Below are 57,671 nucleotides of genomic sequence, written 5' to 3'. Positions count from 1 at the left end.
TGAAGCAACCAATGATATAACTGCCAACATGAGGAATCGCGGCGGCGGAATTTTAGATATCAAATTAATTGATAAAACTGCTGAAATGCCGAATTATTACCAATTGAAAGCAAGTTTCGATACGGTAGATTCGATGGGGGCAAACTTCATTAATTCTTGTTTGGAGCAATTTGGAAAAACTTTAAAGCAGGAAGTTGCAATCAGTGAAGATTTTTCACAAGACGAAAAGAATTCTTTGCAGATTGTGATGAATATTCTTTCCAACTTTACACCAGATTGTATCGTAAGAGCTGAGGTTTCTTGTAAAATTGATGATTTAAAGGACGACAGCGGAATTTCTAATGAAGAATTTGCTGCAAAATTCAAACAGGCGGTTACGATTGCTGAAATCGAGCCTTTCCGTGCAACCACTCACAATAAAGGAATTATGAATGGAGTAGATGCTGTTGTTATTGCAACCGGAAACGACTTTAGAGCGACGGAAGCTTGTGCTCATGCATATGCTGCAAGAAACGGAAGATATTCTTCTTTAACACACTGTACGACGGATAACGGTATTTTTAGATTCTGGATCGATCTTCCAATTTCTGTGGGAGTAGTCGGTGGTTTAACGAATCTTCATCCTCTTGTAAAATTCTCTCTGGCACTTCTTGGAAAACCTTCTGCTCAGGAATTGATGAGTATTTTGGCGGTTTCAGGATTGGCGCAGAATTTTGGAGCATTACGTTCTTTGGTGACCACCGGAATTCAAAAAGGTCACATGAAAATGCACTTGCTGAATATTTTAAACCAATTAGGCGCAACAGAAGAAGAAAAGCAACATTTTGTGACGTATTTTAAAGATAAAACAGTGAGCCATCATGAAGTTATCAATGAGTTTAACAGAATGAGAGGTCAATAATGCTACAAATTATTCTGCCAATAATATTTCTCCTTTTCGGATTGTTTTTAAGGAAAACCAATCATCCGGGATTCAGGAGTTCTAAAAAATTTGCCATCATGTTTATCATTTTAGGGATTTCAACGTTGGTGGCGAAATTTATTTTAATCTATCTGAAGTCGAAATAATGAGAAGCAAAATTTTATTCTTTCTCTTGATTTCTGGTTTAAGTTTTTCACAGCAAAAAAATGTGAAGATATCTGATTTGCAACCTAAATCTGAGGATTTTACTTTTCCTAAAATTTCTTACACTGAAAAACCATTAGTAGAGAATAAAATCAATACCTTTTTGCAGGTTGATCAGCTTGAATATATTCCCAATTCGGAAGGAAGTCCTTCGAAATTGGTTTTTTCTGGAAAAACGTCATATTCCAACTACGTCTATTTTTACAGTTGGGAAAAATTGGAAACACCTAAAAATATTTTAAGCATTGCAATTGACGGTGAAGCTTCAGGAGCATATCCGGAAGGTTTTTCTATTTGGAAGAATTTTGATTTGAGAACGGGAAATTTAATTAATGCAAAAGATTTATTTCAACCGAATTCAATAAAAATAGTTGAAAATTTAATTCGAAAAAGCATTGAAAAAGAAGTTGATGATTTTATTGTTCAATTGAAATCTGATAAAAATCCTTCAGAAGAAGTTTTAGACCAAATTTCCATTTATGAAGGATGCTTTACCGATTTTACTTTAGATGGAATTGAATATTATTTTGCAAAAGATAAAATAAGGTTTATTGCTGGAAGATGTTCAAATCATGCGATGAGAGCGTTGGATGAATTGGATAGTCATGTCGTTGAATTTCCTTACAAAGAGTTAGAAAAATATTGGAGTTCTTACGCGAAAAATCTTTTGTCTGATTCCGAAAAAGTGGACAAAACAAGTTTTAATAATAAACTATACAAAGGAAAAATCGATGGAAAATATCCCATCACGGTTTTGATAGATAAAGTTTATGAAGACGGTTCTTTTTCTGCAAAATATTGGTATGATAAAAATAAAAAACTGATTGAGTGGAACGGGAAGTTGAAAGGAAATCATATTTCAATTATTGAAAACGATTATTACAGTGAAGAAACTCGTCAGTGGATTTTCAAAGCGTTGGTCGAAGCGGATTTGCAAGGCAACAAAATTATCGGAACTTGGCAGGATTACAAAACAAAAAAATATTTAAAACTAGAATTAGAAGAATTATAAAATGAAAACAATTACTTTAGTTTTTGGAGCTGTTTACGGAATGTTATCCGTTATTTTAGGAGCATTCGGAGCACACGCTTTAAAGAAAATTTTATCCGTGGAAAGGCTGGAAAGTTTTGAAACAGGAGTGAGATATCAAATGTATGCTGCATTCTTTTTATTAATTGTCGGGTACGTTTTGAAATTTGAGACTAAAACCGAAAATTGGATTTCGTGGTTAATGATTTTCGGAACGATGCTGTTTTCTTTCAGTATTTATGGATTAAGCATGCAGGATTATCTGGGTGCAAACTTGAAATTTTTAGGACCAATCACTCCGCTTGGCGGCTTATTCATGATTTTAAGCTGGGGAATGTTGATTTTTTATTTTTTTAAAAATAGGATTTAGGCAGAAAACAATGTTTAGAAAAGCAATTTTATTGATGTCAGCACTTCTTTCTATTTTCGCATTGGCACAATTACCAAAAGTAATCAGTGGAAAGATTGAAAGAGTAGCAGATTTCAAATCTCAATATGTTTCGTCACGAAATGTAGACGTTTGGTTGCCGGAAGGATATTCAAAAAATAAAAAATATTCGGTTTTATATATGCACGACGGGCAGATGTTGTATGATCCCGAAACGACATGGAATAAGCAGGCATGGAATGTAGATGATGTAATGGCAGAACTTCTGAAAAAAGGAAAGATAGAAAATGTAATTGTCGTGGGAGTCTGGAACGACGGAAAGTTGAGGCATTCGGATTATTTTCCGCAAAAGCCATTTGAGAGTCTTACAGTCAGTCAGAAAGATACACTAAGAAATCAGTTAAAGAAATCGGGGAGATCGGAGGACGAATTTAATCCGAATTCAGATAACTATCTTAAATTTCTTGTTAAGGAACTTAAACCTTACATTGATGAAAAATACTCTGTTTACAAAGACCAAAAACATACTTTTGTTGCCGGAAGCAGCATGGGTGGACTCATTTCTCTGTATGCAATTTGTGAGTATCCCGAAATCTTTGGCGGAGCAGCCTGCATGTCTACACACTGGCCGGGAACTTTTACTCTGGAAAACAATCCGTTTCCCGATGCTATGCTGAATTATCTTAAAAATAATATTCCTGATGCCAAAAATCATAAGATTTACTTTGATGTGGGAGATAAAACATTGGATGCATTGTATCCTCCACTTCAGAAAAAAGCAGACATCATCTTAATGGATGCCGGGTTTTCAGATCAAAATTTTAAAACGCTTCTTTTTCCGGGAGAAGATCACAGCGAAAAAGCATGGAACAAAAGATTATTTCAGCCTTTAGAGTTTCTTTTAAAAAAATAAAAAGCCTTAATTAACTGAGGTAAAAATCCGTTTATGTATTTATAATCTGAAAAATTATACAGAGAATAAGGCAAATTTCTTAGATATGTTAAAAATCAAGTCGGTTGAGGTTTAAATTTTAAGTCAATAAACTTGAACTTCCGTGTCTTTTTAGTAAATTTGTCAACCTTTAAATTTTAAAATAAAATAATAAAAATAATATGAATCTTCACGAGTATCAATCAAAAGAGATTTTATCAAAGTACGGAGTAGCAATCCAACGTGGTTTTGTAGCTAATAATGTTGACGAAGCTGTAGCTGCTGCAGAAAAATTGACTGCTGAAACCGGAGCTCAGGCTTGGGTTGTAAAAGCTCAAATTCACGCAGGTGGTCGTGGTAAAGGTGGCGGTGTAAAGTTCTCTCCAAACATGGATAAACTTAAAGAAAACGCTCAAAACATTATCGGAATGCAGTTGGTAACTCCACAAACTTCTGCAGAAGGTAGAAAAGTACATTCTGTTTTGATTGCAGAAGATGTGTATTATCCTGGAGAATCTGAAACTAAGGAGTTTTATGTTTCTATTCTTTTAGACAGAGCTGAAGGTAAAAATACAATCGTATATTCTACTGAAGGGGGTATGGATATCGAGCACGTTGCTGAAGTAACTCCTCATTTAATCCACAACGAATTGATCGATCCTGCTTTGGGTCTTCAAGGTTTCCAAGCTAGAAAAATTGCTTTCAACCTAGGTCTTGAAGGTAATGCTTTCAAAGAATTCGTAAAATTCATCTCTTCTTTATATAATGCTTATACAGGAATTGATGCTTCTCTTTTCGAAATCAACCCTGTATTGAAAACTTCTGATAACAAAATTATCGCTGTTGATGCTAAAGTAACTTTGGATGGTAATTCATTGTTCCGTCACAAAGATCTTGCTGAACTAAGAGATACAAGAGAAGAAGATCCGATCGATGTTGAAGCTGGTGAAGCTGGTCTTAACTTCGTAAAACTAGATGGTAACGTTGCTTGTATGGTAAACGGAGCTGGTCTGGCAATGGCGACGATGGATATCATCAAATTATCTGGTGGTAACCCGGCAAACTTCCTAGACGTTGGTGGAACTGCTGATGCTCAGAGAGTACAGACAGCTTTCGGAATCATTTTGAGAGATCCAAATGTAAAAGCAATCCTTATCAACATCTTCGGAGGTATCGTAAGATGTGATAGAGTTGCACAAGGAGTTGTAGATGCTTACAGAGCTATGGGAAGCCTTCCGGTTCCATTGATCGTAAGATTACAAGGAACTAATGCTGTTGAAGCTAAACAATTAATTGATGATTCAGGTCTTCCGGTTCACTCTGCGATTACTTTGGAAGAAGCTGCAAACAAAGTAAAAGAAGTTTTAGCTTAGTCTAAAATTTTTATATAAAATTAGAAACCGTTTCATTTTTGGAATGGTTTTTTTTTGCAGAGCATTTAAGTGTTTACTTATTCTTTTGAAGCTATTTCCTGCTCTCCGCACTCGCTATTTTTTTGATTTTGGGTCGGCGCGGCGAAGCCGCGCCGACCCAAAATCAAAAAAATGAGCTCAAACATTTGCTGCGATCAGGGCTAGGGTGAAGGTTGTAAATTCAATATTACAGGGAAAATACAAAATTTGTCATCCTGAAAGGATCTAGACACGAATCTTTTAAACCACCATTTCTAAAAACTTTGTGGACTTTATGTTAAAAAATAAAAGTCGATAAAATAATTCTAACCAATTCATTTTAAATTTTTTATTTTTACAATAAGCACCACTGAAATGAAATTATTTTTATACTCTTTCCTTTTTTTATTCATAAATTGTCAATCTCAAACTGGCAAAAGCAAAGCGGTGCAGAAAAAAGATATTTCATTCGAAGACAACTATCATTATCCTTTTACCTTAACTCAAAAAGAATTTCTCATAATCGACTCTCAGAAGAAAATGGATGAGGTTTTTAATCTTATTCATCAGAAAAATCAAGGTAATCGATATGCTGCCATTCCGACGGTGATGGAAAATGAAACTTATATTATCATTAAACCTCACTTAAAAAATTCAAATGATGTGATCATAGAAAATATTAATTTGAATAAAAATATACTTTACATCAAAATAAAAGAATTCGAAAATCCCGATTTTAGTAAACGCAGCCGAATTTCTCCCAATATTCTTTTAAAATTATTGGATCGAATTTTAATTAAAAAAATTATCATGAAACATTAAAACATTAATAAATTAAAAACCTCCCACTCATGAAAGCTAAAACATTTATCGTCTCGTGCCTCCTGGTCGCAGCGCAAGGTTTTGCACAACAAAATTATTGGTCAAAATTAAATGAAAACAGAGTTAGCAAAGAAAACCTTAATCCAAGATGGACGATTCCGAAAAACTATTCTCTGTATCAATTAGATTTAAGCAAAATCAAAGCAGATCTTAAAAATGCACCACAACGTTTCTCAAAAGATGAAAGTTTAGTCATTAAATTTCCAGATTCAGACGGAAAAGTAAGAGATTACATAGTTCAGGAAGCCTCTGTAATGGAACCTGAATTACAAGCAAAGTTTCCTGAAATGCGAGCTTACTCAGGTTGGCAAAAAGATCATCCTGAAAATAGTATTCGCTTCAGTGTAACTCCACAAACAGGAATCAGTGTTATGTATTTCGATAATTGGGATGTGAGTTATTTGGATAGTTATACTAAAGATAATTCATCTTTCATTTTATACAAAAGAAAAGATTTACCGAAAAATGACAGACTTTTCGAATGTAGTGTCGAAAGCGAATTGGATGATTTAAGTAATAACGGATCAACCAATAAAGCACCATTGGTTTCTGACGGACAATTCAGAAAATACAGACTAGCTTTATCTGCAACCGGAGAGTACACAACTTTTCACGGTGGAACGGTTGCTGCAGCAATGGCAGCAATGGTTACATCTATGGCAAGAGTAAACGGGATTTATGAAAAAACGATTTCTACAACGATGCTTATGGTTGCGAACAATAACCTTATCGTTTATACAAACTCTGCGACAGATCCATTTACAAACGGAACTCCAGGTACGATGATTTCACAAAACCAAACCAATACAGATACTGTTATTGGTGCTGCAAACTACGACATCGGGCACGTTTTCGGTACAAATAGTGGTGGATTGGCTGGTTTAGGCGTTGTTTGTGTTTCCGGAAACAAAGCTCGTGGAGTTACAGGTTCGGGTGCGCCTGTTGGAGATCCTTTCGATATCGATTATGTAGCTCACGAAATCGGGCATCAATTTGGAGCAAATCATACATTCAGAGCGGCGACTTCTTCTTGTAGCGGAAATGCCAATAACAGTACAGCTTATGAACCGGGAAGTGGAACAACAATTATGGCTTATGCAGGAATTTGCGGAGCGAATAATAATGTCCAGAACAATAGTGATGCATACTTTCATGCTGCAAGTGTAGTAGAAATGTATGCAGTCCTGCAAAGATCGACAGACTGTGCTGTAAAAACTTCTAATAACAATGGAGTTCCTACAGCAGATGCGGGAGCAGATTTCAGTATTCCAAAAGGAACAGCATTTGTCTTAACAGGTACAGGAACAGATCCTAATGGAGATCCGCTTACATATTTGTGGGAACAGTATGACAACACCAACAATACACAACCTCCTTTGGCTACGGCAACAGTTGGACCTGTTTATCGTTCTTTAATGCCTACAACTTCACCATCAAGATATTTTCCGGTATTGAGCTCTGTTGTGGCTAATAATTTAGTTCCAAAATGGGAAGTTACACCAAGTGTTGCAAGAACATTGAATTTCTCTCTTTTGGTTAATGACAATAAAGCAACAGGAAATCAGGCTGCAAGAGATGCGATGGTTGTAACTGTAACGAATGATGGTCCTTTTACTGTGACTTCTCAAACAACCAACAATACTGTATTTGATGGAAATTCTACAATTCCTGTAAGCTGGAATGTTGCAGGAACAAATACAGGAGCGATCAACACTCAGAATGTGACTATTTTGTTATCTAAAGATGGTGGCGTTACATTCAATACAGTTTTGGCGGCGAGTGTTCCTAACAACGGTTCTGCAACAGTTTCTTTACCGAACGAAAATATTTCTTCGGCAAGAATTATGGTGAAGGCGATCGGAAATATTTATTATGCTTTAAATTCAGCAAGTTTCTCAGTGAATCAAATTGTATTGGCAACGGCAGAGGCAGATATTAAGAGCTTCTCAATGTATCCGAATCCTTCACATGATGTTGTGATTATTTCATTGAAAAATGCTTCTCAAAAAGCAAGTTACACATTATTTGATGCTTCAGGAAGATTGCTTAAAAATGGAAATTTTAAAGGTGAAACTCAATTAAAAGTAAATGATTTAATTAATGGAAATTATTTGATTTCAATTATCTTGGATAACGGAACAAAAATAACTGAAAAATTAATCATTAAAAAATAATTATTGATTTAAAATAAACAGAAAAGCAGCTTGTAAAGGCTGCTTTTTTTATTTTAATTATGATTGAATTTGATACTTATTAACGTCGTCACTTCAAGTAAATTTTAAAAAAAATTATATAGACAAGTTTTTACAATAAAGGTTCTCGATACATTTTTCTTCATTTCATTACGAAAATCACTCGAACTAACGGGATTTTTCAGCCTATGTTCAGATTAATCATGATTTTCATTAATCAAACTTTCTCCTCCTGTAATACTTATACTCGTCGGTGTTACCAATTGAATATTATCAGAATCCAGTCTTTGTTTAATTTTTAAAAAAGCCTCACTTTTTAATTGAACCATATTTGCGCCGACTTTCATCCAGAATTTTGCTTGAAGATTGAAAACACCTTGTTTCAAATCTGTGAAAATAACTTCAACAGTATCTAATTTATCCACATTTTCCAGACTCTTTACGACGTCTAAAATTCCTTTTTGAGCTTTATTAATGTCTTCATCGGCTGGAATTTCAAAATTTAAAATTATTCTTCGTTGAGGTGAAGCCGTAATATTGTAAAACGGTGCGTTAAATACAACCTGATTCGGAATGTATGCTTTCTTTCCGTCGTCTGTAATGATTTTTGTTGTTAAAAAACCAATTTCCTGAACCGTTCCAGAATGCGCGCCAATTGTAATATAATCCCCAACTTTAAAAGCTTTATCAATCCCGATCAACATCCCGGAGAAAATACTGGAAACCAGATCCTTTAATGCAACTCCGGCAATCACCCCGGCAACTCCTAAACTTCCGATAAATTTCCAAAGAAAATTACTGAATCCCATAATCTCCAGGGCAATGAAAGTTCCCATCATCATGATGATGAATCTGAAAATTCCGATAATAGTACTTAAAGAACTTTCTTTTTTGCTTTTTGGAAATAATTTGTGAAAAATCTTTACCGCCAATTGGCTTAAATATTTACTTGAAATCAGGAAAAAAGTGAAAACTAAGATTCCTACAACTAATTTTGGGGTAAGTTCTGCAAATTTTAAGTACCAGTTTTGCAAAACTTTATAAACAACATCAATATAACTTAGACCGTTTTTTTGCATGAAGTGAAATTATTTTACATTAAATATAGAAATTTTCAACAAAAATTTTGCCAGTTTCAAAAACTCTACTAAATTTGTAGACTAATAAGAATAAAATATTATGTCAATTAAACTAGGAGATAACGCACCCAATTTTCAGGCTGAAACTTCTGTGGGTGATATTAATTTTTATGAGTATCTGGGAGATTCCTGGGGAATTTTGTTTTCGCATCCTGCAGATTATACACCGGTATGCACAACGGAATTGGGATATACTTCAAAGCTGAAGGAGGAATTTGAGAAGAGAGACACCAAAGTTATTGCTTTGAGTGTAGACGGAGTAGAAGATCATCAAAACTGGATTAAGGATATTAATGAAACTCAGAATACAAATGTACAGTTTCCTATTATTGCGGATAAAGACAGAAAAATTTCTGAGCTGTATGATTTTATTCATCCGAATGCTTCTGCTACTGCGACGGTTCGTTCTTTATTAATTATCGATCCGGAGAAAAAAGTAAGATTAATTATCACTTATCCTGCTTCAACAGGAAGAAATTTCAATGAAATCCTGAGAGTTCTGGATTCTTTACAACTTGTAGATTCGCATAAGATTGCAACGCCTGTCAACTGGAAAGATGGTGACGACGTCATTGTCCCGCCCAGCATTTCCACGGAAGATGCAAGAAAAATCTTTCCTAAAGGAGTGACAGAAATAAAGCCGTATCTAAGATATACGCCTCAACCTAATACATGATTTATTTGATTTTTTATAGTTTAGTTTTAATTTGTACGAAAATCGCCGGAGAAAATTTCCCCGGCGATTTCATTTATACGTGTATGTGAATGTGAAGTGATTGCTTATTGTGCAACATCTCTTGCTACTTGCTTAGCTTTTGATGTTGGAATATAGATACTGAAACCTACATTGAATGTAATGTTAGAGTTTAGCCCTTCGCTACCGAAACCAGCCTGTCCCTGATATTTTACCAAACCTTCAAGACCAATATTTGGAGTAATAAAGTAAGAATAACCAGGACCAACACCGAAGTCAAGACCTGTCGTAGAATTTCCGTTTTCTACAGAAGATCCACCGATACCTACGTTACCTTCGAAGAACCATCTTCCGTGCTGTAATAAATTGTCTACACCCTTTTCTCCAGGAGAAAGATAGTAACGACCTAACCCTCCAACTGCATAATCAAATCTTGTAGGGCTACCGTTGGTAACTTTGCTGATACCTAAATTTACATATCCCCCAACTGATACATTATCTTTAATGAAATAAGCACCTTTTGGCTGTAAAGCTATGCTGTAACCACCACCAGTGTTTAATCCGAAATTACTAGATAGTAAGCTACTACCTACCAACCAGTTTCCTTGCTGAATTTGTGCATTTGCAGTTGTAGCAAGACCAGCTACGGCTAATATTCCTGTTAAGATTAGTTTTTTCATAATTTATTATTTTTAATAATTAATGTTTATCACTTGATAAGGATCTAAAAACAATAAATGTGCCATACCAGCCAAGGTTGAGTGATTTTCAATAAAGAATGTTAATTTAGCTAAAATTAATATTCTTTTATTTTAATATTATGATTAAAATTATTATAATATTAAAAAAATAACAAAATAATAGAAACTATAAGTCCTGCGATTGTGAAAATTATACCTCTTTTGAAAGCTTTGGTTTTAGGATTAAACATCCAAAAGCTCGATATGACAAAAAAGAATAATGATATGCCAAAAAATGCATTTAATGGTGAGAGTGTGTCTTTGGATTGGGATTTGTGAAGTTTTGTCATCTTATCCAATAAGAATGGAAGTTCTTTTTTAGAATATTTTGCTTCACCAGTTACAGCATTATAAGTTCCCTGTTTGAATTTCAGAATGGTACCTTCTGTTTTTTCAAATTCAAATCCTTTTATTTTGAGTTCTTTTCCAAGAGCTTTTTCATCAAGATTTTTTTCGATTACCTTGTCGTATTTTTTTTCTTTTTTTAGAAAATCGGTGTCTCTGTAAATTAGTAGTATTCCGCTTAAAGAATAAACTGCCATAATTCCGGCAAGAAAATATCCCAGATAACGGTGAGTGATTCTCATAAAACTTCTCGTGTCTTTAATTTTATCCATATCTTATCGTTTGTTTTTTTAAAGTTCAAAAGTGGAAGCTGCAAAATTGCAACTTCCACTTTACTGTAGAAATTATTAAATAGTATTAAAAATTTTAAAGTTTGTAAGTCAGTGTGAAATAATAATTTCTCGGTGTAATGGGGTTTACAGAATAATTTTCGTGAACGTTGTAGTTTACAACATCAAATAAATTACCCACTTTTCCTTGAAGCATGAATTTCTTCCATTCGTAGCCAATACTTAGGTCTACAGTTGTGAAACCATCAACGTCGATCATTCTTGTAAGCTGTGTTTGACCTTTTACGTCGTTCCATCCTGCTTTTCTCTCTCCGGTATAAAATGCAGTTGCTCCAACTTTTAATCCTTTTGCAAAATTTGCAAATGTGTAGAAAACCGATGCATTTGCAGTTACAGCAGGTGTTCTTACCAGTCTTTGGTCTTCTACAAAACCATTATCCGGAGTTTTTGTATAAACGGAGTTATTATAAGAAACCCCTCCTATTAAAGAAAGATTTGTAAATGGGTTTCCTGTGATATCTAATTCTACACCACGACTTCTTACAGCTCCTGCATAAATTCTTAAAGTCGTATCACCTGTAGGATTGTTTATTGGAGTTGTGTAAGTATTATTGTTATTGATCTGATAAGCAGTTAAATTAACAGCAATTGCATTATTCCATAAATTCTTTTTAATACCCACTTCATATTGATCTACAGTAGAAGGCTTTAATGCAGACCTTGTATCAAAATCAAAACCGGTATTTGGGACAAAAGAATTTGTGTAAGTAGCAAACACAGAAAGGTTTTCATTTGGGTTATAAATTAAACCTACTTTAGGAGAAAAAGCATGATCTTCTGTTTTGGCACTTGTTGCAGGAGGCGTAAACCCTTGCATAAATATTTTATCTGACGATTCACCATTCGTTAAGTATGAATAACGAATACCCGCTAAAACTTTAAAAGATTTTGTTAATTCAATAAGATCCTGGGCATAAACTCCAAATCTTCTCGTGGAAATTCTTCTTCTGTAAGTTTTGTCTGCAGTTGGCATTACTCCCTCATTAGTCCAGGTTGAAGGATCATTTAATAATAGTGTACCTAAATTCGCGTTACTTAGTTTAAAATTTTGCGCATCCGCTTGGCCAAAATCGCCATCGGTTCCAACCAAAAGTTTGTGAGCAATATTTCCTGTTTTAAATTCACCATTTAAATTAATTTGAAGAGAGGTGTAATTCTGCTCGTTGTAGCTTCTTCCTACAGGCCTTGTCCAGCTTGGATTAAAATTATTTGTTTTTGAATTGTAAGTCCACTGAATTCTTTCTGTAGAAAAATAATCTTTAGTATAATTTTGATAAGAAGCAACAGTATTTAATGACCAATTATTATTAAATTTATGATTTAAAATAACATCGGTGGTAGCTTGTTGATTTGTCTGATATTGCCAGTTTGCTCCAAAAAATTGTTTTCTATCAACTTCAGTTGCTAATCTTGAAATTCCTGTAGCGTTATCTGTAACACTTCCGATTCCGAAATCGGGCGTGAAAGTATGGTATAAATAATCTCCTTCTACAATTAATTGAGTGTTTTCGCTTAAATTAAAGACAAAAGAAGGGTTGAAGTAGTTCTTTTTAGATTCTACAAGATTCCTAAAGCTTTCGGCATATTCATAAGCTCCGTTTACTCTGAAAGCAATATTTTTAGACAAAGGTCCGTAAATATCAACCGTCGGTTTGTAAGAATTCCAGCTTCCTGCACTGAATCCCAAAGCTCCTCCAAACTGGAATTTAGGCTTTTTTGTAATTAAATTAACGATTCCTCCAGGACCAACATTACCATATAACATTGCATTAGCACCTTTTAAAACTTCAACTCTTTCAAGACCAGTTACTTCAGGGAAAACTCCGCTGTTGACTTTTGCTCCATTTTTGAAAATATTATCGTTTCCAAAAGTAAATCCACGTCCACCAAAACTATCCTGGGATCCTCCTCTTGCAGAAGTAAGATAAATTCCATTTACGTTTTTAATGACATCACTCAACTGCTTAGCCTGTTGCTGTTCAATGATTTCATGAGTAACGATAGCAATGGGTTGTGGCGTTTCCATCACTGTCAGATTCGATTTTGTAGAAAATGATTTGGCTTTGTTGGGATTTCCTGTTTTATGAAGGTTGACATCCTCGATCGTCTGGATCTTAACGGTATCAGCTTCAACGTTTTTCAATTGTGCACCCAAAGATACGGCTGTGAATAGTAATCCTAAGGTAACTAGCTGCTTTCTCATTTTACGTTTATTATTATTTAGAGTGGTTTTAAATAAGGCGCAAAGATATTTGTTATTTAGATTTATTCAAAATAAAAACAATGATTTTTATCATTTATTTTCATTATTAATTATTTGTAAATCATGAGTAGGATTTTAATGTAAAATATTTATAAATATATTTGTTAAAAATAATAGTATGCAATTGGTAAAAGTTGGTCTTTGCGCCTTTGGAATGAGTGGAAAAGTATTTCACGCTCCTTTTTTGAAAGAACATCCGGGATTTTTTCTGTCGGCAATCGTCGAAAGAAGTAAGGAGGATTCTAAAGAAAAATATCCCGATGCAAAAATTTATCGTTCGGTTGAAGAAATGCTTGTAAATGCAGATATTGAATTGGTAGTTGTAAATACTCCCGTTCAGATGCATTTCGAACATACAAAAATGGCTCTGGAAGCCGGAAAAAATGTTGTAGTTGAAAAACCTTTTACTGTAAATGTTGCCGAAGCAGAAGAATTGGTAAGACTGGCTGAAGAAAAAGGTTTGTTTTTAAGCGTTTATCAAAACAGAAGGTTCGACCGAGATTATCTTCAGGTTCAAAAAATCATGAATGAAGAAAAATTAGGAGCTTTAAAAGAAGTGGAAATTCGTTTCGATAGATTCCGTACAACGGCGAGTGGAAAAGCCCATAAAGAAAATCCGGAAGCTACAGGATCTGGATCTCTTCATGATTTGGGATCACATTTGGTAGATCAGGCGGTGCAATATTTTGGTTTTCCTGAAAAGTTATTTGCCGATGTTTTTTCAATGAAAGGAAAGGAGTTTGCCAATGATTATTTTGAAATTATTTTATTCTATCAAAATGATTTAAGGGTAAGATTAAAATCTTCAGTTTTCACTAAAGAAGCACATTACGCTTATGCAATTCACGGAGAAAAGGGAAGTTTTTTACAGGAAAGAACGGATAATCAGGAAAATGAACTGGTTTCAGGATCAATTCCAACTTACGGTGAAGACTGGACTCAGCCTTTAAAAGAAGCCGACGGAATTTTGAATTTTTTAAATGAAAATTCAGAAACCGAAAGAATTTTTACATTCAGCGAGCCCGGAAATTATATGAATTACTATCAAAATATTTATGAACATATCGTTTTCGGTTATTATTTGCCATCACCCGGCGGAGAAGTGATTAAAAATATGAAGATCATCGATGCGGCAATGGAAAGTTCGAAAGAAGGGAAGATTGTTACTTTGTAATCATATCTTAGAATTATAGAGTGGGAGAGTTCTAGAGTTTGAGTGTCGGAGAGTATTAGAGTTTGAGAATTAAACTTCAATACTCAAACTCTAAAACCCTACAACGCTCACACCCTTCAACACATTAAGCTTCTCCCAAAATTTCCTGAATTTCCAACCATCTCATTTCGTGGTTTTCCAGTTTTTCGGATATATTTTCTAGATCGGCAGAAAGTTTTGCAATTTTTTCATAATCATTTTCATTATTCAATTGATCTAGTATTTTTGCTCTTTGCTCTTCAAACTCAGGCATTTCTTTTTCAATGGTTTCCAGTTCTTTTTGTTCTTTAAAAGAAAGCTTTTTCTTTTTTACAGAATTTTGAGGTTGAACAGGAATTGCAGCAATTTCTTTAACAGGCTCTGTTTTTTGATTTGAAGATTTTTCTAAAGCTTCTTCACGGCTTTTGGCTTCGCGATATTCTGAGAAATTACCAATAAAATCTTTGATTTTTCCTTCTCCTTCAAATGCTAAAATATGGTCAACAATTCTGTCCATAAAATAACGGTCGTGGGAAACGATAATTAAGCTTCCCTGGAAATTCAATAAGAAATTTTCCAAAACCGTCAACGTTGGAAGATCCAGATCATTCGTTGGTTCATCAAAAATCAAAAAGTTTGGGTTTTGATATAAAATGTACATCAAATGCAGTCTTCTTTTTTCACCACCCGAAAGTTTTGAGATTGGTGAATATTGCGTTTGGTCATCAAATAAAAACAATCTCAAAAACTGCGATGCAGAGATAGTTCTTCCATTGGCCAAAGGAAAATTTTCAGAAATTTCTTTAATAAAATCAATTACGCGTTCATCTTCTTTATATTTTAGTCCTTTTTGTGAAAAATAACCGAATTTTATGGTTTCTCCGGTTTCAATTTCTCCGGAATCTTTAGGCTCAAACCCTTGAATAATATTTAATAAAGTCGATTTTCCGGCTCCGTTTTTTCCTACAATTCCTATTTTTTCGCCTCTCTGAAAAGAATAGCTGAAATCTTTTAACAATAGTTTATCACCGTAACTTTTAGAAATATTTTTAAGCTCTAGAATCTTATTTCCAAGCCTTTTCATTTCGAAATCAAGCTCCAGAGATTCTTTTCTGGTGTCCGTTTTCGCTATTTTTTCAGTTTCGTAAAAGTCTTCTTGTCTGGATTTTGACTTTGTAGTTCTCGCTTTGGGTTGTCTTCGCATCCATTCCAATTCCTTTCTGTAAAGATTGTTGGCTTTGTCGATGGTTGCATTCAGATTGTCCTCACGAATCATTTTATTTTCAAGATACGTTGCGTAAGAACCATTGTGAACATAAAGATTTTTATCCTCCATTTCCCAGATAATTCCACAAACTGCATCCAAAAAATAACGGTCGTGAGTAACCAAAAGTAAAGTGATTTTTGCTTTGCTTAGATAGCTTTCTAGCCATTCTACCATTTCTACATCAAGGTGGTTGGTTGGCTCATCCATAATCAATAAAGTATGGCGATGTTCAGCTCTGGTTTCTGTCAAAAGTTTCGCCAATGCAACACGTTTGATTTGCCCTCCCGAAAGCGTTCCCATTTTTGCATCCAGATCGGTGATTTTAAGCTGCGAAAGAATCTGCTTCATTTCATTTTCAAGATCCCATGCTTTGTGGGCTTCCATTTCCAGTAAGGCTTTTTCAATGAAATCATTATCGGTGGAATGTAAGGATTTATGATAGTTTTTTAAAGCTAAAATAGGCGCTGAATCCAAAGTCATCATAAATTCATCGATCGTAAGATTGGAATCGAACTCAATTTCCTGATCAAACAAAACTACTTGAATATCCTTATTAATAACGACTGTTCCGCTGTCTGCAATTTCTTTTCCCATCAAAATTTTCAGAAGGGTAGATTTTCCGCTTCCGTTTTTGGCAACGATCGCTATTTTATCACCTTCATTTACATGGAAAGTGATGTCTTGAAATAAAACTTTGATGCCGTAAGATTTTGTAAGATTTTCAGCCGAAACGTAATTCATTGGAATTGAGTTGGTTTAATTTAATTAAAATTGAGCCGCAAAAGTACGAAAATGAAATAAGAAAGATCCAGATAAATAAGCAATCATGTGGAGTTTTAAAATCAATTGGCTTGAATTTAAATTAGTAATTAAATTTTAAAATATTTAAATTATTATTCATTAAATAGCTTTTTGTTTGTCAAATATTAATTAAAGTTATTAAATATTTGATTTTAATGTATTTTGTATTGATTTTTAATGTAGCTTTATAATGATTATTTAAAAAATTAAAACTATGGTAGAAATTAACTTTTGGGCTATTCTTGTAGCCGCACTTATCCCTTTGATCATGGGATTTATCTGGTATCACCCAAAACTTTTCGGCACTATTTGGATGAAAGAAGCCGGACTTACACAAGATCAAATGCAAGGTCAAATGATTGGCGTTTTCATTTTTTCCCTGATGTTGTCTGCGTTGATGGCATTTTTCCTACAAATGATTACCATCCATCAATTTGGAGCGATGGGAATGGTTGGAGGCGACGAAATGAATGCAAAAGAATCTTATGCAGCCTTTATGAAAGATTATGGAATGGCTTACCGTTCCTTTGGTCATGGTGCTTTGCATTCTTTTATGGCTGGAATTTTCTTTGTATTTCCGATGATTGCCATTAATGCAATGTTTGAAAGAAAATCGTGGAAATATACAATGATTAACACCGGATTTTGGACCATCACCATTACCATCATGGGCGGAATTGTTTGTGGTTGGTACGCTGTGGACGGCTTTTACTGGGTTACGCAAAAATAATTTAACGGTTTAAAAAGATAAGGCTACATTTGTGTGGCCTTTTTTATGTCATATAATTTAAGAATTTACAACACAACTTCTGCATTGCCGGAAAGTTGGAATGCTGTCATTGGAGATCATAATATCATGCTTTCCAAAGAATATTTTCGTGTCCTTGAAATTTCAAAACCTCAAAATATGGAATGTTATTTCATGGGATTTTTTGAGAAAGATGAATTAATTGGTGGTGCTTTATTTCAATATTTAAATTTTATTCAGCATAAAACTTTTCAGAAAAATGAAGTTTGGTGCAGTGTCCGAAATTTTTTTGCGAAACAGTTCAGCAAAGATGTCATGATTCTCGGCAATAATATGTTAACAGGACAAAATGGATTTTATTTTGATGGTTCAAAGATTACATTGGAAAAGGTTATTCCGTTGTTGGATGAAGCGGTTTGTAAAATGCAGAAGGAAATAAGGGAAACGTCGTTGGTAATTTATAAAGATTATCAGTCGAATTTTGTTAAATATTTTCAGGATAAAAAGCATGAAGCTTACTTTAAATTTTCTGTTCAGCCGAATATGATGTTGAAAATCAAAGAAAACTGGCAGGACTTTGAAAGTTATGTAAACGATTTTTCTAAGAAATATAAAGCGAGAACAAAAACCGCAAAGAAAAAACTCTCAAGAATTGAAAAACATGAATTGGCTTGCGATGAAATAAGAAAACATCAAATTGAAATGAATCTTCTCTATCAAAATGTTGCTGAAAATGCACCTTTCAACACATTTTTCCTTGCCGAAAATCATTTTGAAAGCATGAAGGAAAATTTAAAGGATAAATTCAAAATCTTCGGATATTTTTCAGAACAAAAACTGATTGGTTTTTATACTTTAATTTTAAATAATGAGGATATCGATACCTATTTTTTAGGCTATAACAAAGAATTGCAGAAAGAAAAACAGATTTATCTGAATATGCTTTTTGATATGGTGGAGTTTGGAATTAATCATCAATTCAAAAGAATAATTTTCGGAAGAACAGCTTTAGAAATAAAATCAACCATCGGTGCAGAACCGGTTGATATTTTTGGATTAATCAAACACAATAATTTTGCTTTAAACCCATTCATGAAAAATATTTTTCAGTCACTTTCCCCAAAAACGGAATGGATTCAACGAAAACCTTTTAAATAGTTTGTTTTAAACTCGAATTGCACAAATATTTTCACAAATAAAAAACGAATTAATTCTAAAAATATTCTCAATCATCTGAGTAATCAGCAAAATCAGCGAGAGAAAAGAAAATAAAACAAAGGTGAAGATCAATAGAAACGGGCTTTAGCCCGTTTAACAATTTAAAAATATCCGAATTGGCTTTAGCCAAAACATGTAAATCAATCCAGAGTCAACCTTTTCAAAGACCAAGAACTCCCATTATAAATATCCAAATCCACTTTCGTATTGATTCCATGCACAATTCCGTTTTCCGTAAACTGCCAAAAATCCCAATCCGCGTCAGGTGATGGAGTAGGAACATCATTATAATTCGCTAACCACAAAGGATAATCATCAAATTCACCTTTCAAAAAGTCCTTGTAATAATGATAATACGTATAAATAATTGGTTTTTCACCATACGTTTCCTCCACGATTTTGCACCAGACTTTCAGGTCTTCTACCAACTTTTTATTCGTTTTGCGTCTTGGAATTTTCTCAATATCAAGAATTGGCGGGAGGTCTCCGCTTTCCAATTTTACATTTTCCAGAAAATTATTCGCCTGAATCACGGGATCTTCATCTGCTCTGTAAAAATGATAAGCCCCGCGAATCAAATCCTGTTTCTTTGCCTGTTCCCAAAAATCATTAAAATGTTTATCGGCACTTCGGTTTCCCATTGTTGCACGCATGACAACAAATTCGAGAGGAATTGTTTTATTTCCGATGGTTAAGCTATCCCATTTGATATCTTCTTTATTTTGATAATGAGAAATATCAAAACCATATGTTTTATCAAGATTATTAGAGAGAATTTTTTGAATTCTTAAAGTTTCGGTTTCGTTGTTGTGGAGCTTTTTATGTACGAATTTATTAAAGTACAGCGCATAATAGTAACTGATTGATTGCTTAAGGTATAAACCCGTTCCGATTAATGCAATGACAAGAATTGCCAACACCACTTTCCGGCGGAAAAAATAATTCTTTCGACGTTTTTTATGGATCTTTTTGGCGGTCTTTTTGCTGTACATCTTTTGTGAATAAAGTTTACAAAACTAACTTTTTTTACTACTAAATGCTAAAATAAAATCAGTAAATTTGTCACTATGGAAACACGCGAAAAAGTCATCATCATAGGAGGAGGTTTTGCGGGGCTGCAACTTGCAAAAACATTGAACAATAAAAACAAAAAAGTAATTGTTCTGGATCGAGTAAATCATCACATGTTTCAACCGCTTTTCTATCAGGTAGCGTGTGGAAGGATCGAACCTTCCAATATTTCCTTCCCATTCAGAAAGATTTTTCAACGTTCCAGAAATACGCAGTTTCGTTTAACGGAAGTTAAGGAAATTGATGCAGCGAATAATAAAGTAATTTGCGACGGAGCTGAATTCAGTTATGATAAATTGGTGATCGCAACAGGTTGTAAAACTAATTTTTTCGGTAATAAAGATCTTGAAGGCAAAGCTTTCGGAATGAAAAATACTCAGGAAGCCATCGGTATTAGAAATCATGTTTTAATGACTTTTGAAAAACTGATTCTAGAGAAAAGCCGAAGCGACGATGGAAACTGGAATATTGTAATCGTCGGAAGCGGACCGACAGGAGTGGAATTGGCTGGAGCTTTCGCCGAAATGAAAAAGGAAATTCTTCCGAGAGATTATCCTTATATGAATTTCGATCATCTTAAAATCATTTTGGTAAGTTCTACTGAAAAACCTTTGGCAGTGATGAGTCCTGAAGCTCAGACAAAATCTGAAGAATATCTGAAAGACCTGGGAGTGACTTTTCTTAGTCAGGAATATGTGACGGATTACGATGGCGATAAGGTTTACATGAAAAGCGGAAAAGAAATCGCTTCCAACAATGTAATTTGGGCAGCCGGGGTTACGGGAAATGTTGTTGACGGTTTTCCCGCAGAAAATTTAGTTAAGAACAGATATATAGTAGATAGATTTAATAAAATAAAAGGTTACGAAAATATTTATGCAATCGGAGATATTGCCTACATGGAAACTCCAAAATACCCACAAGGTCATCCTCAGGTTGCAAACGTAGCAATTAATCAGGCGAAAAATTTAGGAAAAAATCTTTTAAAGAAAACTTCTGGAGATTGGATTGAATATGAATACGATGATAAAGGATCATTAGCAACCATCGGAAAACACAGAGCTGTTGTTGATTTACCATTTATTAAATTCCAAGGTTTTTTGGCTTGGTATTTTTGGATGTTTTTACACTTAATGTTGATTTTGAGCGTAAGAAATAAACTTGCAGTATTTTTTAACTGGATGTGGAGTTATTTCAACAAAGATTCTTCTTTAAGATTAATAATTTCGCCAAATAAGAAAAACGAAACAGTACAATGAGAATTGATATTATAAGCGTACTTCCGGCATTGATGGAGAGCCCATTCAAAACTTCTATTTTGAAAAGGGCGATGGATAAAGGATTGGCAGAAGTACATTTTCATCATTTGAGAGAGTGGGGAATTAATAAAAAAAGGCAGATTGATGACGAGCCTTATGGAGGAGGAGCCGGAATGGTAATGATGGTGGAGCCTTTGGATAACTGCATCTCAGAACTAAAATCTCAAAGAGAATATGATGAAGTGATTTATCTTACACCAGACGGAGTTACTTTAAATCAAAAAATAGCCAATACACTTTCTATTAAAAAAAATCTCATCTTTTTATGCGGTCATTATAAAGGTATCGATCAGCGTGTGAGAGATTTACATATAACAAAAGAAATTTCAATCGGAGATTACGTTCTTACCGGTGGAGAGTTGGCAGCTTGTGTTTTGGCAGATTCTGTGATTCGTTTGCTTCCGGGTGTTTTGAATGACGAGCAAAGTGCATTAACAGACAGTTTTCAGGATGATTTGTTGTCGCCACCGATTTATACAAGACCCGAATCCTATAAAGGTTTAGATGTTCCAAAAGTTCTTTTAAGTGGAAATTTTGCTAAGATTGAAGAATGGCGTCACGATGAAGCCGTAAGAATTACGAATGAAAAACGTCCCGATTTGTTGGGAAATTAGTTGCTAAGTTTTACCATTCAGAGTAATTTTTTTTAATTTTTGAATAAACACTTTAAAAAATGGAATAATAATTGCTAATATCTGTTTTACGATTAAAAGATTATTCGTTTAATCTTATTATAATAAATTTTATACTAAGATTTTCAAAAAAAATATATTATTTTATTTTGTTTTTAATAGGTGATATATTAGAAAGATTAAAAATTTTAATCACATAATTAAGTTATGGTTATTATTTTTCATATAAAAAGATATGTTTTGAATATAAAATTAATATGAAAATTTTATAAAATAATTAATGATATATTAAAAAAAATAATAAATTTACATTCTGAAATTAAGATGTGAATTTTAATTAATTTAGAAAAGCGTGTTGATGGAGCTGTTCAGTTTTTACAACGTTGAAAATTTATTTTTACCGGATCCAATTCCGAAACATAAATTAGATCCTACAAGATCAGGACTAAGGAATTGGGACGAAAGAAAATATAAGAACAAACTTCATAAGATTTCACATGTTTTTCATTTGATGAAGGAGGAAAATGGTGTATTGCCATTTATGATCGGTTTATCTGAAGTTTCCGGAAGGAAAGTATTGGAAGACCTTGTGCAGATGGAGCCTTTTAATTCTGAGTATGGAATTGTTCACTACAATTCTATGGATGAAAGAAAGGTAGATGTAGCTTTTTTGTATGATAAAACCAAAGTGGAAATAATAGACTCAGAAACTATTACCTTCTTCTTTGAAATAAATAATAAAAACACTGAAAACTACGACACAACTAGGGATGTACTGTATTCAAAAGTGAGATATAAAGGAGAGACTGTAAATATTTTTATCGCCCATCTTCCCTCTAAGCGCGAGAAAGATATTAACAGACCAAAACGCTCTTTTATATTGAACGAGATTCGGGGGCGAATCATGAATATAGTGAATGAAGAGAAAGAACATGTAATACTGTGTGGTGATTTTAACGAAAACCCGGATGATGAAAATTTAGTAAAAATTCTCTATGACGACGAGCATGGCAAAGTATTAGAAAATCCTTTCCAGCAGTTGTTTTCCACAAGAAATTATTCTACTTTTCATTATAAGTCTGGACTGCTGTTTGACCAGATCATATTATCGAAGTCGCTCTTCAATGATAATAATGTGCTGTCTTTTCTGAATGCGGAAGTATTCAGTTCAGAAAAAATAAGCAGTCACAGAAGGAATTTTGAAGGCAGACCCTTCCGAACTTATGCAGGTACACGGTATTTGGGAGGTTACAGCGATCATTTTCCTGTTTTCGTGAAGTTTAAAAGTTTTTAAAAACCAACGTAAAAACATAAATAATAAAAAAAAGTAGAAAATGAAAAATTCAAGCAACACAAACTACCATTTAGATTCAATCGACAAAGAAATTATCTATATGTTGATGGATAACGCTAAAACGTCATTAGCTCACATTTCGAAAAATGTTGGAATTTCAACAACTGCTGTACACCAGAGAATTAAAAAGCTGGAACATGCAGGAGTAATTGAAAATTCAATTTCATTCCTTAATCCTAAAAAAATCGGTTACAAAGTGATTTCGTATATCGGTGTATTTTTGGATCAGCCAAGCCACTATCCTGAAGTGGTAAAATCTCTAAAAGATATTAATGAGGTTGTGGAAGCTCATTATACAACAGGAAATTATACTATTTTCTTGAAAGTTCTTTGTAAGGACAACGATCATTTGATGCAAATCCTTAGCAAACTTCAGAAACTAAAAGGCGTTACAAGAACAGAAACTTTCATATCTTTGGAACAAGGTATTTACAGACAATTGAAAGTATAACAGATTATGAATATTGCTCAATATTTGGATTCAACATATCTGAAAACTCCTGCTCAGTCGGGGATTTCAGACGAAGAAACTTTACAGAAAGATAAAGATCTTGCTCAGGAAGCGATCGATAACGGGATTTTTGCCGTGATGATCCGACCAGATTATGTATCTGAAATCAAAAAGTATATTCAGGAAAAGAATTCAAATGTTGTGGTAGGAACTGTAATTGGTTTTCATGAAGGAACGTATTCCATTGATGAAAAACTGACAGAAGCTACAAAAGCAATTTCTGACGGAGCCGATGAACTGGATTTTGTCATTAATTATAATGCTTATCTGAAAGGAGATTTAAATTTAGTAAAAGAAGAATTTGTAAAATGCACACAATTGTGTTTAGAACATCATAAAGTTGCAAAATGGATTATCGAAATTGCAGCTTTAACGGATGAACAAATTGCAGATCTTACTAAAAATATTTCCAATTGGGCGGAAGAGAATTTCTCTGAAAACGACTTATCGAAAATTTTCGTAAAATCTTCAACAGGCTTTTATGAAACTACCGGTGGAAAGTCTAACGGAGCAACATTTGAAGGGATTAAAATAATGCTGGATAATGCCGGAAAACTTCCTGTGAAAGCTGCAGGAGGGGTAAGAACTCCCGAAGATGCCGAAAAAATGATTGGTATGGGCGTAAAGAGAATAGGAACTTCTTCAGCATTAGGTTTAATTACAAATCAATCTGCTTCGGAAGGTTATTAATAAAAATTAATTTATTTTAAATAATGCAAAATAAAACCCATCAATTCATTTTGATGGGTTTTTATTCTTAAGCTTGTTGAGCTAAATATTCGGTATAAAATTCCTGAGTTTCTTTAATTAAAGCGTCCATTTCTACTAGTGTAAATACTTCTAAGAATTTTTTTCTGAAATCCTTGAAATGAGGAACACCACGGAAATAATTGCTGTAATGTTGTCGCATTTCGACTAAACCTAATCTTTCACCTTTCCATTCTGCACTCCATTCTGCATGTTGACGAACAGCCAATAATCTGTCTTCAATGGTTGGAGCAGGTAAATGTTCTCCGGTTTTAAAGAAATGTTTAATTTCATTAAAAATCCAAGGATAGCCAATCGCTGCACGACCAATCATAATTCCGTCGCAAGCGTATTTTTGTTTGTATTCTAAAGCCTTTTCTGGAGAATCGATATCACCATTTCCGAAAATTGGAATTTCGATATTAGGATTTTGCTTAATTCTTGAAATATGTTCCCAATCTGCTTCACCTTTGTACATTTGGGCTCGGGTTCTCGCATGAATTGTTAATGCTTTAATTCCTGTTTCCTGAAGACGTTCTGCAACTTCATCAATATTAATAGAGGTACTGTCCCAGCCTAAACGAGTTTTTACCGTCACAGGAAGACTTGTAGAACTTACTACAGCTTTTGTTAAACGAACCATCAAATCGATGTCTTTCAAAACTCCGGCTCCGGCTCCTTTACAAACCACTTTTTTTACAGGACATCCGAAATTAATGTCAACTAAATCGGGGTTTACAGTTTCCACAATTCTTGCAGACATGGCCATTGCTTCTTCATCTCCACCAAAAATCTGGATTCCGACAGGTCTTTCGTAATCAAAAATATCCAGCTTTTTTCTACTCTTGATGGCATCACGAATTAAACCTTCTGAAGAGATAAATTCAGAATACATCAAATCTGCACCATGCATTTTACATAATCTTCTAAACGGAGGATCGCTTACATCCTCCATCGGTGCAAGTAAAAGCGGAAATTCCGGCAGTTCTATATTGCCAATTTTTATCATGGCGCAAATTTACAAAATTCTATTTTATGTCTTGATAGAGTTTATAAGTGGATATTATTGGAGTTTTTAATTTAGTTAAAAACTCTTAATTTATTAGGGTTTTGGTGTGTTTATGGTTTTTGTGGTATTTAATTTTAAATTAATTTGAATTTTTATTAAATAATTTACATATATTTAAGATAGAAAAATAATATCTATGAGAAAACTTCTATTTTGCTTTATGGCGGGATTTGCCGCTGTGAATTTTCAAGCACAAGTGAATGTTGCCTCCACGGCAGGCACAACGACAGGAACTTATACCACATTAAAAGGTGCTTTCGACGCTATTAATGCTGGAACACATCAGGGAGCTATCAATATCAGTATTACAGCGAATACCACAGAGACAGCAACAGCAGTTTTAAATGCGAGTGGAGGAACTACAAGTTACACATCTGTAGTTGTGAAGCCTGCAGCAGCTACAACTCCGACTGTTTCAGGAAGTATTGCAAGTGCTGCATTGGTAAGAATTCTTGGGAGTAATGTTACATTAGACGGAAGTAATACTGCATCCGGTACAACGAGAGATCTTACATTTACGAATACAGCAACCACAGGTCCGCAGGTTATTACTTTTATCGCAACTACTGCAGCTGCTGCAAATACTAATATTGTTGTTAAGAACTTAAATATCGTAAATGGTATCAACACATCATCTGCATTTATTATGTATGATGGAAATACAACTCCTACAGGAGGATATTTTAATAATGTTACGATTCAAAACAATTCAATTAAAAAATCTTATATAGGATTGTACTTGTTTACGGCTATTGCTGCTGGAAATGGAGGAAATACTTTAGTTACAGGTAATGATTTCAGTACTTCCGGAGCAGATGCCAACAGACTTGTAGGGATTTATCTGCAAGGTTTGGACGGAGCAACGGTATCAAATAATACTATTGGAAATTTTGAAACTGCCAATGCGGAAATCAAAAGAGGAATTTGGTTGGCTACAGGAACAGTAAACACTACCATTTCATCCAATACAATTACTAATCTTGGCTACGCAGGAACAGGAGCAGGTGGAGCAACTGGTATTTCTGTAACATCTGGAAATACGGGGGCATCTCCGGTTGCAGGAATTATTATTAGAGGTAATAATATCAATAATTTTACTTCAAGTGGTACTGGAACTTTGTTCAGTGGAATTTATGTTGCAGGTACTTTGACTAATGGTGTTATTATTGACAGAAATAAGATCACTTCTATTAAAAATACCAATGTAAGCGGATATGGTGCACAGGGAATTTATGTTGCATCTACAAGTACAGCTGCAAATACTTTAATTGCCAATAATATCGTGAGTGGAGTAGCAGGATACGGGTATGTTACAACAGGAGGTGTAAACGATAACGGAAATGGAATCGTAGTTGGAACTGGCGCGGGTTATAAAATTTATTACAATACGGTTGTAATGGATGCAAGCCAAACCGTTTCTGGTAGACCTTCTGCATTGAATGTATTATCCACAATTACAACAGCTAGTGCCATTGATTTAAGAAATAATATTTTTGTAAATACTCAAACTCAAGCAGGAGATAGATATACAATCTACTCAAGTGCAGCGAATACTGTTTTCTCTAATATTAATTATAATGATTATTATTCTACAGGAGCAAATCTTGGATTTATTGGTTCTGCAAGAGCTACTTTAACAGATATTCAGACTGGCTTTGGAGGAAACGTAAATTCTCTTAATATTTTGCCGTCGTTTGTTTCTGCTTCGGATTTCCATTTAGCAACAACAGGAAATTCGGCATTGGATAATAAAGGAACTTTTGTAGCAGATGTAACTGTAGATGCGGATAATAATCCTAGAAGTGCAACAACTCCTGATTTAGGTGGATATGAATTCACTGCTGTTGTTCTGGCAACTCAGGATGTGAGTACGAAAGGTAGTAAAATCAGCTATTATCCAAACCCTGTTGTTGATTATTTAAACATCACAAACGATAGTAAAATCAGAAATATTGAAATCTACAGCGCAGCCGGGCAAAGAGTAATGAATGAAACAATAAATGCAGAAAAAGGTTCTGTAGATTTAAGAAAATTATCTCCGGGAATGTATATTTTAAAAGTAAATTCAGACAAAAATTCTGAGTCTCTTAAAATTCTTAAAAGATAAAATTTAGTATTTGAACTTTAATATAGATCCCTGATTCATTTTGAATCAGGGATTTTTATATCTTGTTTTTAGTTCTGATAATTATGAGTAATGGTCTATGCAAAACAGCGGAATCTGTTTAAGAAACATACATTAGAAGCTCGCCTTTACCTGCATACTTCCAATATGAATCGTACGATCTCCGGAATTTCTTCCTTCATAATTTAAATTTAACTGTAAGAAAGAATTAATAGCCTGTTGAATAAATACACTCCAAACCTGGTTCTTACCAGGCTTCAGACCATCCAGCATTTGGTTTCCGACGATACTGAAATTATTTCCTGTAAAATCATTATTAATAAAAGAAAAATTACCTCTGATGGTCGTCTTTTTACGCTCCCACTGAATCGTTCCTGTAACATCAAAAGCTTTCAACAACTCCTCACCATCCACTCTGTCTTTTTGACGGAAAGCGGATGAAAGCTCAGCCTGAATTGCATCGGTAAATTTATAAGTTGCTTTTGGCTTGGTCTCAAAATTATTTAAACGGTAATCTCTCGTTGCAAACAATTGCGATGAATTTTGAATGTCATGAACAGAGTTTTCCCAATCGATCCTGAATTCTTTATTAAACCAATATCCAATGTTCAGGAAATGTGAAATTTGCTCTCTTTCTTCATTGCTGAAATTGGCATTAATTAAATTGTCATTCGAAATAAAACGATAATTTCCGTTCCATCCTGATTTTTCGGTCGGACTAAATTGTACCGACGCTAAAATATTCTGATTTTTAAGGATCTGATCATCATTTTTCTCAAAAGGATTTAATACTAAAACCTTATCCTTTTTATAGAAAGAGTTTTGTGAATTCAAAGAAATATTGAAATTCCAACGCTTTAGGAATTTATTTTCAGAATTAAATACAACTGAAGGATTCACAAATAAAGCCAACTGAATTTTATTTTTATTGGAAGCGATATACCGTACAGAATTAGTATAAACCCTTATATATTGAGCCAAATCTGAGTATTCTGCAATCTCAAATTCATCAAGCTGCTGAACTCCATCGCCGTTGTAATCTGTCCATTTGTAAATACCTTGTCCATCTGTTACCTTTATATACTGGAATTCTCTTTGTGCTTCCTGCCCATTTCCCAGCTCATAGAAAGCCTGCAAACGCATTCCATTTCTGAATAATTGTTGATTATAAAGTATATTTCCAACCACAAAATCATTATTTCTGGAAACATCAACATCTTGGTTCTGATAGAAGAATTTTCTGTAATGAAGCAACACGTTCAATGTAGTTTTCTCATTTTTGATAAGTTGACTTTCTGCCATGAAACCTAAAATGTTGTTCATGTTTTGAAGCCTGTTATCACGTACAGAGTCATTGTCACGCATGTAAACTTTCGCCAATAATTTTGTTCGGGTACTGTCGCCGATTTTCTTCTGAACAAAAAGTTCTTTCCAACTGAAACTTGTCACATCCATCAACTGGGTGTCATTGTATTTTTTCTCGTTGTGCTCCATGCTTCCGCCGACTGCCCAACTTCCTTTTTTGCCCGTAAATTCAGTAGAAACACCCCCTCTGATAAATTTAGTATCCTGAAGCGTTGCATTTGTATTTAAGTAAGAAAGATTTCCTTTTGTGAAAAATTTACCTTTAATCCATCCAAAATCAAGATCATTTTTAATCCCTTTGTAAGAATCTTGCTCATCCAGATAATTGATTCTATAGTTTAGGGTCGATTTATTATTCCATTTATTTAAAAAGCTAAAAATAAATCTGTTTTGAGTTCTTCCGCTAAATTCCTGAGCAAGGTTGAAGTCTCTCGAGAATTCTACATCATTGATTCGATCTAAAATGTGGAATTGTCTGTCGATATATTGATATTCGAAATTCGGAGTTCCTTTCCAGCTGTTTTTTGTAAATGTTTTATTTCCAAAAATTCTCCACGCATATCCAATATTTTGATTGGAATCTTTTGACGAAAATAAATTCACATCATAATTACTCAATGAAATATCTGCCCCTATTTTTCCGTCTTTCAAAAGATATTCAGAATTTAATGAATATACTTGAGATTTCTCCGGAGAAGGCAATTTTCTTACGGCACGATAATCTCCCAAATTTGGACCAACATATTCAAAAACACGTCCGTTATTAGTTGTTTGCGTAATTTTATAATCTCCTAAATTCGTCCCGAAATACGTGTAAGAAACAGTATACAAGGTCTGAGTTTGATCCGTTGAAAATTCATAATAATTTCCATTTGGGCTTTGAACCAATCGGTAAAGAATTTTATTTACATCATATTCTGTGACAACTCCGGAAGGAGCGTACATCAAATCAGGGTTGTTTCCTGCGTTGGCTAAAATTTGTTCGTCTTCAGGTGAAAGATTTAAAGAAAGTGGGGCGTTTTTATTGTCATTTTCCATGAACCAGTTTAAGCCTAGTTTCAATTTTTCTCTCTTATGCTCAACTTTTCCAGTAAATAAATATCTGGAATAATTTCTATTGGTATAGTTATAAGATATTGTAATGAAATTCTGCTGGAAAATCGGTCGGAAACTGGTAAATGTAACTTCACCTGTATTGTAATTAATGATATAATCTTGATTTTCACCACGTTTCATTAAAATTCCATCAATAAAGACCTGTTCGGAGCCCGAAATCAAAGTAATGAATTGTTCCCCATTTTTCCCTGTCAAACGATAAGGACCTTGGTTACCTTCAACCCCTTGAAAACGAATTCTATGGAATTCACTTCGCGCTACACCTAATGAAACATCAACAAAAGTTTTATTTTCTTTTCCAAATTCCGTCTGAAATTCGAGTCCCATGCTTCGTCTCTGGAATTTGGCAAAATAATTTTTAGCTTCTACCAAATCCAAATGCCCTGCTCTAAGAATAGATTTATCCTTAATATTAAGCTGCATGTAAATTTTATCGAATTCCTCAAGTGTTTGCGTATATCCATCCGCCTGAATTGGTAAATTGTGGTCTGAAATACTTGCTAAAATGGTTACATCTTTTGAAAGCCGACCGGAAATCTGCAAATCCATTGAGCTTTGCACAGACTGCCCCTGATTATTTCCAAAGGTAATCCCTCGGATAATCGAACCCTTGGAATTTAATTCTCCCAAAAATCTTTTTTTATCATTTCTTGCAAGAACGGCTTCATCTACCACAACCCTGTTGCTTGTTTTTACAAAATCCATGGTGTCCTTTGCAAAAATATCCTGCTCAAATTTCATAGCAAGAATGCTGTCCTGCCGAATAATGCTGTCCTGTTTTATACTGTCTTGCGGTAGGTTGGGATTTTTCCACGAAAACACCTGAGCATTACCCGAAAATATGCCCATGAAAAACAGTACGAATAATAGAAAATAATTCCGCAAGCCTTCTAAATAATTGGTAAAAATAACTAAAAAATGTTAACGAGAAGGGTTTTAACATTATTAACAAAAAATTAATTCAATTATTGTATTGTATTGAAAAATAGCTGTAATTTTGCTATGTAAATTATTAATAATTAAAATTTTAAATCATGAAAAAAATCTTTACAGTTTTGGGTATAGTTGCTGTATCTGCTGTTGCAAATGCACAAATTGTAATTAATGAAATCTATGGAGCAGGTGGTGGAAGTAATTCGGCTATTCTTTATAAGTATGATTTTGTAGAGCTTAAAAATATCGGATCTACATCTGTTACTTTAACGGGAGCTTACTTGCAGTATGCGTCTGCAACAGGAAATTTCAATGGAGGTAATAGTAACCATGCTTTACCTAATATTACTTTAGCTCCGGGGCAGACATATCTTCTTCAGGAAGGTAGTGCGGGAACTGCCGGTGGCGATTTACCTACTCCTGATTCTGTAGGAACGATCAATTTATCAGGAACTGCAGGAAAACTTGCTTTAACTACTGATAATACTGCACCTACTGCTGCTACAGGGTCTAATATTATAGATTTTGTTGGATATGGATCTACAGCTAGCTATTTTGAGGGAACTTTTGCACCTGCACCTTCAAATACAACTTCAATTGCAAGACTTGCAGGAGATACAAATAATAATGGTACAGACTTCACTGCCGGAACACCAACTCCTAAAAACTCAAGTAATGGTACTTTAGCTGTTTCAGACTTATCTGCAGCAAAATCAAACTTCGTAAAAAATACTTTTGTTACGACAGAAGAAATCACTTTCGGAACTCAGGTGAAGGATGTAAAAGTTTACAATATGTTCGGACAGGTTGTAAAAACAGCTTCTGTAAGAGAAAATGAATCTCTGAATGTTGCAGAATTACAAAAAGGTAACTATATTGTAACCGGAACAGTAAACAACAAACCGGTTTCTCAAAAAATCTTGAAAGATTAATAAAATATTTACTATAAAATATTTCCTAGTTATTCTACAGCCGCTTCAATGAAGCGGCTGTTTTTTTTAATTTATTCTTTACATATAAATTTATATTTTTATTAAAAATCTTGTTTTAATGAGTTGTTAATGCTATTTTAGATAATAATACCGGGTTATTGTTAAATTTAATTCACTCATGTGGTACTATTTTTGCATTTCATATGTCACATCACACAAAAATAATTATCATGAGAAAAATTTTTACTTTTATCGGATTCGTTTCGATGATTGCATTTTCAAATGCCCAGATTGTTATCAATGAGATCTATGGTGGAGGTGGAAATGCTGGATCTACCCTGAAAAATGACTACGTAATTCTTAAGAATATTGGCTCTACTCAAGCCTCTCTTAATGGCGCTACTTTGCAATATGCTCCTGCAGCATCTACTTTTACCCAGTATCATACCTTGCCTAACATTACTCTGAATCCCGGACAAACTTACCTGATTCAGGAAGCTACCGGAGGAGGAGGAACAGTGAATTTACCTACACCGGACTTTATCGCAACTACAGTTATCAATTTTGACGGGTCTCCGAATCCATCCGTCGGGATCGGAATTGCAGTAACTTCAGGAAAAATAGTTATTGCCAACAATGCAGTCCAGGTTACCGGACCTACCAGTTCAAATGTTGTGGATTTTGTGGGGTACGGATCTGCAGCCAATCAGTATGAAGGTTCCGGACCGGCTCCTTCTCCTACGACGACAACTGCAATTAAAAGAATTTCAGGAGATACCAATGATAATACAGTAGATTTTACAGTTGGAGCAGCAAATCCTATCAACTCAACAGGCGGAACACTTGCTATTGCTGATGTTGATTTTAACTATTCGAAATTTAATTTTATTAAAAATTCTTTTGTAAAAGACAATGAAATTATTTTTGGAGGTGAGATCAATAATGTGAAAGTTTTTAACATGTTTGGACAGGTTGTAAAAGAATCTCCTACAAAGTCGGCCTATAACCTTGATGTAAAAGAATTACCCAAAGGAAATTATATTGTAACAGGAACCATCGATGACAATCCTGTTTCTCAGAAAATTTTAAAAGATTAAAACTAGTCGGTAACTTTATATAAGTTTGAATTTGAGCAGTTGTACATTCTTTGTACAACTGTATTTTTTAATACCAGCCTCTTCTCGCTGCATTGATAATGGTATTTAAATTCAGAATTAAGGTATACCTGATGCGCTTTCCGTAGTCTTTAAACCCGGGTTCAAAGCCTAAAGAAGACTGAATCGGGAAATAAATTTCAAGAAAATCAGGAATTACCCTCACTTTTACACCACTATCCCAGATAAATTTTGTCGGCTGGTTTTTGTTATCATAAATTCCTGCATCAGCATACACATGGAAAATTTTCCAAACGCTGGTGTCAACGTTTAAGGAGGTGATCCATTTATTAACACTTCCGGGAATGAAAGATTTAAAACCACCATCTGCCAAAATAAACTGCTGCGAAAGAATTCCCCCAGTTGCACTTTGTCCTAATAAATTATAAGAAAAAGAGTAGTCGGAAACTCTGGAAATACCGTAGTTGAAAGTATTATTTCTTGTATCATTTTTTACAAAATATCCTGCAAATAATCTTACACTCAGCTTCTGTCTTGGGGCAAATTCCCATCGGTAAAAGCCTTCTGCGGTTACTTTATGGAAATCTTCCATCCACTGCGTGCTTACACTTAAACTTTTTTCATGAATACTTTGATTGTCGGAATATCCATAACCAACGCTCCAAAGATTATATTTAGAATAATCATTATTGGCAACCATCAGCGGACTCAAATCTCTTTCAAAATAATTGTAAGAAACTCCAATTCCACGACTTACCGTACTTCTCGGATTTTTTCTGAAATTAATATTCGAATAAATCGATCCTTTACGATACGCCAAATCATAATCATAATGAAAATACGAACCAGAAACTCCGAAAGTCAAGCTTCGGATAATGCTTTCAGCAGGGAGAAAGGAGTATGCAACTGCTCCGGAACCCGTCAGTTTTCCTGTTCCTGTACTGTAAGTTGGCGTGAACGAGTATAAAAATTTCTGTTCAAAGAAAGACTGATTTTTAAAATTTAAACCAATCAAAAATTTATCATACGTATTATTAAAGCGAACTCTCGGGCTCACATAGATCTCGTTGAATTCAGGATTCGGAATGTCCTTAATTAGTTTTAATTTAATTTTTTTTGTGTTGGAAAAGAAACCTTTAGCATATAAAAAGTTGTCTCTATACTTCGATTCAGGGAAAATATAATCGTCGTTCAACGTGATTTTGTAGGTGTCTAAAGCGGGAATTGAAAAAGTGGTAGCCTTTTCACCTTCTTTAGTTTCTACCCAATATTCTTTTTTATCGCCGTCTTTAGATTCTGTCTGAAGTTTTACTGGAATATTAGCTAACGTATTTCTCTGAATTTTAATATTTAAAGAATCTCCTTCTTTTTTGAATTTTCTTAATCTAAAATTTACTCTGTTTTTATGCTCTAAAAAATCAGCGATATAAGTTGTTCTTTTATCTTTTTCTGCTAATTCTTTAATAAAATCCTTCGGATCAATTTGTTTATCAGTATTTTTTGCAATGAAATCATGAACTAAGTTGTTAAAATTCTCATAACCCATTTTATCAGCAGAATAATTGAACAAAGTTCCTGTTTCAAAGCTGCTGATTGCCATGTCGTTAAAATTACTCAGAACAGTATATTTTTCATCAATTTTCTGATCCAGATTTTGAGACATGATATATTGATACGCCAAACCATATCGATCAACCAATTTTACTTTGGAAGCATGAAATAATTTCAAAGGTTTTACACCGAAAATTTTCGTTTCAGGAAGAGTTCCCAATAATTTTGTATCTGCGTAAAATTTCTTTAAATATTGAATTTCAAGATAAGATTTTAAACCATTTTTAAACCAATGGTTGTCTTGTTTATCTGTTATGATACTTTCATCTAAAATCTTTTTAGCAATAATTCCAAAATAATCGAGATCTACTTTTTCAGCATCCGTAAATAGCTGAAACCTGAATTTCCAGAACGTAATATCATTGTTTCCAAAAAAATCTTCTTTTCCCCTGAATTTATCCGAAATAAAAATTCTGTCCGGAATTGATCCGATTCTTTCTTTTATAAATTTTAAATGTAAAGGAAGATAAAATTCAAGGTTTTGTTTTTCCTCAGGTTTTAAATTATATCCGAATTTTACCTCTGTGTGAATTCCTTCCGTATTAATGTTAATCGACGGATATTCGTTTTGTGAAATAAGAAATTCAGGATCAGAATCAAGATAACCTTTGAAAGAATTCATCTGAATCTGCTGCAAATTACTTTCAATAAAATAATTTACAGGAAGATCAAAATTGATCGTCCAGAAAGTATTGAAACTTACGGATTCCTCAATGTCGTGGTAATCTCTTTGGGAAATATTGTCCGGATCAAAGCGATCCGGAACAATAAAGAAGTATTTTAAAGCTACATTTTTATCAGACGTTCCGTATCCTGTAAATTTTTTATCAGGAAGCTGCATCTGATACTGCAGTTGTAATTTTATTTTTTCTCCGGGTTTCAACGCTTCGTGCAGAGGAAGAAAAAAGTTTTCGTTAGAAATATCGTTTACATTAATTTCTTGGTTGTCAGAATCTTTTATTGTCAAATTTAATAACTTTCCCAATTCTTCTTTTTTGGCAAAATGAAGATCGGTATTTCTGTCTTCCAGTTTTCTGTAAACCAACGATGTTCCTCGTCTGTTGTAAGCCGAAACCCAGTTTAAAAGTTTTATCGTGTTAAGATCTTTTTCTGAATTGTTGTAATAGGTAATTTCCTGATTGATGTTCAGCGTTTTTTTATCCGAAGACAATTTGGCTTCAATATAAATGCTGTCTTTCTGCGCAGAAACCTCTACAACACCCAAAAACAAAATAAGACAAATACTAATCCTTTTCAATATTCCTGATAAAGTATCAAATATAACTTATTTTGTAGAAATTCGGCAAAGATTTTAATTTTGGATTGCTTTTTTTTCTAAAGAATTCAAATAAGCGTTCCAACCTTCATTTTTGTAAGTCTGTGCTGCCTGTTCAGGATTTTCAGATTTGTAAATTCCTCGTCCTACGATAATAAAATCTGTGTGAAGTGTCTTGAATACATGCTCTGGAGTATTGTACTGCTGTCCTTTTCCGTCACCAGAATCCGCCAAGTTTACGCCTGGAGTAAACAACAACATCTCTTCAGGAAGTTGATTTTGAGAAACTCCACCGATCACGTTTGGATGTGATGAAGCTACTTTTAAAGCCTCTTCTCTGTAAGCACTTGTCGTTAATGTTCCTTTTGAGGACATTCCGATAATGGCAACAACACCTACATTTTTGAAGCAGTCTAAAGATTCAAAACCTCCGATAACCTGTGAAGTTACGAAATCTGCCCAATCGGTAATTTTAAAAACCCCACTTGTAAACTGAAGTTCCTGAGTATTTCCGATGTCTGCAAATTTTCTGTCTTCCATCAATAAGAAGTTATGTTTCGCAGCCAAAGCTTTTAATGGAGTAATTGTTTTTTCGTATTCGAAATCTGAAATAATATCGATATGGGTTTTTAAAGCAATCACATGCGGACCAACTTTTTCAGCCAAATCCAATAATTCCTGAGTTGTAGTAACATCTGCAGAGGCAATAAGGTTGGATTGTTTTGCTAAAGCTGTTTCCAATAATTTTTTAGAAACCGAATGTTGTGCTGTATGTAATTTCTGTTCGTAAGAAGGTCTGATTTTTTCTTCAAACTGAATGTGATTTCCCTGTAAAAAATCCTGAATTCTTTTCACCTCTTCATCAGATAATTCTCCATTTTCCTGAAGAATTTCGCATACCTCAGAAATATTGAAAAGTGTATGAACTCTGAAGCCTTTGCTTTCCAGAAGCTGCTTTCCTCCTTGTTCTCTGTCTAAAACAACAACAATATCGGCAACTTTCAGGTCTTCCTGCTCAACTTCTGCAATCGTTTCGATCAGAGATTTTCCGGAAGTAATGACGTCTTCTACCAAAAGACAGTTTTGTCCTTTCTGATAAATTCCTTCGATGAGCTTTTTGGTACCGTAGTTTTTAGCTTCTTTTCTTTTAATAATTAATGGAATATAGCTCTCCAAAGACATTGCCGTAGCCATTGGAAGTGCGGCATACGGAACTCCGCAGATCAGATCAAAATTATCCAGAGGAAGCATTTCCAATAAATAATTAGCCAAATTTTTCAAAATTTTTGGATCTGAAGCCAAAGGTCTCAAGTCTACATAAAACGGACTTTCAATCCCACTTTTTAATGTAAATCTTCCGAATTTAATGATGCCCAGTTTGTAGCACTCCAAAAAGAATTCTTTTTTACTTTCCATTATTTTTTATTAGATGTTGCAAATTTAAGGAAATGATATGAAAGGGTAAAAGTGAATTGTGAATTTTGCTTTGCAAGTCAATTATAATTTTTTTTAAATGAAAAATATTCAGTTTAATTTAAAATTCACTGCGTAGCAATTAGCGATTGACCATTCACAAAAAAACACCCTCAAAAGGATGTTTTTTATTACTTTATTATCTCGGCGTTGATGATTTTCGTGACACCAGAATTGTATTTTTGCTCAGCTTCCCAAAGGAGAAATTTGTCTACCTCCTTGATCAGTTTAGGAATTGTAAGGGATAAAACTGCGAAATCATCCATAATTCCTATTACAGGTAAAGCGAAATCCGGCAACAGGTCAATCGGGGAGATGACATATAAAAGTCCCAATAATGGCAGAATAATGTCGATGGATTTTGTTGGATACGATCCTTTTCTCCACATTTTTATCATTCTGAAAATATCAGGAATCTTTCTTACGAAACCTTTGTGGCTGATGGCTTCTTTTGCCAGATTTAATTTTGAATACTTCATTTTGTGTTTAGTTTAAATAATTTTTTAACAGTACAAATTTCGCAAATTTTGTACCAACTAATTATAAAATTTAGTTAAAAATTATTTAATAATATTATCAATGAACTGATGTGTAGATTCTGTGTTCCAGTCTCTTGATGCATCTTCCTTGATCAGAATTCTGCCGTCTTTATCCAATAAATACGTTGTAGGAAACACTTTTGGAAGTATTTTCTCCGAAATCGGACTTTGGGCGATATAAACGGGAACATTATAATTATTTTCCTTTAAAAATTTTCTCACTGCATCCTCCTGATCGTTCATCGCAATCAACACAAAATTTACATGATCTTTTCTTGTATCATATAATTTCTGAATCGAAGGCCATTCTTTTCTGCATGGAGGACACCATGTTCCCCAGAAATTCAGGAAAACAGCTTTGTCCTTAAATGCTTTAAGATTAGTGTCGGGAACATTCATCCCTTTAAGATCGATATCGTAATCTTCATCACTGATATGGACTGCATTTTCGATCGTCGCAATCGGAAAAAATGTATCCTGTAATTTTTCTTTTACGCCCGGAACGAATGCTATCACGGCGATAATGGCGATTAATACAAGATAAATGATATTTTTTTTCATTTTTACTTTTTAAAAATTAAAGCAATTCCAAAATTTCCTGAACCGCATCTTTTCCTCTGTTTTTTGCATAATACAATTGAAGATCATTATAAAACTGATCTTTTGTATAAACTTCTGGATCGGCTTTGTATTTCATTAACAATTCTTTACCGTATTTTGGACGAGGACCCCAAGAATTTTTTACGTTAAAATCTTTATCCAGAATAATAACTTTCGGAATAGATTCCGTTCCGTTTGTCAAAAATTGATTAATTAAACTTTTATCGCTGTCTCTCAGGAAAATTTTAACTTCGTTTTTACCTTCGAAAAACTTAACCAAAGCAGGAACAGTCGAGCTTGCGTCGCCACACCAAACTTCTGAAATAATTAAAATTTTTCCATCAAAATTCTTGGATTCTAATTCTTTTAGCTGATCTTCATCCGGAACATATTTTTTCAGGGTTCTGTCAATTCTTTGAAGTCCCAACTGATAATATTGTTGATAATCAATTTCTTGTTGATTTGCAGGATTCTCAAGTCTTTCTCTTCCTATTTTCAAGTATTCTTCGAAAGAAATCCCATTCTCCCAGTAATTTTCCATTACTAAAAATTTAGATTAAAAATTATTGATATTTCTTGTTTTATTAATCAAAAATAAATCTGCCAAAACAAAAGCAGCCAAGCTTTCAACAACAGGCACCGCTCTTGGAAGTACGCAAGGATCGTGGCGACCTTTTCCTTCTACAATCGCAAGATTTCCAAATTTGTCAACACTTTCCTGAGGTCTTAAAATAGTTGCGATCGGTTTGAAAGCAACGCGGAAATAAATATCCATTCCATTTGAAATTCCACCCTGAATTCCCCCTGAAAGATTAGATTTTGTTGTAAAATCTTCGTTGAAAAGATCGTTGTGTTCGCTTCCTGTCATTTTTGCACCGCAGAATCCGCTTCCATATTCGAAGCCTTTTGCAGCATTGATATTTAACATTGCTTTTCCCAATTCTGCCTGAAGTTTTGAGAAAACAGGTTCACCAATTCCTACAGGAACATTCTTGATGACACAAGTAATAGTTCCGCCAATCGTATTCCCTTCTTTCTTGATTTCTTTGATTCTCGTAATCATTTTTTCTGCAGTTTCTGCATCCGGACAACGAACTTCATTGCTTTCGGTTTTAGAAAAATCCAAAGCCTGATAAGGTTTTTCACAGAAAATATCGCCTACTGAAGAAACATAAGCGTTGATCTCAATATTCGACAAAAATTGTTTTGCTAAAGCTCCTGCTACAACCCAATTCATTGTTTCTCTTGCTGAAGATTTTCCTCCGCCGCGATAATCTCTCAAACCATATTTTTGATCATATGTAAAATCTGCGTGACTTGGACGATATGAGTTCGCAATATGATCATAATCTTTTGATTTCTGATTTTCGTTTTCGATGATAAAACCAATGGGAGTTCCGGTCGTTTTTCCTTCAAAAATACCTGAAAGAAATTTTACAGTGTCACTTTCTTTTCTTTGTGTAACAATTGCAGATTGACCAGGTTTTCTACGATCCAATTCATATTGAATTTTCTCGAAATCAACCGATAAACCTGCCGGAAAATTATTGATTATTCCACCATAAGCCAGACCGTGGCTTTCCCCAAATGTTGTAAGACTGAGAAGATTACCTAGAGTATTTAACATGACACAAATTTAAGGCTTTTTATTCAGATAAAAATGTCTAAGAATTTACTTCTGTTTATATGAATTGTTGATGGAATTGATAATGTTTTCGGCTTCTTTTTTCTCTTCTAGGTTTAATTTTTTCCAGATAAATCCTTTTTTGATATTTTTTTCGTCAATCAATTGTGGAAAAATGTTTGCTTCAATATCTTGGAAAATAAAACTTTCAGAAATAGAAGGAAGTTGTGTGTCAAAATTATAAGGATATTTTGTTGAGACATTGAATTTTAAATTTCCGATTTTATAAGATTGAAATTTGTTATAATCGTAAGTTGAAGGTTTGTAAAGTTGTTTTGCTTCAAATTTCCCCATGAAATTTCCCAATTTAAAACTCGGTAAATAGGTTTGAAGAATATTCGGTAAAGTAAGGAATCCGATGAAAATAATACTTAAAACAGAAAATACAGCAATTGACTTTTTTTGATTAAAATAATTAATAAAAACTATAAAAAACATGACAAAAAATACATCAATGAAAAATCTGTACTGAGCCGAAAATAATAAAACTAAAATACTTTTAATAATTAAAGAAAAACAAATCAAAGAGATTATTTTGTTCTTTTTAATAAAGCTAAAAATGATAAATCCAATTAGACTTAGAATAAAAAAAAGATTTATTTTGGCTTTGATTCCATTTAAGAAAAACCAGTTTTTGATATAATCAAACGTAGAAAATTTTTGAATTTCTTCGTAAGAATATTGCATATCATACGTCTTCTGAATTGCGTATTGTGAAGAGATTTTCAAAACTTCAGGATTAGGCTTCCAGCTTATCCCAAGATCTAAAATTGAAACCGGAAAAATTGGATAGCCGAATGTGTAAATATTTTTAATGAAAAAAAGCAAAACAATTAAAATTCCCGGAACCAAATTTTTAAATTTCGATTTAACAATAAAGATAGAGTAGAAGAATCCTAAAATCGGAAGCCAGATCATGGTTGGTTTTATCGCAAAAACAAAAACTGAGAAAGCGAATAGGAGAGAGGTGTTTTTATTCTCTTTTAGAATTTCATTTAAAATAATTAATGAAAAAACAATTACTGGTAAATCAGGACTTGGAGATTGAGCAAACAATAGTAAAATCGGAACAAAGCATAATTGAATCCAGCTTTTCTTTTCTATTATATATAAGGTATAAACAATTAATAAAATTGAATTGATTCTTAAAAATGGATCAGAAAAATTAGAAAATCCTGCTTGAAAAATATGCCAGATCGACATTTGTCCTAAAGTGAGGTCAAGATTAGAAATGCCTTTCACCAAGCCGTATTCCGTGATCCACTTTATGGTTGGAACATAATATCCGAAATGATCCAATATATAAGGATAGAAAGATCCAGATAATAAAATTGTTAATGAAATAATTGAAATTGATGTAAATTCTTTTTTTGAAAACAAGTAAAACTCCTGATATAGTTTTTCCTTGAAAAAATAAATCAGTCCCAACAAAATTGTAGTAATTTCTACATAGATATTTAAAGGAATAAAAAAAGCAATAACTGTCCAAATTAAGTTGATTCCTAAAATACCTAATAATATTTTCCCTGAAATTCCATCAATTGCTTTTCCTGAAAAAAATTCTACAAATTTCCCAATACCCATTAAAGCAGGAATGATGAAAATTGTTGAAATCAGTAGTAATATCATAAAAAAAAGATTGCCTAAAAATAAGCAATCTTTCTTTGTTATCGTGAAAAATAATTAATTACGTGGTTGTACTCTACCGCTTTTTCTATCTTGTGAACGACCCAGTGTATAACCTGTCGCACCACCAATTACACCACCGATTGCAGCACCTGCCCCCGGACTTTTCTTATTGACAATAGCACCTAATGCGGCACCACCTACAGCACCGATAATAGTACCTTTGGCAGCTTCACTCATACCTTTTTTCTTCGCTGCGGTTTGAGTCCCGCTGCTGGCAACAGAACTGTTGCCTGAACTTTGAGGTGCATCTCTATATACGGTATGTGTTTCTCGTATTACTTGTGGTCTTGCATTTGCCGCTGCTGTCGCAGCTGCAGTTTTAGCTTTTTGAGCTTCTACTGTGCTATCTGCTTTTTTCTGAGCTTCATAAGCCATTTTCTCTTTCTCGATCGCTAATTTTTGTTTTTCGATTTCCAATTGTCTCATTTGAAACTCTACTTTTTGCTGTTCCAAAGATTTTTCTGCGATCTGATCATCTTTTTTACAGGCTGTCATTAAAAATACTGACAATAAACCTGTTAACACTATACTTTTCATAACTCAAATTTTAATAAGGATTTCAAAGCCAATATCGACTTCGATTTTATATTATTTTCAATTATGAAGCCAAGTTTTAGTTAAAGGATGTTAAAAATATAAAATTATTTAATTTGTGGTTGTTCAGAATTAGATAGAATGCCCTGTTTATTTAAGAATATAACTTTTTTATAATTAAATTTTTAAATCAAATAAGCTATAATTAACTAAAATTTAAAATGTAAAATCGTAATTATGGGAAAAATATCAAGAAGAAAGTTCTGTTTTATATGGATATTTGAGTTTTGTTCGAAAGAAATACGAAAAAAATTTCATTCATTATTTTTATAGATGTAAAAAAACAACTTTATGGTAAGCTTTTAATAAATGTAAAATGATTTATAATAATAGAATATGGATTTAAAATATTTAATAATAATGTTTTTAAATTGATTTGTTTTGTAAATAACTTTAATCATTTTGAAAAGAAGTAAATTATAAATTTTAAGCAATAAAAAATTGAATATCTGTATTATGGAAAATTTTCACTTTTTGTTCATTTTAATGCTAACTATTTTGTTTATTTCATTAATGCTTGTTATCTTTGGACTCTACCAACTTTAAAAGAGCGAAGTAGAAGATCATCAGAATTTTATATTACAATTACATCCTTATTGGAAAAATATTGTAAAAAGAAAATATAATGGCTTTTGCCATATACGAGTTCTGTTCAGAACACTCTGAATAGATTTTTTTCATCATTTGTGTTTTTACGGCCTCCTGAAAAGGGGGCTTTTTTATTTATTGAGGTATTATGATTTAACGCATAAGTTATCCATAGCATAATACTGTATTTTTGTAATGAGCTTTAACACGGGCTCATTAATAAGGGAAACATACGAGATCATTGAATCAAAAACTCCTCTTTTAAAGAGGAGTTTTTTTTAGTTTAAATATTTAAGTAAAGCGTGGATTTTATCCTGCTCATAATCCTATAAGAAATTTTGGTCTGATAGCTAAGCAGTTCATAAATTTCTTCAGCGTGTGTATAAAACTCGGGAACAAGTCTATTCTGGATTCTGGTTATATTTCTTCGTTTCATGGCCTTATGAATTACTTTTGCGAAAGATTCTTTGGCGCTTAGTTTGGAAGATTGCTGTGAAATTCCGTTTGAGTGCAGTCTGTACTTATATAAAACTTCTTCAATAAATCTTGCGTCGCCAACCTCCAGCAATTTCAGGTAAAGATCTTGGTCTACAGCATTTTTTAAGGATGGATCGATTCCCACTGTCTTTATGTAAGCTTCCTTTCTGAAAACAAAAAACGCGGAAAGTTGTATCGGACAATTGAAGAAATATTTACTATTATTAATTTGCTTTATCTTAGTAAAAGTTTCTTTAGGGTTGAGGTTTTCATCGCAAAATATTAATTGCGAGTATGTTGCAATTGCTTTGGGATACTTGTGAAGCTCATCAATTGAACATTCTATAGAATAGTAAAGCAAAGCATCGTCGGGATCTAAAAAGGCACATAAATCTCCTGTTGAGAGATCTATACATTTTTTCTTTGTATATCCGCAACCATTATTGGTTTCGTTTTGATAGAGTTTAAAGCGGTCATCATTCTGAATGATTTCTTTTATAATATTTACGGAGTCATCAGTAGAACAGTCATCTACAATAATAGCCTCCCAATTTTCATAGCTCTGCGAAATGATAGAATCATAACAATCTCTGAAATATTTTCCGTTGTTATAATTGGCAATTAAAATAGATGTTTTATTCACTTTGTTTTGATTTAATTTAATAACAAAACAAAAATAATCTTTAATAAATGGGGATTTTATGACTCGGGTCATGAAAAATATTAATAATAAATCATATTTTATTGAATTATATACATAATCTAACAAATTGATTTATCTGATTTTCGTTAAATGAATTCTTATAAAAATGATAACTAAAATTGATGAATGTTTATAGAATTTAAAAATTGAAATGTTGGGTTATGTACAAAAATATCCTATTTGAAAGTATTATTTTTTAATGATTTTGAAGTATTTTCAATTTATTTACTTTAAATTCTTATTAATTTTTTCAAATATTTAATTTATATGCGTTTTATTTTTTATATTTAAAGAAACAAAAATTGATATTATGATATTAGCAGTACAAACTTTAAATGTTCAAACCTCCGAGTTTGATCTTTCGCAGCAAATCCTTATCGTGGGGGCTGTTGTATTGGTAGGACTTTTAGGTTTTGCTTTCATCAACAGCTGGAACAAAAGATAATGAATTGTAGATTATTTCTTTCGACAAATATTTTTATAGTTATTTAGCTTCATTTTTCTGACTTTCTCATACTCTTATGAGAAATAATTTTTGTTTTTAACCATATCAGATTTCTAAATTAATTTTTTGATTATGACTGAACTCATAAAAATCTGAAATTTTAACATTTAATTTTACAAGTATAATTTAAATATCAATTCCCGATATAAAAATTTTTTTTTCATCATTTGTGTTTTGAGGTCTCTTTTGAAGAGGCCTTTTTTATGTGTATAATAGTACAAACGACATCAAATGTACTGGAGGAATTTCTATATTATGTAAATTAATAGGGGTTTTAAGGGTAGTAATAAATTTTTTTCTATAAAAATTTCAAATTATATAATAAAAATAAATACTAAACGTTTGTTTTAAATAGCGCATTTAGTTCCGTTTCAATAAATTCTCTATTGTTTTTCAGTAAAAATTCTGTAAAAAATTTGATGATTTATACTATATATTATTAAAAAACGAATTAGATTTGCAACGATTAATATTAAACGACAGCCTATGGTGAATTCTTTTACCCTTTTTCACGTGTGCAATGCACGCGATCTTTTGTATATATCCAATTCAAAAGATAATTCTTTACTTAAAACGTATAATTTTCAACCTTTAAGAGGATTTAATATTTAGTAACATGAAGAAAATTCTATTATTTTTTTTCTTGGCGCTTTCATATATAGTGAATGCACAAGTAAATGCTTATAGCTTTGCGCAGTCTTCGGGAACTTACACTCCTTTGCCGAGTACTGCAACTGTTGTGGCAACTGCGACTGGTAATACCGGGGCAGCTTCATTGGATAATGTTGTTTATCCTGTAACGCTTCCTTTTGGATTTTCATTTAACGGAAGTACTTATACTTCTATTAATGTTTCCACCAACGGTTTTATTACATTCGGAGCTACTGCGCCGGGAACCGCTACTTACAACCCAATTTCCAGTACAGATGGCTATGCAGGTGCAATATCTGCATGGGGAAAAGATCTTAACACTGTTTTCAACATTGCATCTGTAACAGGAAATATCAGTTGGAGTGTTGTTGGAACAGCTCCAAACAGAGAAATCGTGATACAATGGACAGATTTCAGACCAGCTTATGCTACGTCTGCAACAAGTGCTTATACGATGTCTTTTCAAATCAGACTTAGAGAAACTACAAATACTATTGCGGTAGTATATAAATCAGGTTCATACTTGGCAGGTACTACTTCTGTAAGCGGTACTGCGCAAGTTGGTTTGAGAGGTGCTACAAACGCCGACTTTAATCACCGTACTAATGCTACGACGGTACTATTTACAAGTTCAGCATTAGCAACAGCAAATGGTAATTCACAAGCCTTCAATACAACTGCTGCTACTCCGGGAATGCCATCGAATGGTCTTACTTATACTTGGACTCCGCCAACTTGTTTTGGACCAAGTGGTTTTGTTGCTACAGGAATTACTTCAAATACAGCTTCTGTTAGCTGGACTTCACCTACAACGCCTCCTGCGAATGGATATGAGATATATTACAGTACAACAACAACTGCTCCTGCAACTCCACAGATTACTGGTGTTGCAAGTACTGCGACAAGTTATACAATCCCAGGATTATCTCCGAATACAACATATTATATTTGGATTAAGGCAAAATGTAGTGCAACAGATCAGAGTACATTAATAGGACCAATTACTGTTTATACAGGATACTGTGTTCCTACAGGTGGCTCGTCTTCTACAACTTATTATTTAAATAATATTACAACAACAGGAGGCTGGACAAACCTTGCTTATACAGCTTCTACATTCCAGGGGTATGTAAACTCACCGGGAACTATATTGAGTTCTCCAGGAAACAGTATAACTACAAACTTAGCATCTGCTGGTAATAATACATATTTTTATTATGTATGGGTTGACTGGAATAATGACTTAGATTTTAACGATCCGGGTGAAACTATTATTGCTACAACTACATATACTGCAACAGCAACAGCAACTATTGCTATTCCTGCAGGACAGGCATTAGGAAATTATAGAGTTCGTACAGCAGTTTCAGAAAGTGGTGCAATTACAGCTTGTGGACCTGCTAACTACGGAAACTATGTAGACTTTACTTTATCAGTTATTGCTCCTCCTACATGTTTACCTCCGACAGGTTTGGTAATTTCAAATGCAACGACGACAAGTGCAACTATTCAATGGACGGTACCATCTCCGGCTCCGGCGGGTGGTTATGATGTTTATTATAACACAACAGGTGTTGCTCCTGCTGCAGGAACTACTCCTCAGTTTACAGGTGTAGCAGGACCAAGTCAGTTAATCTCAGGATTAACTCCAAATACAACATATTATATTTGGGTAAGAGCAAAATGTAGTGGTTCAGATATTAGTTATTGGTCTGGTCCACGTACAGTTTACACCAATTATTGTGCTCCTACAGGTGGCTCGTCTTCTACAACTTATTATTTAAATAATATTACAACAACAGGAGGCTGGACAAACCTTGCTTATACAGCTTCTACATTCCAGGGGTATGTAAACTCACCGGGAGTTGTATTGAGTTCTCCAGGAAACAGTATAACTACAAACTTAGCATCTGCTGGTAATAATACATATTATTATTATGTATGGGTTGACTGGAATAATGACTTAGATTTTAACGATCCGGGTGAAACTATCCTTGCTACAACTACCTATGCAGCAACAGCAACAGCAACTATTGCTATCCCTGCAGGACAGGCATTAGGAAATTATAGAGTTCGTACAGCAGTTTCTGAAAGTGGTGCAATTACAGCTTGTGGACCTGCTAACTACGGAAATTATGTAGACTTTACTTTATCAGTTATTGCTCCTCCTACATGTTTACCTCCGACAGGTTTGGTAATTTCAAATGCAACGACGACAAGTGCAACTATTCAATGGACGGTACCATCTCCGGCTCCGGCGGGTGGTTATGATGTTTATTATAACACAACAGGTGTTGCTCCTGCTGCAGGAACTACTCCTCAGTTTACAGGTGTAGCAGGACCAAGTCAGTTAATCTCAGGATTAACTCCAAATACAACATATTATATTTGGGTAAGAGCAAAATGTAGTGGTTCAGATATTAGTTATTGGTCTGGTCCACGCACAGTTTACACCAATTATTGTGCTCCTACAGGTGGTTCTTCTTCTACAACTTATTACTTGAAGAATATTACAACTACTAATGGATTTACAAATTTAGCTTACACTGCTACTACATATAGTGCATACGTAAACAATTCTGCTACAAGTTTCTCTGCTTTGCCTGGAACTACGGTGAATGTGAGTATGAATTCAGGAACAAGTTCATATTATTACTATTTATGGATTGACTGGAATAATAACATGGTGTTTGATACTGCAACAGAAACTGTTCTGGCTACAACTACTTATGCTACGAATGGAACTGCAACCATTAATACAGCTGGTCGCCCTTCAGGTTCTTATAGAGCAAGATTTGCAACATCTTTCAGTGGTGCGATCAGTCCTTGTGGACCGGCTCCTTATGGGAATTATGTAGATTTTACATTTATTATCAGACCTTGTTCTACCACAGCTCCTACCAATGTAAATACAACTGCAATTACTTATAACTCTGCAACTGTTAATTGGACTGCTTCTCCAGATAACTTAAACTATAAAGTATATTGGAGAAAACAAGGAACTACAACATGGACGAACTCATCTGCAGTAATTGCTGCACCTACAACCAATTATGTAATAAATACAGGATTAGATCCAGCTACCGCATATGAGGTAATGGTTGTTTCTATTTGTAATACTACTGAAGGTACTGCAACTCCGATAGTATTTACTACAAAATGTGATCCGACACCTCCAAACGTAACGATAAGTAACATTACAACAACTTCTGCACTGATTACTTGGTCGCCTCTTGCAGCTAGTTCTCATTACTTCATGAGATATAGAATTGTAGGAAGTGGAAACGCTGGATGGAGTGCAAATATTGCATTACCTGTATCTCCAACGAATACATATACGTTATCGGGATTAGATGTTTATACAACGTATGAAGTTCAGATTGCAAATATGTGTGATACAGATACTACGCTAAATCCATGGTCTAATCCTAAAGTATTTACAACTGAAAGAACATGTCAGATTCCTCCTCCGGGACTTACCATTACAAATATTTCTACTACTACAGCAGAAGTAACTTGGGATCCTTTCCCTGGAGCGACGTATATTCTGAGATACAGAAAGGTAGGTATTCCAAGCTGGACAAATGTTCCTGTTTCTACAAATACTTATACAATCACAGGATTATTAGAATTAACTCAATATGAGATGCAGGTTGTAAACGTATGTAATGGAACTCCAGGAACGTATACTCAGCCTTATTTGTTTACAACTCCAACTGTAGTATATTGCCAAATGGCTTCTACAACAGCATCAACAGTATATATCTCTAAAGTAACTGCTGAGCCAAACGGTAAGCCTAAAATGGAAAACCAATCTCCGGCATCAAACTATACAGATTATACAAGTGTTACAAACAAATTTATTGAACTAATACAAGGTTCATCAAACAACAAAATTACTATTGAGAAAAAACCTGCAGGAAGTATTAAAGCTGGAGTTGCAGTTTGGATCGACTTCAATAGAAACGGATATTTTGATATAGATGAAAGAATTCTTGTAGCTTCGCCTAGTACAGACGAAAATGTAAGCGCTACATTCTCTGTTCCTGCAGATGCATTCATCAGCTTAACAGACTATAAATATGTAGTAATGAGAGTGGCAATGTCTAAAGATGCGATCCCTGTAAACTGTACAAACTTCCCTGATGGTGAAGTGGAAGATTACACGGTGAGAATTACTAAGGCTGCAGTTCCAAACGCGATTAACCAAAATGATATCCTAATTTACCCTAACCCGGTAAGTACAGTATTGAACGTGAAAAACATTAGTGCTAAGGCTAATTATAAGATCTACAATGCTGCAGGACAAATGGTATCAAGCGGAATTATCTTAAACAACAAGATCAACGTTCACAATTTGATCAATGGAGTTTACATGATTGATATACAGGATGGAGATACAATTTCTGCTCAAAAGAAATTTATCAAAGAATAATATAATCTATCATCCAATATATGATAAGCTCTCAGAAATGAGAGCTTATTTTTTTGTGATTTTTTAATAGATGAAAAAGTAGAGTTATTAAATTTTTATAATAGAAAAAAGCTCTGAATAATCTCTATAATTAAGAATTTCAGAACTTTATAGTAGTGTTTTTTTTAAAGTCTATTTTAATGAATTATAAATATTTGTTAATTGATTAAATTAATGCTGATAATAGATGTGTGTAAGCTATACATTTCTTACATTTGCAGTCACTCATGTTTAATTTGAGTTTTCATGGTTATTAGTTTTTAATCCTCGTAGAGATACGGGGATTTTTATTTTCTGTAATACATGTAAAATAAGTTCGAATAAGATATTAAAAAATACCACATTCACCCCATTACGATTTCAATCATATAATCTTATATAGATCCCTGTTATATTTGCTTATATCCTTATTAAAAGGATTCCTCAGTTTATTAGTTTTAGATCCTCGGCTCTGGCTGGGGATATTTTGTTTAGAATTATAAATATTAAGAAAAAATATACAGTTTTAAAGAATAGATACCACAAAAAGTCACTTTTTCGGGAAAGCCTCTGTTTGTGGCATAACACTTGAATAATCTAGAATAACTATTAAAAAATAAACACAAAAGATCTACAAATATTCTCGGAGCAATCTGAGAATATTTTTAAAGGAAACCACACCACAAAATAATAATTTTTTCATTTAGTCCCTGGCTTTTGGCTGGGGATTTTTGTTGATTTTTTATTAAGTATAGGAATTTTTAAAGACAAAAAAACCTCCAATCAATCGATTAGAGGTTTTCGAGGTGCCTAGCGGATTCGAACCGCTGTAGATGGTGTTGCAGACCACTGCCTAGCCGCTCGGCCAAAGCACCGTGTTTTACCATTTTTTAGGTGTGCAAATATAGCAAAATAAATTATTCAACAAAAATTTTTATGCAATTTCTTTTGTGCCAAGGCTCTCTATTTCGCTTTTTGCCTGTCTTTCAGCTTCATAATTTTTGATGTTTACAACCCTCGTATCGCTCCAACTGTCGTGCCATCCGTTTTCTCCTAAAAATGAAAGTCCATCAAAAGGTACAAGCCTAGAAAGGTTTCTTATAAAAAGCTCATTAAAGGGAGGAGCTTCTCCGTCTGTCATTATAACTTTAGTTCCGGTAATATATTTCCCAATTGTTCTTCCTTGGGTAAAGTATTCCATCAAAAAGGTGTAAATAAAGTAAATTATCGACGTTAAAACAATATCAGCAAGTCTGCCAATTTGTGAAAGCCGGTAAATAAATCGTGTAAAATGATAAGTACCCAAAAGATTATCAATAAAAACGCCCACAAACCCAAATAGAAGAAATGCAATGTTGATAACAAGTTTATCAATGAAATAATTGGCAAATCTTTGCCATTTGGTCGCTCTGTTATATTCCACGACCTTTAAAATTTTTCTCATGTATTAGTCTATAGTTTTTAAGATTACATCCCGTTCAAAACAAGCTTTAAAGTCGCATTTGTATCAATAACAGCCGTTATTCCATAAGGATTTAAAAGAATTTTGCTTGGTTTTAAATTAAAGACTTTTCCGTTCATTTTTAACCCTTTATAATATTCTTTATTAAAGGCTTCTTCAATGCTTTTTCTCGATGTATTTTCAAGATCTTGTGTAGGAATTCCGTATTCTTCCTCAATCATCTTTACAATTTTCCCTTTGAATAGGAGAGTGGCGGTCTTTTGTAAGAAGTTGGAGGTTTTTAAATTAAATTTCGTATTTGATAGAACAATTTTCTTTTTTGTTTCATCATAAACAGGAATTCCCGAAATGAAAGCTTTGCCATTAACATAACCTTCCGTTTCTGCTTCTATCATTACTTTATCGTCCACACCATAGACTTTTATATCTGTGATTTTTATAGATGAACCTCTTACATCATATTCTTTATTCAGAAACATATTTTTTGCAATGTTTGTTGCTTCTGTAAACGGAACATTTGCAGTTGTCTGCAATAAAAACTGATTGCCCAATGTCGGAATAAAATTGAAATTCGCAGCCGATTTTATCATTGGTGAAGAAGCTGGTTTGCTTCCTGTAAAAGTTTCTGAAAAAACATCAATTCCTAGATTGGTATCAATTTGATTTCCATAGAATTTCAATGGAGTAATATTTACACTCATCGGTGTCACTTTCAGCCAAGTGTTATACTCTTCTGATATATTGAATGGATTTGAAAAAACATTCCATGCCATCACCGCATATTGCTGGAAATTCAGTTGAGTAGCCATCTGTTGATCGATGGTTTTACAGAATTTTTGCTGTTGTTCAACCAAGCTTTTTTCGACCAGAGAAGTAATCGGAATTTTAATTCTTCCATAATCCAAAACAGGTTTTGTAACCCATCTGAAACCATTGGGTTTCGTGCTGGTCGTGATGGTCCAGTTATTTTGAAAATTTAAGGAGGTATTGAACGACATTACCGTTTCAAAAGTCGTGTTTTGATAGGTGTAAACACCCAATGTTCCGATGCCTTTTTCTGCCCAGATTTTCAAAGGAACTTCAATCAGTAAATTTTGATTGGTTCCTCCTACAAGCCGTATTGGTCGCGTTTTCCAGACTTTTACCTTAAACTGATCGTTGTTGTTATCCGTGTAGGAATCGTCCTGATAAATAAGCTCTTTTACCGAAGCATTAATCATATTGCTGATCTCCGAGAGCGGGATCGTGACAGGCATTGTAATGCTCGATTTTATCTTTGGAAAATTATAGTTTGGGACTTGATTTTCAACGTTGTTTTGACCAAAAATGTTGGCACAAATCAATAGAAATAATATTTTAATGGATTTCAATTGTGTAAATTTTTAATCAAACTAAAATAATACTATTTTAATTTTCAGGTTTAAAGCTTTTTTCCAATTCAATACTTGCGCCCTTCATTTCGCCTTTCATTGGTGGAGCAGTTTTGGTTATTTTTAATTTAATATAATCAATTTGCGAAAATTTTTCATGAATCCTGAAAATGATTCTTCCGGCAACATGCTCCAGTAATTTAGATTTAATTTTCATTTCACTGTGGATGATTTCATTGATATCTGCATAACTTATTGTATCATTCAAATCATCAGATTCCGCAGCTTTCCATAAATCGGTATGAAGTTCTACGTTCAGAATATAATATGTTCCGATAATATTTTCTTCAGGTAAAACCCCGTGATAAGCATATATTTTTACGTCTTCAAGATAAATCTTGCTCATATTTTTCTAATTTTTATTAAGCAAAAATCGTTTTAATTCTTCAAAATCAGGCTGTATTTCAGTACTTTTTTTCTCATTTTTCATTAAATTTTCTAAAGCTTTGGGAAGCTCAATTGTAATTTGAGTTGCCTTTTCCACAGCATCAGGAAATTTTACAGGATGAGCTGTTCCTAAAATAAACCCTTTTTTACCCGGATTTTCTTTCAAATAGTGTTCCATCGCTGTGTAAGCAACCGCGCTGTGAGGTTCAAGCAGATAATTATATTTTTCATAAACTTCTTTGATGGTCTGTAAAGTTTTCTTGTCATTGATAGAATAACCGGAAATTTTACTTTTTAAATCTTCAAAATGATTTTCAAAAAGTTCTAAAATTCTCACAAAATTGCTCGGATTTCCAACGTCCATCGCATTGGAAAGCGTCGGAATTGTTTCTTTTGATTCTAATTTTTGTGTGTTTAAATATCGAGTAACAACATCATTTTCGTTACAGGCAGCAATAAAATGTTCAGCGGAAAGTCCTCTGAAATGTGCTAAAATTCCTGCGCAGATATTTCCAAAATTCCCACTGGGAACACAAATGACAGGATTTCCTTTTTCCAGTTTCTGCCATTGTTTTAAAGCTAATAAATAATAAATCTGCTGAGGAAGCCATCTTGCTATGTTAATGGAATTCGCCGAAGTCAGAAATAATGTTGAATTTATTTCGTCATCAGAAAAAGCTTGTTTTACCAAACTTTGACAGTCATCGAAACTGCCGTCAACTTCTAGAGCGAAAATATTTTCGCCAAGTGCGGTCAACTGCTTTTCCTGAACTTCACTTACTCTGTTTTTAGGATAAAGAATAACAACATCAATATTTTCCATTTTATAAAATCCATTGGCAACTGCTCCTCCTGTATCTCCGGAAGTGGCGACCAAAACCGTTACTTTTTTATTTTCATCTTTCAAAAAATAAGAAAGACAACGACTCATAAATCTTGCGCCAACATCTTTAAAAGCCAAAGTTGGTCCATGAAAAAGTTCTAAGGAATAAATATTTTCATTAATTTTTTTCAAAGGAATTTCAAAGTTGACTGTTTCAGAAACAATTTGTTTTAAAACATCTGACGGAATTTCATCACTTACAAAATCTTTCATGCATTGAAAAGCAATTTCTTCATTGGAATATTGTTGTAAATTTTTAATAAATTCTGGATCAAATTGCGGAATATTTTCAGGGAAAAATAGACCTTTTTCTTTGCCTTGTCCTTTTATAGTAGCTGTTTTAAAATCAACAACTTCTTCTTTATCTTTTAAATTATAATACTTCATTTTGATTAAATTTTTAATCTTTAATAATTTTAATTCCCGACGGATTTATTTTTGAAACATAGACAAAACTTTCAATGTAAATTTCATCATAAACAGATTTCATCATTTCTGCAATTTTGTTTGAAATTTCTTCTTTTTCTGAAAGCATAAAAATCGATGGACCAGAACCTGAAATCCCTCCACCCAAAGCTCCTAATTGCAAACTTTTTTCTTTGATTTCATTAAATTTCGGGATCAAAATACTTCTTACAGGCTCTACAATAACATCATTTAAACTTCTTCCAATCAACCCAAAATCATTTTTTTGAATTCCGGCAACCAATCCTGCAATATTCCCCCATTGTTCTATTGCATCTTTTAAAAGAATATTTTTCTTTAAAATCTGTCTTGCATCGGAAGTTTTTACTTCGACCTGCGGATGAACAGCCGTCACAAATAAGTCAGGAGTATTTAAGGGAATAATATCAATCGGATTTGAAGATTTAACTAAAGTTATACCACCGAAAATACAAGGTGCAATATTGTCCGCATGCTTTACCCCGGAAGCCAATTCTTCCCCAAACATTGCAAAATAAACCAATTCTTCTTTGGTGAAAATATTTCCTAATAATTCATTAGCTCCAACGGCGGCTCCGGCGGCACTTGCTGCGCTGGAACCCAATCCGCTTCCCGGTTTGATCTTTTTATTAATGGTAACTTCAAAACCATTTTTCAAATTTAAATGTTCCTGAATTTTCAATAAAACAACGCCGGCAACGTTATTTGATGGTTCTTCCGGCAATCCGAAATTGTCTTTATGCTTGATGATAATTTGTGGAGTTTCCAATAATTTTAATTCCATTTCGTCAAACGGTTCATGGATTGCCATTCCCAAAATATCGAATCCGCAAACCAAATTGGCAACCGTTGCGGGAACTTGTAATTTTACTTTTTTCATAATTAAAATTTTAAACAGAACGAACAATATCAGCGAAAACTCCACTTGCAGTCACTTCTGCACCGGCTCCAGCACCTTTTACCACCAAAGGCTGTTCAGAATATCTTGATGTTTTAAAAATCACAATATTATCTTTCCCATACAAATGAAAAAGGTCACTTTCAGGTGCAATATGCTGTAATCCAACTTTAGCTTTTCCATCTTTAAATTCAGCGACATATTTTAAAATTTTTCCTACATTTTTAGCTTTTTCCAGTAAATTTTTAAAATGACTTTCATATTTCAACATTGAATTATAAAAATCTTCAACACTACCTTTCATACATTCTTCAGGAAGAAAACTCTCATTTTCAATTTCATTAAACTCTAAGGAATAGCCTGCTTCTCTTGCCAGAATTAAAATTTTTCGGGCAACATCTGTTCCTGCTAAATCCAATCTCGGATCTGGTTCTGTGTACCCTTCTTTTTGTGCCTGAGAAACAATTTCTGAAAACGGTTGGCTTCCATCATAATTATTAAAAACAAAATTTAAAGTTCCACTCAAAACCGCTTGAATTGAAGTGATCTTGTCTCCACTTCTTATCAAATCATTAATTGTTCCGATGATAGGAAGGCCGGCTCCGACATTGGTTTCAAAGAAAAAATTGCAGCTGTGATTTCGGGCAATATTTTTTAGGTTTTTATAGTTTTCAAAATCTGAAGAAGCTGCAATTTTATTACAAGCGACAATATTTACACTCTTTTTCAATAATTGTTCATAAATTTTTGGAATATCAGAATTTGCGGTCACATCCACAAAAATTGTGTTTCTTAAATTTCGGGAAATAATTTCCTGAACAAATTTTTCCACGGAAGCGTCTTCTCCATTTTGATTAAAATCTGCAAATTCATTTTCTGAAATTCCTGTTTCTGAGAAAATCATTTTACGACTATTGGAAAGTCCTACAATTCTTAAATTAATTAAAAGATTTTCTTTAAGATATTCGTTCTGATCGTAGATTTGCTGAATTAATTTCATTCCCACATTTCCTGTTCCGCAGATATAAAGATGAACCTGTTTTATTTCGGATTCGAAAAATTCTTCATGCAAAACATTGACAGCTTTTTTGATGTCCTTTTCTGAAATAACAATGCTTATATTTTTCTCCGAAGAACCTTGCGCAATCGCTCGAATATTGATGCCGTTATTGCCTAAACAGCCAAACATTTTTGCACTTACGCCACTTCTACTTTTCATATTTTCACCGACCAAAGCGACAATGGCAAGATTGGTTTCAATTTTTACGGGTTCGATTCTTTTTAGTTTTAAATCATCCTCAAAAGCGGAGTTAATAGCATTTTTTGCATTAAAAACATCATTTTCATGAATAGCAACAGTAATAGAATGTTCGGAAGAACTTTGTGTAATGAGAATAACATTTACCTTTTCATTGCTTAAACATTGAAATAATTTTGCTGAAATTCCCGGAATTCCAATCATTCCGCTTCCTTCTAAAGTCAATAAGGCGATGTTGCTCATATTCGAAATTCCGACTGCAATCTGTTGATCTTCAAAGTTGTTTTTTTCCAATTGATGAGAAACTAATGTTCCGAATGCTTCTGGTTTAAAAGTATTTTTAATTCTTAGATTAATATTTTTCGCCATTACAGGCTGAATGGTAGGAGGATATAAAACTTTTGCTCCAAAATGAGAAAGCTCCATTGCTTCAGCGTATGAAATTTCTGCAATAGGTTTTGCGTTGGAAACCAAGCGAGGGTCGGAAGTCATCATTCCGCTTACGTCTGTCCAAATCTGAAGTTCATCGGCATTGATGGCAGAAGCAATAATTGAAGCCGTGTAATCTGAACCTCCCCGCCCTAATGTTGTTGAATTACCTTTTTCATCTTTAGCAATAAATCCTGGAGCAAGAATAATTTGATTTTCCTTTTTACTTAAAAATTCCTTTAATTTGTTTTCTGTGGCTTCAAAATTTACTTTTGCGTTGGTATAGTTGCTATTGGTTCTAATGCTTTCAGAGGAGTTCATCCAAATGACATCAAGTCCTTCGAATTTTAATCTTGCTGCAATTATATTTGATGAAAGAAATTCGCCGTAAGAGGTGATTTTGTCTTTAATTCTATCCGTAAATTCTCCCAAAACGAAAATTCCATTGCAGAGATCTTCAATATCGTTAAAATGTTTTTTTACAAAACTCAACCATGAACTTTGGTCCAAAATCGGGATTAATTCTTTAACCAAATTCAAATGTTTTTCTTCAAGGTTTTTAATAATTTGTAGATAATTTTCATCATTTTGAGAAGCTAATTCCGCGGCTTTTATCAACTGATCTGTTACACCATGAAGTGCTGAAACTAC

Annotated in this window: 44 protein-coding genes and 1 tRNA gene (2 of these 45 cut by a window edge); 21 read left to right on the top strand and 24 right to left on the bottom strand. The window is 33.6% G+C overall.

What is annotated here, in order from left to right; translation table 11 throughout:
* The 7 genes from ACKX2A_RS08170 to ACKX2A_RS08140 all read left to right on the top strand — a co-directional run.
* Window positions 1-901, top strand: partial view of a hydroxymethylglutaryl-CoA reductase, degradative gene (locus ACKX2A_RS08170; RefSeq protein ID WP_415328879.1) — the 3' portion only. 428 nt of this gene lie to the left of the window's left edge; the window shows 901 of its 1,329 coding nt (coding positions 429-1,329); the start codon falls outside the window, past its left edge; the stop codon is at window positions 899-901.
* 229 nt (window positions 902-1,130) lie between these two features.
* Window positions 1,131-2,138, top strand: coding sequence for a hypothetical protein (locus tag ACKX2A_RS08165; protein ID WP_415328878.1), 1,008 nt, complete (start codon window positions 1,131-1,133; stop codon window positions 2,136-2,138).
* A 1-nt stretch (window position 2,139) separates the two neighbouring features.
* Entirely contained in the window at window positions 2,140-2,526 is a 387-nt protein-coding gene (locus tag ACKX2A_RS08160; protein WP_415328877.1) for a DUF423 domain-containing protein, read from the top strand.
* Window positions 2,527-2,560: 34 nt separating this feature from the next.
* On the top strand, window positions 2,561-3,457 hold the full coding sequence (locus tag ACKX2A_RS08155; RefSeq protein ID WP_415328876.1) for an alpha/beta hydrolase: 897 nt from the start codon (window positions 2,561-2,563) through the stop codon (window positions 3,455-3,457).
* A gap of 200 nt (window positions 3,458-3,657) precedes the next feature.
* Entirely contained in the window at window positions 3,658-4,848 is a 1,191-nt protein-coding gene (gene sucC / locus ACKX2A_RS08150) for an ADP-forming succinate--CoA ligase subunit beta (RefSeq protein ID WP_415328875.1), read from the top strand.
* A 465-nt stretch (window positions 4,849-5,313) separates the two neighbouring features.
* Entirely contained in the window at window positions 5,314-5,688 is a 375-nt protein-coding gene (locus ACKX2A_RS08145; protein WP_415328874.1) for a hypothetical protein, read from the top strand.
* A 29-nt stretch (window positions 5,689-5,717) separates the two neighbouring features.
* Window positions 5,718-7,922 (top strand): reprolysin-like metallopeptidase, encoded by a 2,205-nt coding sequence (locus ACKX2A_RS08140; RefSeq protein WP_415328873.1) that lies wholly within the window; start codon window positions 5,718-5,720, stop codon window positions 7,920-7,922.
* 215 nt (window positions 7,923-8,137) lie between these two features.
* Here ACKX2A_RS08140 and ACKX2A_RS08135 read toward each other — a convergent pair whose 3' ends face one another.
* Window positions 8,138-9,019, bottom strand: a complete 882-nt coding sequence (locus ACKX2A_RS08135) for a mechanosensitive ion channel family protein (RefSeq protein WP_415328872.1) — start codon at window positions 9,017-9,019, stop codon at window positions 8,138-8,140.
* Window positions 9,020-9,119: 100 nt separating this feature from the next.
* Here ACKX2A_RS08135 and ACKX2A_RS08130 point away from each other — a divergent pair, with 100 nt between their 5' ends.
* Window positions 9,120-9,755: a peroxiredoxin gene (locus ACKX2A_RS08130; RefSeq protein ID WP_415328871.1), complete on the top strand. Its 636-nt coding sequence runs from the start codon at window positions 9,120-9,122 to the stop codon at window positions 9,753-9,755.
* Between the two features lie 104 nt (window positions 9,756-9,859).
* Here ACKX2A_RS08130 and ACKX2A_RS08125 read toward each other — a convergent pair whose 3' ends face one another.
* The 3 genes from ACKX2A_RS08125 to ACKX2A_RS08115 all read right to left on the bottom strand — a co-directional run bounded on the left by ACKX2A_RS08125 (window position 9,860) and on the right by ACKX2A_RS08115 (window position 13,411).
* A complete protein-coding gene (locus tag ACKX2A_RS08125) occupies window positions 9,860-10,453 on the bottom strand; it encodes a hypothetical protein (protein WP_415328870.1) in 594 nt (197 codons plus the stop codon).
* A 161-nt stretch (window positions 10,454-10,614) separates the two neighbouring features.
* On the bottom strand, window positions 10,615-11,130 hold the full coding sequence (locus ACKX2A_RS08120; protein WP_415328869.1) for a hypothetical protein: 516 nt from the start codon (window positions 11,128-11,130) through the stop codon (window positions 10,615-10,617).
* A 94-nt stretch (window positions 11,131-11,224) separates the two neighbouring features.
* Window positions 11,225-13,411, bottom strand: a complete 2,187-nt coding sequence (locus tag ACKX2A_RS08115; protein ID WP_415328868.1) for a TonB-dependent siderophore receptor — start codon at window positions 13,409-13,411, stop codon at window positions 11,225-11,227.
* A gap of 178 nt (window positions 13,412-13,589) precedes the next feature.
* Between ACKX2A_RS08115 and ACKX2A_RS08110 the strand changes: the two genes are divergently transcribed.
* Complete coding sequence (locus ACKX2A_RS08110) at window positions 13,590-14,645, top strand: Gfo/Idh/MocA family oxidoreductase (protein ID WP_415328867.1); 1,056 nt, start codon at window positions 13,590-13,592, stop codon at window positions 14,643-14,645.
* 124 nt (window positions 14,646-14,769) lie between these two features.
* Here the strand turns inward: ACKX2A_RS08110 and ACKX2A_RS08105 are convergent, their stop codons facing one another.
* Window positions 14,770-16,671 carry an ABC-F family ATP-binding cassette domain-containing protein gene (locus ACKX2A_RS08105; RefSeq protein ID WP_415328866.1) on the bottom strand — a complete coding sequence of 634 codons (1,902 nt, stop codon included), beginning with the start codon at window positions 16,669-16,671 and terminating at the stop codon, window positions 14,770-14,772.
* A gap of 274 nt (window positions 16,672-16,945) precedes the next feature.
* Between ACKX2A_RS08105 and ACKX2A_RS08100 the strand changes: the two genes are divergently transcribed.
* Complete coding sequence (locus tag ACKX2A_RS08100) at window positions 16,946-17,461, top strand: DUF1761 domain-containing protein (protein ID WP_415328865.1); 516 nt, start codon at window positions 16,946-16,948, stop codon at window positions 17,459-17,461.
* 45 nt (window positions 17,462-17,506) lie between these two features.
* Window positions 17,507-18,637 carry an 8-amino-7-oxononanoate synthase gene (locus tag ACKX2A_RS08095; RefSeq protein WP_415328864.1) on the top strand — a complete coding sequence of 377 codons (1,131 nt, stop codon included), beginning with the start codon at window positions 17,507-17,509 and terminating at the stop codon, window positions 18,635-18,637.
* Between the two features lie 200 nt (window positions 18,638-18,837).
* Here the strand turns inward: ACKX2A_RS08095 and ACKX2A_RS08090 are convergent, their stop codons facing one another.
* Entirely contained in the window at window positions 18,838-19,689 is an 852-nt protein-coding gene (locus tag ACKX2A_RS08090; protein WP_415328863.1) for a glycoside hydrolase family 25 protein, read from the bottom strand.
* A 75-nt stretch (window positions 19,690-19,764) separates the two neighbouring features.
* Here ACKX2A_RS08090 and ACKX2A_RS08085 point away from each other — a divergent pair, with 75 nt between their 5' ends.
* From ACKX2A_RS08085 to deoC, 5 genes are all read left to right on the top strand, one after another.
* Complete coding sequence (locus ACKX2A_RS08085; protein WP_415328862.1) at window positions 19,765-21,027, top strand: NAD(P)/FAD-dependent oxidoreductase; 1,263 nt, start codon at window positions 19,765-19,767, stop codon at window positions 21,025-21,027.
* Window positions 21,024-21,701 (top strand): tRNA (guanosine(37)-N1)-methyltransferase TrmD, encoded by a 678-nt coding sequence (trmD, locus tag ACKX2A_RS08080; protein WP_415328861.1) that lies wholly within the window; start codon window positions 21,024-21,026, stop codon window positions 21,699-21,701. Before ACKX2A_RS08085 ends, trmD begins: the two co-directional genes overlap by 4 nt.
* A 376-nt stretch (window positions 21,702-22,077) precedes the next feature.
* On the top strand, window positions 22,078-23,013 hold the full coding sequence (locus ACKX2A_RS08075) for an endonuclease (protein ID WP_415328860.1): 936 nt from the start codon (window positions 22,078-22,080) through the stop codon (window positions 23,011-23,013).
* Between the two features lie 40 nt (window positions 23,014-23,053).
* Window positions 23,054-23,524 carry an Lrp/AsnC ligand binding domain-containing protein gene (locus ACKX2A_RS08070; RefSeq protein ID WP_076444787.1) on the top strand — a complete coding sequence of 157 codons (471 nt, stop codon included), beginning with the start codon at window positions 23,054-23,056 and terminating at the stop codon, window positions 23,522-23,524.
* A 3-nt stretch (window positions 23,525-23,527) separates the two neighbouring features.
* Complete coding sequence (gene deoC, locus ACKX2A_RS08065; RefSeq protein WP_415329433.1) at window positions 23,528-24,274, top strand: deoxyribose-phosphate aldolase; 747 nt, start codon at window positions 23,528-23,530, stop codon at window positions 24,272-24,274.
* 67 nt (window positions 24,275-24,341) lie between these two features.
* Here deoC and dusB read toward each other — a convergent pair whose 3' ends face one another.
* The gene (dusB, locus tag ACKX2A_RS08060) at window positions 24,342-25,340 is read right to left on the bottom strand and encodes a tRNA dihydrouridine synthase DusB (RefSeq protein WP_415328859.1); all 999 of its coding nucleotides are present in this window, start codon (window positions 25,338-25,340) and stop codon (window positions 24,342-24,344) included.
* Window positions 25,341-25,536: 196 nt separating this feature from the next.
* On the opposite strand from dusB, the gene ACKX2A_RS08055 reads away from it, so the two are divergent.
* Complete coding sequence (locus ACKX2A_RS08055) at window positions 25,537-27,507, top strand: T9SS type A sorting domain-containing protein (RefSeq protein ID WP_415328858.1); 1,971 nt, start codon at window positions 25,537-25,539, stop codon at window positions 27,505-27,507.
* Window positions 27,508-27,639: 132 nt separating this feature from the next.
* Here the strand turns inward: ACKX2A_RS08055 and ACKX2A_RS08050 are convergent, their stop codons facing one another.
* Window positions 27,640-30,855: a hypothetical protein gene (locus ACKX2A_RS08050; protein ID WP_415328857.1), complete on the bottom strand. Its 3,216-nt coding sequence runs from the start codon at window positions 30,853-30,855 to the stop codon at window positions 27,640-27,642.
* A gap of 185 nt (window positions 30,856-31,040) precedes the next feature.
* Between ACKX2A_RS08050 and ACKX2A_RS08045 the strand changes: the two genes are divergently transcribed.
* Window positions 31,041-31,871, top strand: a complete 831-nt coding sequence (locus ACKX2A_RS08045; RefSeq protein WP_415328856.1) for a lamin tail domain-containing protein — start codon at window positions 31,041-31,043, stop codon at window positions 31,869-31,871.
* A gap of 230 nt (window positions 31,872-32,101) precedes the next feature.
* Window positions 32,102-32,968 (top strand): lamin tail domain-containing protein, encoded by an 867-nt coding sequence (locus tag ACKX2A_RS08040; RefSeq protein ID WP_415328855.1) that lies wholly within the window; start codon window positions 32,102-32,104, stop codon window positions 32,966-32,968.
* A 67-nt stretch (window positions 32,969-33,035) separates the two neighbouring features.
* Here ACKX2A_RS08040 and ACKX2A_RS08035 read toward each other — a convergent pair whose 3' ends face one another.
* The 9 genes from ACKX2A_RS08035 to ACKX2A_RS07995 form a co-directional block, all read right to left on the bottom strand.
* The gene (locus ACKX2A_RS08035; RefSeq protein ID WP_415328854.1) at window positions 33,036-35,855 is read right to left on the bottom strand and encodes an aminopeptidase; all 2,820 of its coding nucleotides are present in this window, start codon (window positions 35,853-35,855) and stop codon (window positions 33,036-33,038) included.
* A 54-nt stretch (window positions 35,856-35,909) separates the two neighbouring features.
* Window positions 35,910-37,289 (bottom strand): orotidine-5'-phosphate decarboxylase, encoded by a 1,380-nt coding sequence (gene pyrF, locus ACKX2A_RS08030; RefSeq protein WP_415328853.1) that lies wholly within the window; start codon window positions 37,287-37,289, stop codon window positions 35,910-35,912.
* Between the two features lie 188 nt (window positions 37,290-37,477).
* Window positions 37,478-37,825 carry a YkvA family protein gene (locus ACKX2A_RS08025; protein ID WP_415328852.1) on the bottom strand — a complete coding sequence of 116 codons (348 nt, stop codon included), beginning with the start codon at window positions 37,823-37,825 and terminating at the stop codon, window positions 37,478-37,480.
* Window positions 37,826-37,906: 81 nt separating this feature from the next.
* Window positions 37,907-38,446: a TlpA family protein disulfide reductase gene (locus ACKX2A_RS08020; RefSeq protein ID WP_415328851.1), complete on the bottom strand. Its 540-nt coding sequence runs from the start codon at window positions 38,444-38,446 to the stop codon at window positions 37,907-37,909.
* 16 nt (window positions 38,447-38,462) lie between these two features.
* Window positions 38,463-39,026, bottom strand: coding sequence for a thioredoxin family protein (locus ACKX2A_RS08015; protein WP_415328850.1), 564 nt, complete (start codon window positions 39,024-39,026; stop codon window positions 38,463-38,465).
* Between the two features lie 15 nt (window positions 39,027-39,041).
* Entirely contained in the window at window positions 39,042-40,112 is a 1,071-nt protein-coding gene (gene aroC / locus ACKX2A_RS08010; protein WP_415328849.1) for a chorismate synthase, read from the bottom strand.
* 45 nt (window positions 40,113-40,157) lie between these two features.
* A complete protein-coding gene (locus ACKX2A_RS08005; protein ID WP_415328848.1) occupies window positions 40,158-41,798 on the bottom strand; it encodes an LIC_10190 family membrane protein in 1,641 nt (546 codons plus the stop codon).
* A 54-nt stretch (window positions 41,799-41,852) separates the two neighbouring features.
* Window positions 41,853-42,395, bottom strand: a complete 543-nt coding sequence (locus ACKX2A_RS08000) for a YMGG-like glycine zipper-containing protein (protein WP_415328847.1) — start codon at window positions 42,393-42,395, stop codon at window positions 41,853-41,855.
* A 928-nt stretch (window positions 42,396-43,323) separates the two neighbouring features.
* Window positions 43,324-44,160, bottom strand: coding sequence for a glycosyltransferase family 2 protein (locus ACKX2A_RS07995; protein ID WP_415328846.1), 837 nt, complete (start codon window positions 44,158-44,160; stop codon window positions 43,324-43,326).
* Window positions 44,161-44,530: 370 nt separating this feature from the next.
* Here ACKX2A_RS07995 and ACKX2A_RS07990 point away from each other — a divergent pair, with 370 nt between their 5' ends.
* Both ACKX2A_RS07990 and ACKX2A_RS07985 read left to right on the top strand, forming a co-directional pair.
* A complete protein-coding gene (locus ACKX2A_RS07990) occupies window positions 44,531-44,665 on the top strand; it encodes a hypothetical protein (protein WP_415328845.1) in 135 nt (44 codons plus the stop codon).
* Window positions 44,666-45,341: 676 nt separating this feature from the next.
* Window positions 45,342-49,811: a fibronectin type III domain-containing protein gene (locus tag ACKX2A_RS07985; RefSeq protein ID WP_415328844.1), complete on the top strand. Its 4,470-nt coding sequence runs from the start codon at window positions 45,342-45,344 to the stop codon at window positions 49,809-49,811.
* A gap of 822 nt (window positions 49,812-50,633) precedes the next feature.
* Here ACKX2A_RS07985 and ACKX2A_RS07980 read toward each other — a convergent pair.
* From ACKX2A_RS07980 to thrA, 7 genes are all read right to left on the bottom strand, one after another.
* Window positions 50,634-50,704, bottom strand: a tRNA-Cys gene (locus ACKX2A_RS07980).
* Window positions 50,705-50,763: 59 nt separating this feature from the next.
* Window positions 50,764-51,273 carry an RDD family protein gene (locus ACKX2A_RS07975; protein ID WP_415328843.1) on the bottom strand — a complete coding sequence of 170 codons (510 nt, stop codon included), beginning with the start codon at window positions 51,271-51,273 and terminating at the stop codon, window positions 50,764-50,766.
* A gap of 23 nt (window positions 51,274-51,296) precedes the next feature.
* Entirely contained in the window at window positions 51,297-52,547 is a 1,251-nt protein-coding gene (locus ACKX2A_RS07970) for a DUF4403 family protein (RefSeq protein ID WP_415328842.1), read from the bottom strand.
* 151 nt (window positions 52,548-52,698) lie between these two features.
* Window positions 52,699-53,067, bottom strand: coding sequence for a dihydroneopterin aldolase (folB, locus tag ACKX2A_RS07965; protein WP_415328841.1), 369 nt, complete (start codon window positions 53,065-53,067; stop codon window positions 52,699-52,701).
* A 6-nt stretch (window positions 53,068-53,073) separates the two neighbouring features.
* A complete protein-coding gene (thrC, locus tag ACKX2A_RS07960) occupies window positions 53,074-54,378 on the bottom strand; it encodes a threonine synthase (RefSeq protein WP_415328840.1) in 1,305 nt (434 codons plus the stop codon).
* 13 nt (window positions 54,379-54,391) lie between these two features.
* Complete coding sequence (locus tag ACKX2A_RS07955) at window positions 54,392-55,315, bottom strand: homoserine kinase (protein WP_415328839.1); 924 nt, start codon at window positions 55,313-55,315, stop codon at window positions 54,392-54,394.
* A 10-nt stretch (window positions 55,316-55,325) separates the two neighbouring features.
* Window positions 55,326-57,671: the 3' portion of a bifunctional aspartate kinase/homoserine dehydrogenase I gene (gene thrA, locus ACKX2A_RS07950; protein ID WP_415328838.1), read on the bottom strand. Its footprint extends 105 nt past the window's final position; only the last 2,346 of its 2,451 coding nucleotides appear in the window; the start codon falls outside the window, past its right edge — the gene reads right to left on this strand; its stop codon occupies window positions 55,326-55,328.

Origin of the sequence: Chryseobacterium sp. MMS23-Vi53 (assembly GCF_047651245.1) — a bacterium.
GTDB lineage: Bacteria > Bacteroidota > Bacteroidia > Flavobacteriales > Weeksellaceae > Chryseobacterium.
The sequence above is the reverse complement of the archived record's forward strand: the minus strand, read 5'-3'. Positions and strand labels throughout refer to the sequence as shown.

Excerpts from the sequence above, each read along its gene's own strand:
- ACKX2A_RS08135 (WP_415328872.1), bottom strand. The coding sequence starts at position 9,019 with ATGCAAAAAAACGGTCTAAGTTATATTGATGTTGTTTATAAAGTTTTG.
- aroC (WP_415328849.1), bottom strand. The coding sequence starts at position 40,112 with ATGTTAAATACTCTAGGTAATCTTCTCAGTCTTACAACATTTGGGGAA.
- ACKX2A_RS08100 (WP_415328865.1), top strand. The coding sequence starts at position 16,946 with ATGGTAGAAATTAACTTTTGGGCTATTCTTGTAGCCGCACTTATCCCT.
- ACKX2A_RS08155 (WP_415328876.1), top strand. The coding sequence starts at position 2,561 with ATGTCAGCACTTCTTTCTATTTTCGCATTGGCACAATTACCAAAAGTA.
- ACKX2A_RS08015 (WP_415328850.1), bottom strand. The coding sequence starts at position 39,026 with ATGGAAAATTACTGGGAGAATGGGATTTCTTTCGAAGAATACTTGAAA.
- ACKX2A_RS08115 (WP_415328868.1), bottom strand. The coding sequence starts at position 13,411 with ATGAGAAAGCAGCTAGTTACCTTAGGATTACTATTCACAGCCGTATCT.
- ACKX2A_RS08025 (WP_415328852.1), bottom strand. The coding sequence starts at position 37,825 with ATGAAGTATTCAAAATTAAATCTGGCAAAAGAAGCCATCAGCCACAAA.
- ACKX2A_RS08040 (WP_415328855.1), top strand. The coding sequence starts at position 32,102 with ATGAGAAAAATTTTTACTTTTATCGGATTCGTTTCGATGATTGCATTT.
- ACKX2A_RS08020 (WP_415328851.1), bottom strand. The coding sequence starts at position 38,446 with ATGAAAAAAAATATCATTTATCTTGTATTAATCGCCATTATCGCCGTG.
- ACKX2A_RS08130 (WP_415328871.1), top strand. The coding sequence starts at position 9,120 with ATGTCAATTAAACTAGGAGATAACGCACCCAATTTTCAGGCTGAAACT.
- dusB (WP_415328859.1), bottom strand. The coding sequence starts at position 25,340 with ATGATAAAAATTGGCAATATAGAACTGCCGGAATTTCCGCTTTTACTT.
- ACKX2A_RS08050 (WP_415328857.1), bottom strand. The coding sequence starts at position 30,855 with ATGGGCATATTTTCGGGTAATGCTCAGGTGTTTTCGTGGAAAAATCCC.
- ACKX2A_RS08090 (WP_415328863.1), bottom strand. The coding sequence starts at position 19,689 with ATGTACAGCAAAAAGACCGCCAAAAAGATCCATAAAAAACGTCGAAAG.
- ACKX2A_RS08045 (WP_415328856.1), top strand. The coding sequence starts at position 31,041 with ATGAAAAAAATCTTTACAGTTTTGGGTATAGTTGCTGTATCTGCTGTT.
- ACKX2A_RS08000 (WP_415328847.1), bottom strand. The coding sequence starts at position 42,395 with ATGAAAAGTATAGTGTTAACAGGTTTATTGTCAGTATTTTTAATGACA.
- ACKX2A_RS08120 (WP_415328869.1), bottom strand. The coding sequence starts at position 11,130 with ATGGATAAAATTAAAGACACGAGAAGTTTTATGAGAATCACTCACCGT.
- ACKX2A_RS08055 (WP_415328858.1), top strand. The coding sequence starts at position 25,537 with ATGAGAAAACTTCTATTTTGCTTTATGGCGGGATTTGCCGCTGTGAAT.
- ACKX2A_RS07975 (WP_415328843.1), bottom strand. The coding sequence starts at position 51,273 with ATGAGAAAAATTTTAAAGGTCGTGGAATATAACAGAGCGACCAAATGG.
- ACKX2A_RS07955 (WP_415328839.1), bottom strand. The coding sequence starts at position 55,315 with ATGAAAAAAGTAAAATTACAAGTTCCCGCAACGGTTGCCAATTTGGTT.
- ACKX2A_RS08160 (WP_415328877.1), top strand. The coding sequence starts at position 2,140 with ATGAAAACAATTACTTTAGTTTTTGGAGCTGTTTACGGAATGTTATCC.
- ACKX2A_RS08105 (WP_415328866.1), bottom strand. The coding sequence starts at position 16,671 with ATGAATTACGTTTCGGCTGAAAATCTTACAAAATCTTACGGCATCAAA.
- ACKX2A_RS07985 (WP_415328844.1), top strand. The coding sequence starts at position 45,342 with ATGAAGAAAATTCTATTATTTTTTTTCTTGGCGCTTTCATATATAGTG.
- pyrF (WP_415328853.1), bottom strand. The coding sequence starts at position 37,289 with ATGGAAAGTAAAAAAGAATTCTTTTTGGAGTGCTACAAACTGGGCATC.
- ACKX2A_RS07990 (WP_415328845.1), top strand. The coding sequence starts at position 44,531 with ATGATATTAGCAGTACAAACTTTAAATGTTCAAACCTCCGAGTTTGAT.
- ACKX2A_RS08005 (WP_415328848.1), bottom strand. The coding sequence starts at position 41,798 with ATGATATTACTACTGATTTCAACAATTTTCATCATTCCTGCTTTAATG.
- trmD (WP_415328861.1), top strand. The coding sequence starts at position 21,024 with ATGAGAATTGATATTATAAGCGTACTTCCGGCATTGATGGAGAGCCCA.
- folB (WP_415328841.1), bottom strand. The coding sequence starts at position 53,067 with ATGAGCAAGATTTATCTTGAAGACGTAAAAATATATGCTTATCACGGG.
- sucC (WP_415328875.1), top strand. The coding sequence starts at position 3,658 with ATGAATCTTCACGAGTATCAATCAAAAGAGATTTTATCAAAGTACGGA.
- ACKX2A_RS08110 (WP_415328867.1), top strand. The coding sequence starts at position 13,590 with ATGCAATTGGTAAAAGTTGGTCTTTGCGCCTTTGGAATGAGTGGAAAA.
- ACKX2A_RS08095 (WP_415328864.1), top strand. The coding sequence starts at position 17,507 with ATGTCATATAATTTAAGAATTTACAACACAACTTCTGCATTGCCGGAA.
- thrC (WP_415328840.1), bottom strand. The coding sequence starts at position 54,378 with ATGAAGTATTATAATTTAAAAGATAAAGAAGAAGTTGTTGATTTTAAA.
- ACKX2A_RS08070 (WP_076444787.1), top strand. The coding sequence starts at position 23,054 with ATGAAAAATTCAAGCAACACAAACTACCATTTAGATTCAATCGACAAA.
- ACKX2A_RS08085 (WP_415328862.1), top strand. The coding sequence starts at position 19,765 with ATGGAAACACGCGAAAAAGTCATCATCATAGGAGGAGGTTTTGCGGGG.
- ACKX2A_RS08140 (WP_415328873.1), top strand. The coding sequence starts at position 5,718 with ATGAAAGCTAAAACATTTATCGTCTCGTGCCTCCTGGTCGCAGCGCAA.
- ACKX2A_RS07970 (WP_415328842.1), bottom strand. The coding sequence starts at position 52,547 with ATGCCTGTCACGATCCCGCTCTCGGAGATCAGCAATATGATTAATGCT.
- ACKX2A_RS08125 (WP_415328870.1), bottom strand. The coding sequence starts at position 10,453 with ATGAAAAAACTAATCTTAACAGGAATATTAGCCGTAGCTGGTCTTGCT.
- ACKX2A_RS08075 (WP_415328860.1), top strand. The coding sequence starts at position 22,078 with ATGGAGCTGTTCAGTTTTTACAACGTTGAAAATTTATTTTTACCGGAT.